This is a genomic window from Ralstonia sp. NFACC01 (assembly GCF_900115545.1).
In the GTDB taxonomy this organism is placed as follows: domain Bacteria; phylum Pseudomonadota; class Gammaproteobacteria; order Burkholderiales; family Burkholderiaceae; genus Ralstonia; species Ralstonia mojiangensis.
Genome location: NZ_FOWV01000010.1, coordinates 56,476 through 112,649, shown reverse-complemented (window position 1 = coordinate 112,649; position 56,174 = coordinate 56,476). Strand labels below are relative to the sequence as shown.

The window sequence follows — 56,174 nt, the reverse complement described above, 5'->3', positions numbered from 1 at the left end:
TGGCTGAGCAGACCGGTTTCCCGATCTGGGTTGCGGTCGATGCCAAGAAGATGGAAGGCACCTTCAAGCAAGCCCCGGATCGCGCGGATATTGCCGGCGACATCAACGAAAGCCTGATCGTCGAACTGTATTCGCGTTAATGACGACGCCCGTACTGCAAGGTGCGGGCTCGCGAGCCTTCTGGGGACGCTCATCGTCAACGACATTGTGTTCGCGCGCCTGCAGTACTCAGGCGCAGAGCCAATCCGAATCGTTACATGCCGCAACATGGTTGCGGCATGTACATCTTCCGTCGCAATGTCCGCGATGGAACCTTTCCAGTCCAATCCGTCAGCCTTATCGGTGTAACGAGCCGAGGGTATTGAAATAGGACAACCTAATGCAAACAGCACTCCTGAAGCCCAAAATTATTGCGGTTGAGCCGCTTGGCGATCATCACGCGAAGGTCGTCATGGAACCGTTCGAGCGCGGCTACGGCCACACGCTCGGTAACGCGCTGCGCCGCGTGCTGCTGTCGTCGATGGTCGGCTATGCCCCGACCGAAGTCACGATCGCTGGGGTGGTCCACGAATATTCCACCATCGACGGCGTGCAGGAAGATGTCGTCAACCTGCTGCTGAACCTGAAGGGCGTGGTGTTCAAGCTGCACAACCGTGATGAAGTCACGGTGTCGCTGCGCAAGGAAGGCGAGGGTGTGGTGACCGCCGCTGATATCGAGCTGCCGCACGATGTCGAGATCATCAATCCGGGTCACGTGATCGCCAACCTGTCGGCTGGTGGCAAGCTGGATCTGCAATTGAAGGTCGAGCAAGGCCGCGGCTATGTGCCGGGCAACGTGCGCAAGTTTGGCGATGAGTCGAGCAAGGTCATCGGCCGCATCGTGCTGGACGCCTCTTTCGCACCGGTGCGCCGTGTGTCGTATGCGGTTGAGTCTGCGCGTGTGGAACAGCGTACCGACCTCGACAAGCTGGTGATGAACATCGAGACCAACGGTGTGATCTCGCCGGAAGAAGCGATCCGCCAATCGGCTCGTATCCTGGTTGATCAGCTGTCGGTGTTCGCCGCGCTGGAAGGTACCGAGAGCGCCGCTGAGGCCGCTGCTGCCCGCGCACCGCAGATCGATCCGATCCTGCTGCGCCCGGTCGACGATCTGGAGCTGACGGTGCGTTCGGCCAACTGCCTGAAGGCCGAAAACATTTATTACATCGGCGATCTGATCCAGCGTACTGAGAACGAATTGCTCAAGACCCCGAACCTGGGTCGCAAGTCGCTCAACGAGATCAAGGAAGTCCTCGCATCGCGTGGCCTGACGCTCGGCATGAAGCTCGAGAACTGGCCGCCGGCAGGTCTCGAGAAGTAAGTTGCAATTGTCGGCCGGTGCCCGCGCATCGGCCGGTTTTCCCGCCATCGCTGTTTGGGTGGCTTATTGTTAAGGCTACCGGCCCGCGCCACGCAGCGTTGTTCACGCAGCGGCGATAGAAGAGCTGGTCAAACACTCTTAAGAAGGAATCATCATGCGTCACCGTCATGGTTTGCGGAAACTGAACCGCACCTCTTCGCACCGTCTCGCGATGCTGCGCAACATGTCCAACTCGCTGCTGCAGCACGAGCTGATCAAGACCACCCTGCCGAAGGCCAAGGAACTGCGCAAGGTTGTTGAGCCGCTGATCACGCTGGCCAAGAAGGACACCGTTGCCAACCGCCGTCTGGCCTTTGCCCGCCTGCGCGACCGCGATATGGTTACCAAGCTGTTCAACGAACTGGGCCCGCGTTTCGCGACCCGTCCGGGCGGCTACACCCGTATCCTGAAGTTCGGCTTCCGCCAGGGCGACAATGCGCCGATGGCACTGGTCGAACTGCTCGACCGTCCGGAAGTTGCCGAGGCTGTCGAAGTCGACGGCGCTGCCGAGTAAGGTCAGCCCAGGTTTGTCGGTGCGACATGGCGTCGCGCCGGCCAAGCCCCAGAATGCGTGCTGCCGCGCGCATTACAATGAAGCCAGGATTCGCCTCCTGGCTTTTTTGTTGCCCGCTTTCGGTGTTCTGGCTGTCGGCGTGCATCCTTGGAGTCTCTATGTCCGCCGGAACTGAAGTGCTGCTGGTACTGACCAACCTACCCGATGCCGAAAGCGCGGATCGCGTAACCAGGGTCGTGCTGGAATCTCGCACGGCGGCGTGCGTCAATCGCTTGCCGGCTTGTGCATCGACGTATTGGTGGAATGGCGCGATCGAGCATGCCGCCGAGATCCCGTTGCTGATCAAGACCACGCGGGCAGCTTACCCTGCGCTCGAAGCCGCGATCCGCAAGGCGCATCCATACGAGGTCCCAGAGATCGTCGCTCTGCCGGTGGCCATGGGCTTGCCAGCGTATCTTGCCTGGGTAGCCGACGAAACGTGCCAGCCTTCCAATTGATGTTCGATTGCCGTTGATATGACCTTTTCTTCGCTTGTGTCAGTGCGACGTGTGGTGCAGATGGTGATGCTGTTCGTCGCAGCGGCGACGCTGCCCATGCTCACGCATGCTGCTGACGATTTCCTGCCACCCGAGCAGGCATTCCGCTTCTCCGCCGCGCAAATCGACGGCCAGACTGTCGAAGTCAAGTTCGCCATTGCCGACGGCTACTACATGTATCGCGAGCGCTTCGCGGTGGCGTCGGATCCGGCAACCGTCATGCTGATGCCGCCTGACATGCCAGCAGGCAAGGTCAAGTTCGACGAAACCTTCAATAAGGACGTTGAGACCTATCGGCATGATGTCGCATTCCGTGTAAAGGCGCAGAACGCCACGGCACCATTCACGCTGATCGTCACCTCCCAAGGGTGTGCTGATCAGGGCCTGTGCTATCCGCCCATGAAGAGCCGGTTTATGGTGGAGTCCGCAACGGCGTTGCCCGGCGAGCCGACCGCAAGCGGTAACGACGCCAGCTCCGGCGACGCCCTCGACCGCATCGCCAGCACGCTCGGCAGCGGCAATCTGGGAGCGATTGCGGCGTTGTTCTTTGGGCTTGGGTTGCTGCTGACCTTCACGCCGTGCGTGCTGCCGATGCTCCCGATCCTGTCGGCGATCGTGGTTGGCGAACACGCGACGCGTTCGCGCGCAGCCATGGTGTCGGCCGCATACGTGCTCGGTATGGCAGTGGTCTATACCGTCGTGGGTGTGGCAGCCGGCTTGGCGGGGCAAGGCTTGCAAGCCGCGTTGCAGAACGCATGGGTGCTGGGCGCGTTTGCTGTATTGATGGTGGCGCTGTCGCTGTCGATGTTTGGCCTGTACGAACTCCAGTTACCAGCAGCTTGGCGCGATCACCTCACAAAAGCTTCCAGCAAGCATGGCGGCGGCGAGATTGTGGGAGCCGTCGTGATGGGTGCGCTGTCGGCGTTGATTGTGTCGCCGTGTGTGACGCCGGCATTGGCGGGCGCGCTGGCCTATATCGCGCGGACCGGCAACGCCGCGATCGGCGGTATGGCGTTGTTTGCGATGTCGATCGGCATGGGCGTGCCGCTCGTGCTTGTGGGTGTGGGGGCGGGCAACCTGCTGCCGCGCGCTGGTCACTGGCTGATCGTCACCAAGGCGGTGTTCGGTTTCATCCTGCTGGCTGTGGCGCTTTGGATCTTGCAGCCGGTGTTGCCAGTGTGGGCGGGAATGGTCGCCTGGGGTGGGTTGCTGATCGGTGCGGCGGTGTTTCTGCGGACATTCGATTCGCTGCCGGATGGCGCGGGCAACGTGCAGCGCTTGGGCAAGGCCGCAGGTGTGTTGTTCGCGCTGGCGGGTGCGGCGCAACTGGTTGGCGTCGCCGCTGGGGGGCGCGATCCGCTGCAACCGCTGAGCGGATTGATTCGCGCATCGGCGGGCACGTCCGCGCAAGCCGAAGCACACGGCGTGACATTCAAGCGCGTGAAGAGCATCGCCGAACTCGATGACGAAGTGCGCAACGCGAGCGCATCGGGTCGTGCGGTGATGCTCGATTTCTACGCCGACTGGTGCGTCAGCTGCAAAGAGATGGAGCGCCTGACCTTTACCGATGCGCGGGTGCGCAAGGCACTTGCCGATGTGGTGGTGCTGCAGGCCGACGTGACGGCCAACAACGCGGATGATCAAGCGCTGCTTAAGCGCTTTGGTTTGTTCGGCCCGCCCGGCACGATCTTCTTCGATTCGCAGGGTCGCGAACTGAAAGCGCGCGTGGTTGGTTTTGAGCGCGCCGACACCTTCCTGGAAAGCCTGCGCCGCGCGATCGGCACGACGCAGGCAGTCAAGCCGACGGCCTGATTACGCGCGCAGCAGGCGTGCGGCGTCCAGTGCGAAATACGTCAGGATGCCGTTCGCGCCGGCGCGCTTGAATGCCAGCAGCGATTCCAGCACGACCTTGTCGTGATCCAGCCAGCCGTTCTGCGCGGCGGCTTTCAGCATCGCGTATTCACCGCTGACCTGATAGACGTAGGTCGGAAAGCGAAACTCGTCCTTCACGCGGCGAACGATGTCGAGATACGGCATGCCGGGCTTGACCATCACCATGTCGGCGCCCTCGGCGATGTCGAGCGCCACTTCGCGCAGCGCTTCGTCCGAGTTGGCCGGGTCCATCTGGTAAGTCATCTTGTTGCTCTTGCCCAGATTGGCCGCCGAGCCCACTGCATCACGGAACGGGCCGTAGAACGCCGAAGCATATTTCGCCGCGTAGGCCATGATGCGCGTGTGGATGTGGTCGTCATTCTCCAGCGCCAGGCGAATCGCACCGATGCGGCCGTCCATCATGTCCGACGGCGCGACGATGTCCACGCCCGCCTCGGCTTGCACCAGGGCCTGGCGCATCAGGATATCCACCGTCTCTTCGTTGAGGACATATCCGTTGGCGTCGAGCACGCCGTCCTGGCCATGGCTCGTGTACGGATCGAGCGCCACATCGGTCAGGATGCCCAATTCAGGGAAGCGCGCCTTGAGCGCCTTTACCGCGCGCGGGATCAGGCCATCCGCATTGGTGGCCTCGATGCCATCCGGCGTCTTGAGCGAGGGCTCGATAACGGGGAAGAGCGCCAACACCGGGACGCCAAGCTGCACGCACTGCTCGGCCACGCTCAGCAATACATCGATCGACACACGCTCGACACCGGGCATCGACGGCACAGCCTGGCGCACATTGGTGCCTTCGAGGATGAAGACGGGATAGATCAGGTCGTCGGGAGTGAGGCGCGATTCGCGCATCATGCGGCGGGAGAAATCGTCGCGGCGCATGCGGCGCGGACGATGGTCGGGGAAGCTCGCGATCATTTCAGCAGACCCTAAGAACACACTGTGAAGTTTCGAAACCTTTGTCGCGATTATCCATCCTATGCACGGACAATGCGCCAGCGACGCTGATGCAGCGTCCCCCGCGGCTCCTCCCTGACGCGGGTTCCCATCGATGGCTCGATGGGGTCGTTACCCCCGTTGCGCGTTTGGCGACGGGGTTTTTTTTGCCTGCTCGGCGTGCGGCTCCGGTTCCAGCGCCTCCGGCAGGCACAGCCAGCCTGCGACAATTCGCTGCGCCTCTTCGATGCCGCGGCGCTTCAGGCTGGAGAACAGCTGCACCGTGAGCGACACATCGCCGTCGATCTGCGCGCGGTAATCGGCCAGCACCTTGCGTGCCGCCATGAGCGCGCGCGAGGCGTCGTTGTTGGTCAGCTTGTCCGCTTTCGTGAGCAGCACATGGATAGGCTTGCCCGTCGGCAGGAACCACTCGACCATCTGGCAATCGAGGTCGGTAAACGGACGGCGCGCATCCATCATGATGACGAGCCCCGCGAGTTGCTGGCGCGCCTTGACGTAGTCGCCCAGCAGGTGAACCCAGTGCGATTTGGTTTCGCCGGGGGCTTCGGCATAGCCGTAACCAGGCAGGTCGACGAGGAAGCCGAGCGGGTCTTCCGCCTTGGCAGGCATCACCGAGAAATAGTTGATGTGCTGGGTGCGGCCGGGCGTCTTACTGGAAAACGCCAGCCGCTTCTGATTGCACAGGATGTTGATCGCGGTGGATTTGCCTGCGTTGGAGCGGCCCGCAAACGCGACTTCCGGCACGGCGGTCGCCGGTAAATCACGCAGATGATTGACGGTGATGAAAAAACGGGCTTGATGCAGGAGCGACATGCGCGGCAGTACCTGTAAACTGCAGTTCAGAACTGCGTGGTTGCTGCGCCGCGAGGTCGCATTGCAGAGGTGTTATTGTACAATACGCCGGTTTACGGACGTCCCCACCAGATCCGTCGCAGGACCGCCCCGAGACCCGGGCCGGTCCGTTTTCATGCGCTGATCTGGCACGAGGAGAAGGGGGCGCCCGGCGCCGCAGGGTCCCGTATGGGCGGCGCACGCAGCATTCGAAAACAATCTAAACAAGGTGTGCGAATGAACCGCATCGCGAACGTTTTTGCTGTCGCAGCGCTGTCCCTGGCATCGGTCTTCTCCATGGCCCATGCCGAAGAGCAAAAAGTCGCCAAGGGCGACGCCGCGCGCGGCGAAACGATCTTCAACACCGGTGTGCCCGCCAATGGCGTGCCCGCGTGTACCAGTTGTCACGGTGCTGGCGGCAACAGCGCCATGAACGTCAACCCGAAGCTGGCTGGCCAGCACGCCGAATACGTCGAAAAGCAGCTCAAGGATTTCAAGGCCAAGACCGACCGTAACCAGCCGGTCATGTCGCTGTACGCCGGCGCCCTGTCGGATCAGGACATGAAGGACATTGGCGCCTACCTGGGCAAGCAAGCGGCTTGGAAGCCGGGCTCGGCCAAGAGCAAGGACACCATCGAACTGGGCCAGAAGCTGTATCGCGGCGGCGACGCCAAGCGCGGTATTGCCGCATGTGCAGGTTGCCACGGCCCGACGGGTGCCGGCATCCCGGCGCAATATCCGCGTATCGCTGGTCAGTTCTCTGAATACACTGAAGCGCAACTGGTTGCCTTCCAAAGCGGCACCCGCAAGAACAGCGTACAGATGCACGACCTGGCCGGTCGCATGACGGCCCAGCAGATCAAGGCGGTGGCCGACTACATTGCTGGCCTGCGCTAATCTGCCGCACCCGGCCGTCATGTGACGGTCGCACAATCAACAAGAAGAACAGGGTGGCAATGCGCCTGGCATCGCCACCCTGTTTTCGTTTTTGAACAGGTTGTCTCCCCGCATGTCTTCGGTCTCCACTTCCGGCGTCCAGATTCGTTCCCGCCGTCGCGCGCTGCGCGAGGCGGTCGAGTTGCTGTCGTCGATGCGCTTTGCGATCAGCCTCCTGACGGTGATCGCCATTGCCAGCGTGATCGGCACGGTGCTCAAGCAGAACGATCCGTACCCGAACTACGTCAACCAGTTTGGGCCGTTCTGGGCCGATGTGTTCCGTTCGCTGACGCTGCCCACGGTCTATAGCGCCTGGTGGTTTTTGCTGATCTTGGCGTTCTTGGTGGTGTCGACCTCGCTGTGCATCGTGCGCAATGCCCCCAAGATGCTGGCCGACATGCGCGCCTGGCGCGAGAACGTGCGCGAAGGCAGCCTGCGCGCGTTCCACCACCGGGACGAATTTGATTCACCCGTCGATATTGCAACCGTGACCGCACGCCTGGCCGCACTCGCCCAGAACCGCGGTTTCCGGATCAAGGCGTTCGCGCGCGATGGTGGTTCGACGCTCATCACAGCAAAGGCGGGGGCGGGTAACAAGATCGGCTACATCCTGGCGCACACGGCCATCGTCGTGATCTGTATCGGCGGGCTGCTGGACGGCGACATGATGATCCGTGCGCAGATGTGGTTTGGCGGCAAGTCGCCCATCAAGGGCAATGCGGTCATCAGCGACATTGGGTCGGAGCATCGGCTCTCGACGTCGAACCCGGGCTTCCGCGGTAATGCATTCGTGCCGGAAGGTTCGAGCGTCAGCACGGCGATCCTGAACATTGCCGACGGCGCGCTGATCCAGGACTTGCCGTTCATGATCACGCTCAAGAAGTTCACCGTTGAGCATTATTCGACCGGCATGCCAAAGCTGTTCGCTAGCGACATCGTCGTGACCGACCGTCGTACCGGTAAGCAGACCGCTGCGCGCGTGGAGGTGAACAAGCCGTTCGTGTATGACGGCGTGGCGATCTACCAGTCGAGCTTTGAAGATGGCGGCTCGAAACTCAAGCTGACCGGCTTCCCGATGCAAGGTGACAACGCCAAGACGTTCGATATGTCGGGCGTCGTGGGCGAAAGCTCCAAGCTCACCGGCAAGGGTGGCGACTACACGGTCGAGTTCTCCGACTTCCGCCTGATGAATGTCGAAACGGTGACGGACGCCTCGGGCAAGCAGGACGCTCGCGGCGTCGGCAAGAAGGGCGGTGCGGAAAGTGGTCTGCGCGCGGAGCTTGGCAACGTGACCAAGATGACGCGCGACCGCGACCTGCGCAACGTTGGCCCCTCGGTGCAGTACAAGCTGCGCGACGCCAACGGCCAGGCGCACGAGTTCAGTAATTACATGCAGCCGGTTACGCTGGATGGGCAGTCGGTGTTCCTTGCCGGCATGCGTTCACAGCCCGACGAGCCGTTCCGCTATCTGCGCATTCCTGCGGACGCACAAGGCAGCGTCGGCGACTGGATGCGCCTGCGCGCTGCGCTGCAAAATCCGGCGATGCGGGGCGAAGCGGCGCGCCGGTTTGCGCTGCTCTCCATGCCCGGCGAGCAGCGTGCGGAACTCCGCAGCCAGTTGATGGAAAGCGCCCGTCGCGCGCTCGATCTCTTTGCCGGTGCCGCCGATGTGAAGGACGGCTCCGCGGGTGCACAGGGCGGCTTCGCCGCAGTTGCCACGTTCCTGCAGAAATCGGTGCCCGAAGGCGAGCGCGAGAAGGCTGCCGATGTGCTGATGAAGATCATCAACAGCTCGATGTGGGAGTTGTGGCAACTGGCCCGCGCGCAGGACGGCCAACCAGCACCCATCGTGGATGCGGCCAGCAGCCAGTGGTTGCAAAGCGCCATCAACGCGCTGTCGGACAACGCCTTCTACGGTGCACCGGTGTATCTGCAGCTGACCGACTTCCAGCAAGTGCAGGCCAGCGTGTTCCAGCTCACACGTGCGCCGGGCAAAAACATCGTGTATCTTGGGTCGTTGCTGCTGGTGCTGGGCGTGTTCTCGATGTTTTACGTGCGAGAGCGCCGCTGGTGGCTGTGGATCCGGCCGCAATCCGGTCAGGCCAACGAAAGCGCCTCCGGCGCACATGTGCTGACCGCCATGTCGACCATGCGCCGCACGCTCGACTTCGACCGCGAGTTCGAGCGCCTCAAGCACGATATCCGCGCCGCGGCAGGAGCCCCGGGCGCCCCCGACGCCGCCAGTGCAGCGAGCGTCGACCCCAAACCAACGAAGTGAGCCGGTGATGGAAGCGAGCAATCCCCAAACGACTATGGCGAGCGCTGATCTGGGTGCGCTGCAGCGTCCCTCGTATTTCCGCCGCTTGGGCTGGTTTGACTGGCTGTTTGCTGCAATGCTGGCGGCCGGCGCAGGTTACGCCTTCTCCCGCTACGGCGCTTACATGGATGGTTACGAGCGCGGCATTCTCGTCGCTGCCGTGCCCGCCTTCGCATGGCTGGGCTGGACGTGGAAGCCGGTGCGCGTGCTGATGATTGGCATCGCCGTGTTGGCGCTGTTCGGTATCTCGCAATACGCCGGCGCCAATGGCCCGGATCTCGCCCGGGCCGAGCACGCCTTCTTTCTCAAGTATTTCCTTGCCAGTCAGTCGGCCATCCTGTGGATGAGCGCGCTGATCTTCCTGTCCACGCTGTTTTTCTGGACGGGTTTTCTGCTGCGCTGGGAGGCGGGTGGGTCGATCGGCAGCAAGCTGTGCTGGGCAGCCGTGGTGCTCGGCCTGACCGGCATGCTGGTGCGGTGGTACGAGTCGTACCTCGTGGGCGCAGACATTGGCCACATCCCCATCTCGAATCTGTACGAGGTGTTCATCCTCTTTACGCTGATCACCTCGCTCTTCTATCTGTACTACGAGCAGCGCTACAAGACGCGCGCGCTGGGGCCGTTCGTGATGCTGGTGGTGTCGGCGGCGGTGGGTTTTCTGCTGTGGTACACGGTGTCGCGCAGCGCGCAGGAGATCCAGCCGCTGGTGCCGGCACTGCAGAGCTGGTGGATGAAGATCCACGTACCGGCCAATTTCATCGGTTACGGCACGTTCGCGCTGTCGGCCATGGTCGGTGCGGCTTATCTGCTGAAGGAGCGCGGCGTGCTGGCCGATCGCCTGCCGTCGCTCGAAGTGCTGGACGATGTGATGTACAAGGCCATCACCGTGGGCTTTGCGTTCTTCACCATCGCCACGATTCTCGGCGCGCTGTGGGCGGCTGACGCCTGGGGCGGCTACTGGAGCTGGGACCCGAAGGAAACCTGGGCGCTGATCGTTTGGCTGAACTACGCCGCGTGGCTGCACATGCGCCTGATGAAGGGGCTGCGCGGTCGCATGGCAGCCTGGTGGGCGCTGATTGGCCTGTTGGTGACGACGTTCGCCTTCCTGGGCGTGAACATGTTCCTCTCGGGCCTGCACAGCTACGGCGAACTGTAAGCCGCAAGTCACAAAAAATTCTCGGCAGACTGGAATAAAGACGCGCTTAGCGTGTTTACTGCTCAGTGAGGGCGCGATCGGCGCGCCTCTCCATCCAAGGAGAACAAGATGAGCCAGTCTGCAGCTTCCCTGAAGTCGTTCAACCCGCGCGCCGCGTTGGCCGGCGCCGCGCTGCTTGCCGCATTCGGTTTGGCAGGCTGCAGCGGCATGGGCATGGGCGCGTCGTCCGCGCCGTCGGCCGTCAAGGTGACCAATGGCACGCTCACAGATGAGCACGGCATGGCGCTTTACACGTTCGACCGTGACGCCATGGCTGGCAAGAGCGCCTGCAACGGCAAGTGCGCCGAGAACTGGCCGCCGCTGGCAGCCAATGACGCCGACAAGCCGTCCGGCGACTACACCATCATCACGCGAGACGACGGCAAGAAACAGTGGGCCTATCGCGGCAAGCCGCTCTACCTCTGGAGCAAGGACAAGATGCCGGGCGACCAGACCGGAGACGGCTTCATGAACGTTTGGCACGTCGCCAAGCCGTAAGTACGACGCCTTCGCTCGCGCCCCTATGTCCGACCTGGCCAGCCGGCTGATTGCGCTCACACCACGCCTGCGCCGACACGCGCGCGGCCTGATGCGTGACGCCAGTCGTGCTGACGATCTTGTCCAGGACACGCTGGAACGCGCCTGGCGTTACCGCTGGCGCTTCCAACTGCGGCCCCGGCTTGGTTCGATCGGGCAGATTGGGGCGAAGGGCGAGGGCGACGGGCTGTTTGCGTGGCTGCTCACCATCATGCATCGGCTGCACCTGAACGCCGTGCGCCGGCCCGATCGGATCGAGCTGAGCGACTCACCTCCCGAGATCCCCGTCGACGACGATCCCGGCTTGCGCCGTGATCTGCTGCGTGCGCTGGCGACGCTGCCCGAAGATCAACGTGCTGTACTGCTGCTGGTGGGCTTGGAGCAGTTTGCCTACAAGGAAGCCGCCGACGTGCTAGGCGTGCCGGTGGGCACGGTGATGTCGCGGCTGTCGCGGGCGCGTGAGCGGATGCGCGTGGCGCTCGACGGTTCGCCCGAAGCGGCGCGTGCATCGGCTGCATCTGGCGACAGCAGCAGCGCAGCGCTGCACCGCGTGAAGTGAGGCTCGCCATGCCCTCCAATTCCATTCATATCGACGAACTTCACGCCTATGCCGACGGCCGCTTGCCCGCGGCGCGCCGCGCTGTCGTGGAGGCCTATCTTGCTGCGCACCCGCATGCAGCCGCCGAGGTCGCGGGCTGGCGCAAGACGGACGCGCAATTGCACTACGCGCTCGATCCGCTGCTCAACGAACCGGTGTCGCAGCGTCGCATTCCGGCGGCAATCTTGGCGGCGGCACGTCGCCCGACGACCAGCGGCTTTGGCGCAATGCGCAGCTGGAGCGCGGTGGCGCTGGGCGTCGTGTGCCTGGCCATTGGCTCGGGTGCCGGTTGGCTGGGCCGAGGTGCCGTCGAGCGCACCATGCCCATGCAGCGTTTCGCCAACGATGCACTCGTATCGCACGTCGTCTTTTCTCCCGAGTCGAAACATATGGTGGAGGTGCCGGCCGATGAAGAGGCGCATCTCGTCACATGGTTGTCGCGGCGGCTCGATGCGCAGTTGCGTGTTCCCGACCTGACGTCGCTCGGCTACCGGCTCATCGGCGGGCGCCAGACGGTGGTGGCGGATGCACCTACGGCCATGCTGATGTACGAGGGACGCGGCGGCACGCGTATCTCGTTGCAGTTGCGGCGCATGCCGAACAACCGCGATACGGGCTTCCGGCTGGAGACGCTCGCCCCGGACAACCGCGTGCTGCAGGCGATTCATCCTGCTGTGGATCACCCGCCACCGATGGCGTTCTACTGGGCTGATCGCGGCCTGGGGTTTGCGGTCGCCGGCCCGCTGGCGCGGCCGCAGTTGCTGGAAGTGGCCCAGGTGGTCTATCGGCAGTACAGCGAATTCACCGGACCAGCGCCCCGCAAGGAATAGCGCCATATTTTTTTCCGCGCTTTGTCAGGTTGGCGGCGCGGGCACGACCAACGCACATGGGACAGCGTTCCCGCACAACGAGGACCACGAATCATGTTGATCAAGACTGACCGCTGGCTGCGTGGCGACGACATCCCCGCCAGCGAGATCACACCGCAGCACATCTTCGAGCAGCGCCGCCGTTTCTTGGCCGCTGCCGCCATGGGTGCGGCCGGCGCGACGCTGGCGCCGTGGGCGTCGCGCGAGGCCTTTGCCGCCAACCCTTCGCTGGCAAAGTTGCCCGGCAAGCCGAATCCTGCGTACACGACCGTGGAGAAAGCCACCCCGTACGACCAGGTCACCACGTACAACAACTTCTACGAGTTCGGCACCGACAAGGCTGACCCGGCGCGCTATGCCGGTACGCTGCGCCCGCACCCGTGGCAAGTCAGCGTGGAGGGTTTGGTGAAAACCCCCAAAACCTACGACCTGGACGACCTGATGAAGCTCGCGCCGATGGAAGAGCGTGTCTACCGCCTGCGTTGCGTCGAGGGCTGGTCGATGGTGATTCCGTGGGTGGGCTTCCCGCTGGCCGAGTTGATCAAGCGGGTGGAGCCCCAGGGCAGCGCCAAGTACATCCAGTTCATCTCGCTGGCCGACAAACGGCAGATGCCCGGCGTCAGCAGCCCCGTGCTCGAGTGGCCGTACAGCGAAGGCTTGCGCCTGGACGAGGCGATGCATCCGCTGGCGCTGCTCACCTTTGGCCTTTACGGCCAGGTGCTGCCGAACCAGAACGGTGCGCCCGTGCGCGTGATCGTGCCGTGGAAGTACGGCTTCAAGAGCGCGAAGTCGATCGTCAAGATCCGCTTTGTCGACAAGCAACCGCCGACGAGCTGGAACCTTGCTGCGGCCAACGAATATGGCTTCTATTCCAACGTGAACCCGACCGTGGATCACCCGCGCTGGAGCCAAGCCACTGAACGCCGCATCGGCGAGGACAAAGGCGGCTTCGGCGGCCTGTTCGCGCCCAAGCGCAAGACGCTGATGTTCAACGGCTACGAGCAGGTCGCCCCGCTGTACGCGGGCATGGACCTGCGCAAGAACTTCTGAGGCTGACATGACACTGCTGCCGCCGATGTTGCCGCCCAAGCAGTTGCGTGTGGTGAAGGCGACCGCGTGGGTCGTTGCGCTCCTGCCGTTCCTGCGCATCGTCTTCCTGGGCGCGACCGATCAGTTCGGGCCGAATCCTCTGGAGTTCGTCACCCGCTCGACCGGTACGTGGACGCTGGTGCTGCTGTGCTGCACGCTGGCCATCACGCCGCTGCGCCGGATTACGGGTATGAACTGGCTGGTCCGGCTGCGCCGCATGCTTGGGCTGTACACGTTCTTCTACGGCTCGATCCACTTCCTGATCTGGCTGCTGGTCGATCGTGGACTCGACCCTGCGTCGATGCTCAAGGACATCGTCAAGCGGCCTTTCATCACTGTTGGTTTTGCGGCGTTCGTGCTGATGATTCCGCTGGCGGCCACGTCGACCAACGCGATGGTGCGCAGGCTCGGTGGCAAGCGCTGGCAGTGGCTGCACCGGCTTGTCTACGTGACCGGCGTGCTCGGCATCCTGCATTACTGGTGGCACAAGGCCGGGAAGCACGACTTTGCGGAAGTGTCGATTTACGCGGCAGTGATGACGGTGCTGCTTGGATTGCGGGTGTGGTGGGCGTGGCGCTCGCAGCGCGGTGCGATGGCCGGTGCAGCGATGCCGGCGCGCGATTGACGCTGATCGCGCCCATAAAAAAGCCGACGTTTGTGCGTCGGCTTTTTCTTTGCGGGGGGGGAGGCGGACTTACGCGGGGAACAGATGCTCCCCGCGGATCAGGTCTTCAAAGCACTCGCGCTCGCGTGCCAGGTGCATCTTGTTACCATCGACGATGACCTCGGCCGCGCGATTGCGCGTGTTGTAGTTCGAACTCATCGTGAAACCGTACGCGCCGGCCGACAGGATCGCCAGCACGTCGCCCGGCTGCACTGCCAGCGAACGATCGCGGCCGAGCCAGTCGCCGGATTCGCATACCGGGCCCACGACGTCGTAGACGACCGGGGCGCTCTGGCCTTCGCGCACCGGCACGATGTGGTGATACGCCTCGTACATCGCGGGGCGGGCGAGATCATTCATCGCCGCATCGACGATGCAGAAGTTTTTGCTCGCGCCAGGCTTGAGGTATTCGACGCGCGTGAGCAACAGGCCCGCGTTGCCCACCAGCGAGCGGCCCGGCTCGAACAGCACGGTGCGATCGCCAAAGCCGCGTTGCTCGACGCGGTCGAGCAGCGTGCGCGCGAAGGCGGTGATGTCCGGCGGCGTCTCGTCCGTATAGGTAATGCCCAGACCGCCGCCCACATCGATGTGCGACAGGCGGATGCCCTCAGCATCCAGTTGCGTCACCACGTCGAGCACCTTGTCCAGTGCATCCAGATACGGTGACACCTCCGTGATTTGCGAGCCGATATGGCAGTCGATGCCGACCACGCGCAGGTTCGGCATCGCAGCGGCCGCGCGGTACGTCGGCAGCACTTCGTCAAACGCCACCCCGAACTTGTTGCCCTTCAGGCCCGTCGAGATGTACGGGTGCGTCTTGGCGTCCACGTCCGGGTTGATGCGCAGCGACACGGGCGCGACCTTGCCCATCGAGGCGGCCACGTCGTTCAGGCGGTGCAGCTCGGGAATCGACTCCACGTTGAAGCACGCCACGCCGACTTCCAGCGCGAACCGCATTTCGTCCGCGCTCTTGCCCACGCCCGAGAACACCACCTTCGAGGCCTGTGCGCCAGCGGCCAGCACGCGCTTCAGTTCGCCGGCGGAAACGATGTCAAAGCCTGCGCCCAGCTGTGCGAACACCTGCAGCACGGCGAGGTTCGAGTTGGCTTTCACGGCGTATTGCACATGCGCGTTGCGGCCCTCGCACGCGGCGGCGTAGGCGCGATAGTTGGCCGTGAGGGCGGCGCGCGAGTACACGTAGGTGGGCGTGCCGAACTGCGCGGCAATCGCGTCGAGCGCGACGCCTTCGATCATCAGCGCGCCTTCCTGGCGGATCAGGGACTCGGACATGAGTGGGAACATTCTGGGCGCAGCCCTGGTTAAGGGCGGCGCCGGTTGAGCAAAAAAGACGGAATCAGCGGTTCGCGGGCACCGCGCTGGCGGCATCGGCAGCGGCGGGCTTGGCGCCCGGCACCGGCGGCTGCGGCACGGCGTTCGGGCCGGCGATGCCGGGGTCGGTGGTTTGCGGCGCGGTTGGCGCCGGCGGCACCTTGGGCATGTACAGCGGCCCGCGAATCCCGCAGCCGGATAGGCCTGCGACCGTCAGGGTCAGGCCGACAGTGGCTACAATGGCGGCGGTTCGTATCATCGGATGATGGTGCAGAAAGGATGCCCCAGGGGTGTGGCCCTTGCGGCGATCGGAGTCATATGGGACGAGGCGCCTGCTGGTCAGGACGGGCCGGAAAGGGCCGCCACGCAACGTCCGCGCAAGATTTTGGAGTGTAGCATGCCCCCCCTGAGCGAATCGGAGTTCCTGGCGCTGGCCGAGGCGGAACTCACCCGCATCGAAAGCATTGTCGAAACGGCCGCCGAGGAGGCCGATGCCGACATCGAGGTCAACCGTACCGGTAACGTGCTCACGCTTGAATTCGACGATGGCTCCAAGATCATCATCAACAGCCAGGCGCCGATGCAGGAACTGTGGGTGGCCGCGCGTGCTGGCGGTTTCCACTTCCGCCGCGGTGATGACGGCCGCTGGGTCGACACGCGCAGCAAGGAAGAGCTGTACGTCGCGCTATCGCGCTATGCCAGCCAGCAAAGCGATGTGGACGTGACATTGGCGGCCGGCTGAGCGCAGCGTTGTCGCCAGAGACGAAAAGAAAAGCCGCCCCGAAGGGCGGCTTTTTCGTGAGCGCGACGTTCAGTTGCCGCGGAACATGTCGAGAATCTTCTGTTTCTCCTGTTCCTGCGTTGGCGCCAGATTGACGCCAGGCTGCTGCGACTGGTCGCCGGCCGGTGCGGATGCTCCCGGCATAGCATCGCCCAGGCCCACCGAAGCCACGCCCTGACCGTTGGCGTATTCCTCGTAGGCCCAGTCGCCGGCCATCTGCACGACGCCTTCGGGCGGCTGACGCTCGGTCTGGGGCTCACCCTTGAGCGCGTAGCCCATGTAGTTGATCCAGATCGGCAGGGCCAAGCCACCACCGGTTTCACGATCGCCGAGGCTGCGCGGGTTGTCGTAGCCCATCCAGGCCACGCCCACTAGCTTGGGCGTGTAGCCGCAGAACCAGGCGTCGAACGAGTCGTTGGTGGTACCGGTCTTGCCAGCCATGTCGTTGCGGCCCAGCTTGACCTTGGCCTGGTAGCCCGTGCCGCTCGACACCACACTGCGCAACAGCGAATCCATGATGAAGTCGTTGCGCGGATCGATCACGCGCACAGCGTCTTTGCCGGCGGTCATCGGATGGCTCTGCTGCACGACGGTACCGCGCGCATCCACCACGCGATCGATGATGTATGGGTTTATGCGGTAGCCGCCGTTGGCGAACACCGAGTAGCCGCTCGCCATCTGCAGCATCGTCACTGAACCTGCGCCCAGCGCCATCGGCAGATAGGCCGGGTGCCGGTCGGCGTCGAACCCGAAGCGCGTGATGTACTGCTGCGCGTACTGCGTACCAATCGCGCGCAGGATGCGCACCGACACCAGGTTCTTCGACTTTTGCAGCGCGCGGCGCATCGTCATCGGGCCGTCGTAGCCGCCGCCGTAGTTTTTCGGCTCCCACACCTGGCCGCCGGTGTCGCCGGTCGGGATGGAGAGCGGCGCGTCATTGATGACCGTAGACGGCGAGAAACCCTTGTCCACCGCCGCCGAGTAGATGAACGGCTTGAAGCTGGAACCCGGCTGGCGCCAGGCCTGCGTGACGTGGTTGAACTTGCTGCGGTTGAAGTCGAAGCCGCCGACCATTGAGTAGATCGCACCTGTCTGCGGATCCAGCGAGATAAAGCCCGAGGCCACTTCCGGCAACTGCGTGATCGACCACTTCTGCGTCTTCGTATCCTGAATCACGCGGATCACCGCGCCCGGGCGCAGCTTGATCTTCGGCTGTGCATTGTTCGACAGCGCCGCCTGTGCAAAGCGCAGACCGTCACCCGCCAAGTCGATCGTCTCACCGGTCAGCATCGTCGCGCGCACCAGCTTGGGCGTCACGCTCACCACCACGGCCGATTGCAGATCGTCGCTGTTCGGATGTTCAAGCAGGGCGTCGTCGATGGCCTGTTCGCGCTCTTCCGCCTCGGAGGGCAGGTCGATGAACGCTTCAGGGCCGCGATAGCCGTGACGGCGCTCGTAGTCGAGAATGCCGCGGCGCACGGATTGGTACGCGACATCCTGGTCGGCCTTGCGCAGCGTAGTGTAGACGCTCAGGCCGCGCGTGTAGGTCTCTTCGCGGTACTGCGCGTACATGAGCTGACGCACCATTTCGGCGACGTACTCGGCGTGCACGTCGAACTCATGGCCTTCGCCGCGCACCGGCAGTTGCTCATTGATGGCTTGGGTGTACTGCTCTGGCGTGATGTAGTGCAGGTCGCGCATGCGCTGCAGGATGTATTCCTGACGCACCTTCGCGCGCTTCGGGTTCACCACCGGGTTGTATGCCGACGGGGCCTTGGGCAGGCCGGCCAGCATGGCCGCTTCGGCCAGGGTGATGTCCTTGATGTTCTTGCCGAAGTAGATCTGTTCGGCGCTGGCAAAGCCGTACGCGCGCTGACCCAGGTAGATCTGGTTCATGTACAGCTCAAGGATCTGGTCCTTTGTCAGGCTCGCCTCGATCTTGTACGAGAGCAGCATCTCGTAGATCTTGCGCGTGTACGTCTTCTCGCTCGACAGGAAGAAGTTGCGCGCCACCTGCATCGTGATGGTCGACGCACCTTGCGACAGGCCGCCGTGCAGGTTCGCCAGGCCAGCGCGCAGTACGCCGATGAAGTCAACGCCGCCGTGCTCGTAGAAGCGGTCGTCCTCAATGGCCAGCACCGCGCGCTTCATCACGTCGGGCATCTGCGTGATCGGCACGAAGCTGCGGCGCTCCTCACCGAATTCACCGATGAGGACGTTGTCGGCGGTGTACACGCGCAGCGGGATCTTCGGGCGGTAATCGGTGATGGCGTCGAGCGACGGGAGGTTGGGCGCGGCGACGAGCAGGGCATAGCCCAGCAGCAGCGCTCCGACGACCCCCATGGCAACGAACAGGCCGAGCATCCAGAGAAGCAGTCGCGCCCACAGCGGGCGGCGGGCTTTGGGCGGCTTGGGCGAAGCTGGGGTGGTTTGGGCAGTAGCCATTACAGGTGGGCACCGGGGGTGTCAGTCAGCGTGGCGGCGATTATATCGTCGAGGCTTCGGGAGGCCGGCGGCATCGGACGTAACAGCACGTAACCAGTGTCACGTCAGCGTACGCGACTGCACTTGTGCGCCGCGTCATGCTTACCCTGCGGGCGGATTGTGCGCCGGCCGCCCCTTGATTCAAGGCGGCTAAGAATCCGCCGATAGAAGTAGACGGAGCGGAAATCAAGTCAGACGAAAGGGGTATCCCCCGACCGTGGGGTTTTGACAACGCTTTCGGAAAGGCATGGCGCGAAATGCATCGCGGTCTGCCTGAGCGTTTGCCTGTTCTAAAGGATTTTGTGAGAATCCAGCAGCAAATCTAAGCAGGCTATGGCGCACGTTGGATTTGCGACGGGCGCCAGGGTTCAAAAAACTATAAACGGTGGGGTGTCTCTGTGCGACGGGGTTTGTTGTCCGGCCTGCTGCGCCGCAATATCGTCGGGATAGATATCGGGTCTTCCAGCGTCAAGGTGGTGGAGTTGTCCGCCAACGGCAAGCAGGGGGATTTCCGTCTCGAAAAATGCGCCAGCGAGCTGATTGAACGCAGTGCCGTCGCTGACGGCAATCTGGTGAATATCGATGCGGTGGGCAATGCGCTCAAGCGTGCCATCGCCAAGGCCGGCATCCGCGGTAAGGAAGCCGTGCTTGCCATTCCTGCAAGCCTGACGGAATCGCAAACCGTCAGCCTGCCCGACAACCTGACCGAAGACGAGCTCTTCGTGCAGGTCGAGAGCGAAGCCAATCGGCTGTTTCCGCCCTCGCAGAACGTCAATTTCGACTATGTCGTGATCGGCCCATCCGAAACCGAAGGCGGGGTCGGCGTGCGTGTCACGGCAACGGTTTCCGAGCGCGTGACCGAGCGCGTGACGGCTGCCGAGATGGCCGGCCTGAAAGCAATCGTCATGGACGTGGAAGAGAACGCCATCCAGCGCGCCATGACGCACATGCTGGCCGTCAAGCCCGACGCCACGGAAACCGAGACACGCGACATGCCCGTCGTGGCGATGTTCCACCTGGGCGGTGCGCGCTCGCATGCACTGTTCTACCAAGGCTGGAAGGAGCTGTACGAGCAGCCGATGTCAGGCTCGGGCGACCAGCTTACGCAAAGCATCTCGCGCCTGTTCTCCCTCGATCTGCTCAAGGCCGAGGTGAAGAAGCGCAAGAACACGCTGCCTGACGAATACCGCAGCCAGTTGCTCAAGCCCTCGCTGGAGACGCTGGCGATGGAAGTCGGACAGGCGATCCAGAATTTCCTGTCGACCTCGAGCGTCGGTCGCGTGGACGAAATCGTGCTCTCGGGCGGTCACGCATCGTTGCTGGGCGTGCAGACCGCGATCCAGCAACAGACGCAGATCAATACGACGCTGGCCAATCCGTTCGCCAATATGGGCGCGGCCAAGAACGTCAACGCGCGCTATCTGCAGCGCGATCTGCCGGCCTACATCGTCAGCGCGGGCCTTGCCCTGCGCGGGCTGCAATAAGGAGCAGACGATGGCCAATGAAAGCGCGAATGCCGTGAATGCGCTCCCGAACGTCAATCTGCTGCCGTATCACGCAGAGCGGCGTGCCGGTAAGCGCAAGAAAGTCTTCATGAGCCTGGGCGGCGCTGCCGTTGCGGGCGCTGTAGTGGTGTTCCTGGGTGGCATGGTGATCGATCACCAGACCGAAGAGGCGCAACGCATCAACGACATCCTCACGCAGAAGAACGCGGAGATGGACAAGCAGATCGCCGAGGTCAACACCCTCAAGAAGGACATCGACGATCTCCTGCAACGCCAGCAAGCGGTGGAAAGCCTGCAGAACCAGCGCAACCGCCCGGTGCAGTTGCTCGAGGAACTGGTGCGTCAGGTGCCGGACGGCATCTATCTCACCTCGCTCAAGCAGGATGGCGAGCGTTACACCGTGTCGGGTGTGGCGCAGTCCAACGAACGCGTGTCGGATCTGCTGCGCAACCTGGGTGCGGTGCCCTGGCTGGATCACGCCGAGCTGGGCGAATCGGTGGCCACCACCATGACGAACAACCTGAAGGAACAGCGCCGCTTGTTCAACTTCACGATCCGCTTCCAATGGAAGGCCGAGCCGGTAGCGTCGGTCAAGCCGGGTACGGCCACGGCAGGGAAATAACCATGGCGCTCTCGACCGAAATTTCGCTGGAAGACTTGGTCAGCCAGTTCCGTGGCCTGAACCTGAATGAGCCGGAAACGTGGCCGATCGCGCCGCGCATCCTGTTCATGATTCTCTCGGCCGTGCTGGTGATCGGCCTGGGTTGGCAGTTCTACTGGAGCGGCAAGTTTGACGAGCGCGACGCCAAGCGCACCGAGCAGAACAACCTCAAGTCGGCATACCAGAGCAAGCTCGCGCAGGTGGTGAACCTTGAAGCGCTGCGCAAGCAGAAGGTCGAGGTGGAGCAGCGTGTCGCCAAGCTTGAGCTGCAATTGCCCAACAAGACCGAGATGGACGCGCTGCTGGCCGACGTCAACCATGCCGGTATCGCGCGTGGCCTGACCTTCGACCTGTTCCGCCCGTCCGGCGCGGTGATCAAGCCTTACTACGCCGAGATCCCGGTGGCGGTGAAGGTGAATGGCCGCTATCACGACATGGCACTCTTTGCTGCCGACGTGGCCGCGCTGTCGCGCATCGTCACGTTGCAGAACATCTCGCTGACGGGCACCAAGGATGGCGGCATGGTGATGGAAACGCGCGCTGAAGCCTACCGGGCGCTCGACGCCGATGAGCAGGCGGCTCAGCGCAAGGCGAATGCCGCTGCCAAGGGAGGCGCCAAATGAGGGGCCGCACCATGAGCCGTCGCCGCATGTCGCACGTTCTGCGTCTGTCGCCGCTGTGCCTCGCCGTCGTGCTGACGGCCTGCGGCGCGAGCGAAGACGAGGAACTGCAGCAATGGATGCAGCAAGCGCGCCAGAGCGTCAGTACGACCGTGCCGCCGCTGCCCGAGCCCAAGCCTTACGCGCCGCGCGAATACACGACCACCAAGCAGACTGATCCGTTCAGCGTGCAGAAGGTGGCAGAACTTTCGCGCGCGCAGAACGAATCGCCGGAACCGAATCGCCGTCGCGAGCCGCTGGAAGACTATCCGCTGGAAGCCTTCAAGCTGGTCGGGACGATGAAGCGCAATGGCGAGACGGAAGGTGTCCTGTCTGTCGGGGACAAGACGCAGCATGTGCATGTGGGGCAGTACATCGGACAAAACTATGGTCGCATCGTCCGCATCGGAGACCAGGAACTCACCCTGCGTGAGCTGGTGCGCGAAGGCACGACCGAATGGAAAGAAAAAATGACGACCCTGAAAGTTCAGGAGAGCGCGCAATGACGATGCGTCTTGTGAAGGGCGGCCTGTCGCAGGCAACCCGAGTGGCCCGGGGGGGCGCGGTGGCATGGCTTTCGCTGTGCCTGTTCATGGTGGCTGGTCAGGCCGCCGCCCAGCAGGCAGCGCCTGCAGCGGCCGTCTCCGGCAACACGATCGAAAAGGTGGAGCAGGCCACGGCCGGTGAATCCACCGTGGTGACGGTCACGCTCAAGAGCGCGCCGACACAGAAGCCGGTGGAGTTCAGCACGCAGCAGCCCGCGCGCATCGCCATCGACTTCTTCGGGGCCAGCTTCGCGCAGGGCCGCGCCAATTATCAATACGGCGGGAAGCTGCTGCGTTCGGCCAATGTCGTGCAGATCGGCGACCGTACCCGCGTCGTGCTCGATCTGTCGCGCCAGACGCAGTACAAGTCGGAAGTGCGCGGTAATCAGTACGTGCTGACGCTGGAAGCGGCGCCGGTGGCGGCAGCTGTCGCGGCGCCGACCTTCTCGGCCACGACACCCGTCGCAGGCGCCGAGCGCCCGGCGGTGCGCAACGTTGACTTCCGCCGCGGCGAGGATCTCGCCGGCCGCGTGGTGGTCGACCTGTCGACGGCCAACTCGGCGATCAACATCGCCCAGCAAGGTCAGAACCTTGTAGTCGATTTCGTCGGTGCGACGCTGCCGCAGTCGCTGCGTCGTCGCTATGACGTGAGCGATTTCGGCACGCCCGTGCAGGCCATGCGTGCCACTGACAACGGCACTGGCGCACGCCTGATCATCGAGCCGCGTGGCAACTGGCAGTACAGCTCGTACCAGACCGACACGCAGTTCGTGGTGGAAGTGCGCCCAACGAAGGAAGATCCGAACAAGCTGATTTCCGGCCCGGGCTACCGTGGCGAGCGCCTGTCGCTGAACTTCCAGAACATCGATGTGCGTTCGTTGCTGCAGGTCTTCGCCGACTTCACGAACCTGAACATCGTCACGAGCGACAGCGTGACGGGCACGCTTTCGCTGCGTCTGAAAGATGTGCCGTGGGATCAGGCACTGCAGATTGTGCTCGATTCCAAGGGTTTGGCGTCGCGTCGCAACGGCAACGTGCTGTGGGTTGCCCCGCGTGGCGAGCTGGCCACGAAGGAAAAAGCCGAGCTTGAATCGCAACAGCAGGTGACCGAACTGGAGCCGCTGCGCAGTCAGGTGTTCCGCTTGAACTATCAGAACGCCGGCGATGTGCGCAACATGCTGCTGGGTACCGGTGCCGCAGGTGGGGCAGGCGGTGCTGCCGGTGGCACGACCTCGCGAGTTCTGTCCAAGCGCGGCTCGCTCACGGCGGATACGCGTACGAATCAGCTGTTCGTCTCCGACATCCCGAGCAAGCTCGAAGAGGTGCAGGCGTTCCTTCAGAAGATCGACATCCCGGTTCGCCAGGTGATGATCGAGGCGCGCATCGTTGAGGCGGACGACACGTTCAGCCGTAACCTGGGTGCCAAGCTGGGCTTCGCGTCGAAAACAAACGGCGCTGGTTACGGCAATACCTACACCAACGTGGTGTCGCCGGTTACCCAGGGCGCCACATGGGACAACAGCCCGGCAATCAGCCTTCCGGCCAACGGCATCAACGGCGTGAACGCTGCCAGCGTGGCCGTAAGCCTGTTCAATGCGGGGGCCGGCCGTTTCTTGGCCCTGGAACTTTCCGCCCTGGAAGCAGATGGTCGCGGCAAGATCGTTTCCAGCCCGCGCGTGGTCACTGCCGACAACATCAAGGCGCTGATCGAGCAAGGTACTGAGATTCCGTATCAACAGGCGACCTCTTCCGGTGCGACGTCGGTCTCGTTCAAGAAGGCCAACCTGAAGCTGGAAGTGACGCCCAAGATCACACCGGATGGCAACATCTTCCTGGATGTGGACGTCAACAAGGACAGCGTGGGTATCCAGACCACCAACGGCTTTGCCATCGACACGAAGCACGTGCAGACACAGGTGCTGGTCGAGAACGGCGGCACGGTTGTGATCGGCGGTATCTATACGCAGAACGAGCGGACTGACATCAACAAGGTGCCGCTGCTGGGTGACATTCCGGTGCTCGGCAATCTGTTCAAGAGCACGAACAAGATCAACAACCGCACCGAGCTGCTCGTTTTCCTGACGCCGCGTGTGCTGTCTGATCAACTGTCGCTGAAGTAATCGGCGGCGGCATCGCGATCTGAAAGCCCGGCCTCCTGAGTGGAGCGCCGGGCTTTTTTGTGTCCTGCTTCCGGGTTTGTGCAGGATGGTGACCAAATGCCACTACAATCAAGCTCAAATTCCTGATTTCACGCGATTTTGTCTGTTTCGAACGTATTTTTCGTCGGCTTGATGGGCGCGGGCAAGACCACGGTCGGCCGGGCGGTGGCGCGTCGGCTCGATCTGCCATTCTTCGACTCCGATCACGAGATCGAAGCGCGCTGCGGCGTGCGTGTGCCAGTCATTTTCGAGCACGAGGGCGAAGTGGGCTTCCGCGATCGCGAAACCCACATGATCGACGAACTCACCTCGCGCGATGGCGTGGTCGTGGCCACCGGCGGCGGCGCCGTGCTGCGGGCCGAGAATCGCGCGTTCTTGCGTGAGCGTGGCACCGTGATCTATCTGCGCGCCAATCCGCATGACCTGTACCTTCGCACACGCCACGACAAGAACCGGCCACTGCTGCAGACCGAAAACCCGCGTGCCAAGCTTGAAGAACTGCATGCGATCCGTGATCCGCTGTACCGTGACGTGGCGCACTTTGTCATCGAAACGGGCAAGCCCACTGTCGCCCAGCTTGTTAATATGGTCCTGATGCAACTTGAGGTGGCCGGCATTGTTGTGCCGCCCGCGGGCGCCTCCTCCTCCTCGCAAGTCTCCCCTCAGTCATGATTACCGTTGATGTTGACCTTGGCGATCGCGCCTATCCGATCCATATCGGCTCGGGGCTACTGTCCAAGGCTGAGTTGTTCGCCCCCCACATTCGCGGCGCGCGCGCCGTGATCGTCACCAACGAGACCGTCGCACCGCTCTATGCGGCCCAGGTCGAGGAGGCCATTCGTTCGCTTGGCAAGGTTGTCGACACGGTTGTCCTGCCCGATGGCGAGTCGTTCAAGAAATGGGACACGCTCAACCGCATCTTTGATGCGCTGTTGACGGCGGGCGCGGACCGCAAAACCACGCTGGTTGCGCTGGGGGGCGGCGTGATCGGCGACATGACCGGCTTCGCCGCAGCCTGCTACATGCGCGGCGTGCCGTTCATCCAGGTGCCGACGACGCTGCTGTCGCAGGTCGATTCATCTGTGGGCGGCAAGACGGGCATCAACCATCCGCTGGGCAAGAACATGATCGGTGCGTTCCACCAGCCGCAGGTGGTGCTGGCCGATATCGATACGCTACGCACGTTGCCTGCGCGGGAGCTGGCTGCTGGCATGGCCGAGGTCATCAAGCACGGCGCGATCGCCGATGCCGATTACTTCGCCTGGATCGAGCAGAACATCAAAGGCCTCAACGAGTGCGATACCGACCTGATGGCCGAAGCCGTACGCGGCTCGGTGCGCATCAAGGCGGCCGTCGTGGCGCAGGACGAGCGCGAAACCGGCCTGCGTGCCACCCTGAATTTCGGCCACACCTTCGGCCACGCTATCGAGGCCGGCCTGGGCTACGGCGAATGGCTGCATGGCGAAGCCGTCGGCTGCGGCATGGTGATGGCGGCAGACCTGTCGCATCGCCTGGGCTTTATCGACATCGACACGCGCAACCGCATCACTGCGCTCACGCGTGCGGCCGACCTGCCAACGGTGGCGCCGGATCTCGGCGTTGATCGCTTCATCGACCTGATGCGCGTCGACAAGAAGGCCGAAGCCGGCGAGATCAAATTCGTGCTGCTGCGCAAGCTGGGCCAGGCGTTCGTGACCACGGTGCCCGACGCCGACTTGCGCGCTACCTTGCGGCACGCCGTGCTGCGACCACCGACCGAAGCGCCCGTCGCCTGAGACAAGACGAGATGGCCCGATGAACGACCGATCCGCTTTGCCTTCTGCGCCGTTCGACCTCGAAGGCCCTCTCGCCCCTTACGCCGCGCATTCGGCGCAGACGCGCGGCCGCGTGCACGCCGAGCCGCCATCCACATCGCGCACCGAGTTCCAGCGTGACCGCGATCGCATCGTCCACAGCACCGCCTTTCGCCGCCTCGAATACAAGACGCAGGTTTTCGTGAATCACGAGGGCGATTTGTTCCGGACGCGGCTCACGCACAGTCTCGAGGTCGCGCAGATTGCTCGTTCGATTGCCCGCAGCCTGCGTCTGAACGAAGACCTGGTCGAAGCAATTTCGTTGGCACACGATCTGGGCCACACGCCGTTCGGCCACGCAGGGCAGGACGCGCTCAACGACTGCATGAAGCCGTACGGCGGCTTTGAACACAACCTCCAGAGCTTGTTGGTGGTCGATCGGCTGGAGGAGCGCTACGGCGGTTTCGATGGTCTGAACCTGACGTTCGAAACGCGCGAGGGCATCCTCAAACATTGCTCGCGCAACAACGCGGCCACGCTGGGTGACCTGGGGCGGCGTTTTCTCGAGGGGCAACAGCCTTCGCTGGAAGCCCAGCTTGCCAACCTTGCTGATGAGGTTGCGTACAACAACCACGATATCGACGATGGCCTGCGTTCCGGCCTGATTACGCTGGAGCAACTCGAAGGCGTGCCGCTATGGGCTGTCCATCGGCGCGAGGCCGAGACCGCGTTCCCGAATGTCAGCGGCCGGCGCCTGATCAACGAAACCATTCGCCGCATCATCAACGCGCTGATCGTCGATCTGATCGGCACCACGCGTGCCGGCATTGCTGACGTTGCGCCGCAATGTATCGATGACGTGCGTGCCGCATCAGCGCTCGTCGCGTTCTCCGACCCGATGCGCGAAGAGGCGCGCGCGCTCAAGCGCTTCCTGTTTGACAACCTGTATCGGCATTACCTCGTGATGCGCATGGCCGCCAAGGCGCGCCGCATCATCGACGATCTGTTCCGCGTCTTTATGGATGACCCGCGTCTGCTGCCGCCGCAGTACCAGGCGAAAGCCAATCCCGAAGAGCAGCCGCGCTGGATCGCGCATTACATCGCCGGCATGACGGATCGTTACGCTATCAAGGAACATCGCCGCATCTTTGCCATTGATGCAGCTTGAGTAACGGCTGTACCGTTACTGTTCGGGTCGCTATCCGCCCGCCTGGCTCCCAATCGATCTGAAACCAGATCGAAATCAAACGCCCAAAAAAAATGCCCGGCCGCCCCAACGCATGCCGGGCCGAACGCGCCAACCACCGCCGACGAGCGCCCCCGCCGTCGACGGCCCCTGCGGCACGTCGGTAAAAGTCGATCAGGACAGTGTCAGTTCGCTGATCGCCCTCCCTTAAAAGCGATAGCCCAGGCCGACGCCCAGCAGCCACGGGTCAACCTTCACTTTGCTGATGGTCTGGCCGGCCATCTTCACGTCGGCGCTGATCCAGGTCTTTTTCAGGTCGACGTTGAAGTAGAGACGTTCGGTCAGGCGATAGTCGAAGCCGGCCTGCAGCGCGGGGCCGAAGCTGTTTTTGCTGAGGTCCAGCGAACCAACGCCCGGCACCTGCAGATTCACATTCGAGATGCGCGTGTAGTTGATGCCCGCGCCCACGTACGGCTTGAAGCGCGACTCGGGCGTGAAGTGGTATTGCATCGTCAGGACGGGCGGCAAGTGGCGGAAGCTGCCGATCTTGGTCGGGCCGCCCAGCGCGCTTTGCATGACCGTGACGTCCTGTTGTTGCGGGTAAGTCAGGATCAGCTCGGCCGCGAGGTGCGGCGTGAAGAAGTACGAGATGTCCAGCTCGGGCAGGACCTTGTTGTTGATCTGAATGGCGTCAGCCGGAATGGCCAGCGCCGGCACCGCGTCGGATTTGTTGGCGGCTGTCAGGTTGACAGCGCGCAGGCGCACCATCCAGTTGCCGGTGGCCGGCGGTAAGTCCGTGCTCTGCGCAAAGGCGGTCTGGCTGAATCCGGCGGCAAGCATTCCGGCGGCTACAGCTACGGCGGCTAGGCGGTGAAAAGCCATGAATCGCTCCCTCTCGTGTTGTCTCGTGATGTGATGGGAGCCAGTCTCGCGGGGAAGTTGCTTGGCCGATTTGCTCGGGATCAAGTTCACCCCGTCGTCGATGCCGTGGACGGTCGCCAATTTGACGGCACGCAAACTTCGCCGTCGCCTCTGCGCGACAGCCGCCATGCAAGCGTTTGCCTGCTAAAAATTGGGGACAGGTTCGCCGGGTTCAGGCTACGATGGCGCTTTTCGCTGCCCTGTCTGTTCCATGGCCCGCCTGCCTCGCCTCAGTCCTACGGATATTCCTGTGCACGTGTTGCAGCGCGGCAACAACCGGCAGATCGTTTTTCGCGGCGACGACGACTACGCGTTCTATCTCGACACGTTGCGCATGGCCGCGCGCGAGCACGACTTCGCCGTCCATGGCTTCTCGCTGATGCCGAATCACGTTCATCTGGTGGGGACGCCCAAGGTGGCGGACAGCCTTTCGCGCACGCTGCAGGCGGTCGGACGGCGCTATACGCGGTACTTCAACGCCGCCGCTGATCGCAGTGGAACGCTGTGGGAAGGGCGTTTCCGCTCAACCGTGCTGGACCCGGCTGAGTGGGTCTTGCCGATGCTGTTGTATGTGGAATCCAACGCCGTGCGCGCGGGTCTCGTCAGCACGCCGGAAGACGACCGATGGAGCACATATCGCCATCATGTGGGAATCCAATCCATTCCGTGGGTGAGTGACCACTATTGTTATTGGCGGCTTGGCAATACGCCTTTCGAGCGCCAATCTCGCTATCGAACGTTGTGGCACGAAGGTTTGGGTTCAGACCAGCTGGCGCAGATTCGTCAGCATGTGCACAGCGGCTGGCCGCTCGGAAACGAGGCGTTTCTCGCGACGCTGGCACGCGCCGGCGGCCGTCGCGTTGCGCCATTGCCCAAGGGGCGACCGCCCCGCCAACTCGCAGAAGTGGGAGCGGAGGACAGCGCGCGCACCGAATAGCGAGGTAGTGGAGCCGTCACGCTCAGTCGCAGCAATTGCGGTCGAATTTAATCTGTCCCCATTAGTAAACCCGCACTGTTGTCGTGCATTTATTAATTAACTCTGACCCCATTTAAAAACTTTTGCCTGTTACGGGCCACTCTTTTATATTCATTTCACCCCGCATTCATGGTGCGGCGCGCCATTGCCTGTCTGCCACCGCATTCGCACGATCGCGAGGGCTTTCTGCGGCGCGCTGTGCCCACAACATCGGAAGATCGCCGTGGAACAACATTCCTTCCCCGCCGCGCCGTCGGCCCAGGGTCTGTACGACCCGACCAATGAACACGACGCTTGCGGCGTCGGCTTCGTCGCTCACATCAAGGGCAAGAAGAGCCACGAGATCGTCCAGCAGGGCCTGCGTATCCTGCACAACCTCGACCACCGAGGCGCCGTCGGTGCTGACCCGCTGATGGGCGACGGCGCGGGCATCCTGCTGCAGATTCCCGACCAGTTCTTCCGTGAAGAGATGGCGAAGCAGGGCATCAATCTGCCGCCGGCCGGCGAATATGGTGTCGGCATGATCTTCCTGCCGAAGGAACACGCGTCGCGCTTGGCCTGCGAACAGGAACTCGAGCGCACCGTGCGTCTGGAAGGCCAGGTCGTGCTGGGCTGGCGCGACGTGCCGGTCGACAAGACCATGCCGATGTCGCCGACGGTGCAGAAGACCGAGCCGGTGATCCGCCAGATCTTCATCGGGCGTGGCCGCGACATCATGACCACTGACGCGCTGGAGCGGAAGCTGTACGTGATCCGCAAGACCGCCAGCCACGCGATCCAGGCACTCAAGCTCAAGCACGGCAAGGAATACTTCGTGCCGTCGATGTCGGCGCGCACGATCGTCTACAAGGGCCTGCTCTTGTGCGAGCAGGTGGGCCGCTATTACCAGGACCTGGCAGACCCGCGCACGGTGTCGGCGCTGGCGCTGGTGCACCAGCGTTTTTCGACCAACACGTTCCCGGCCTGGGAACTGGCGCACCCGTACCGCATGGTTGCGCACAACGGCGAAATCAACACCGTCAAGGGCAACGTCAACTGGATCAATGCGCGTACGGGCGGCATCTCGTCGCCGGTGCTGGGCGATGATCTGCCCAAGCTGTGGCCGCTGATCTATCCGGGCCAGTCGGATACCGCATCGTTCGACAACTGCCTCGAACTGCTGACGATGGCCGGCTACCCGTTGGCCCAGGCGATGATGATGATGATTCCGGAAGCGTGGGAACAGCACACGCTGATGGATGACAATCGCCGCGCATTCTACGAATACCACGCTGCGATGATGGAGCCGTGGGACGGCCCTGCCGCCATCTGCTTTACCGACGGCCGCCAGATCGGCGCGACGCTCGACCGTAACGGCCTGCGTCCGGCGCGCTACTACGTGACCGACGACGACATGGTCGTGATGGCCTCGGAAGCCGGCGTGCTGCCGATTCCCGAGTCGCGCATCGTCAAGAAGTGGCGTCTGCAGCCGGGCAAGATGTTCCTGATCGACATGGAGCAGGGCCGCATCATCGACGACAAGGAACTCAAGGACAACCTGGCCAACGCCAAGCCGTACAAGAGCTGGATCGATGCCGTGCGCATCAAGCTCGACGAGCTGGACGCGAAGCCCGAAGACGTGGCCGCCGAGACCAAGCCGGCCGCCAAGCTGCTGGATCGCCAGCAGGCCTTCGCCTATACGCAGGAAGACGTCAAGTTCCTGATGACCCCGATGGCTGCCAACGGCGAAGAAGCCGCGGGCTCCATGGGTAACGACAGCCCGCTGGCCGTGCTGTCGTCCAAGAACAAGACGCTTTACAACTACTTCAAGCAACTGTTCGCGCAGGTCACGAACCCGCCGATCGACCCGATCCGCGAAAACGTGGTGATGTCGCTCGTCTCGTTCATCGGGCCGAAGCCGAACCTGCTTGAGCTGAACAACATCAACCCGCCGATGCGTCTTGAAGTGAGCCAGCCCGTGCTGGACTTCAAGGACATGGCGAAGATCCGCAACATCGAGCACTACACCGGCGGCAAGTTCATGTCTTATGAGCTGGACATCTGCTATCCGGTGGCGTGGGGCAAGGAAGGCATCGAGGCGCGCCTGGCGTCGCTGTGCGCCGAGGCCGTCGATGCGGTCAAGTCGGGCTACAACATCCTGATCGTGTCCGACCGCGCGGTCGACGAGAAGCAGGCTGCCATTCCGGCGCTGCTGGCTACGTCCGCCATCCACCATCACCTGGTGGAGAAGGGCCTGCGCACAAGCACGGGTCTGGTCGTCGAAACGGGTTCGGCCCGCGAAGTGCACCACTTCGCGCTGCTGGCCGGCTATGGCGCAGAAGCCGTGCACCCGTACCTAGCGATGGAGACGCTCGCCGAATTGGCGCCGGGTCTGGGCCTGACCGCCGAAAAAGCCATCTACAACTTCACCAAGGCGATCGGCAAGGGCCTGCACAAGGTGATGTCCAAGATGGGCATTTCGACGTACATGTCGTACACGGGCGCGCAGATCTTCGAAGCGATCGGCCTGTCACGTGAACTAGTCGACAAGTACTTCCACGGCACCGCATCTAACGTCGGCGGCATCGGCATCTTCGAGGTGGCTGAAGAGGCGCTGCGCTTGCACCGTGACGCCTTTGGCGATGCGCCGGTGCTGGCGAACATGCTGGATGCCGGTGGCGAATACGCCTACCGCGTCCGCGGCGAAGAGCACATGTGGACCCCGGATTCGATCGCCAAGCTGCAGCACGCGACGCGCGCGAATTCGTACCAGACGTACAAGGAATACGCGAACCTGATCAACGATCAGAGCAAGCGCCACATGACGCTGCGCGGTCTGTTCGAGTTCAAGGTTGACCCGGCACGCGCGATTCCGCTGGAAGAAGTCGAACCGGCCAAGGAGATCGTCAAGCGCTTTGCAACCGGCGCCATGTCGCTGGGTTCGATCTCAACCGAAGCGCACACCACGCTGGCCGTGGCGATGAACCGTATCGGCGGCAAGTCGAACACAGGCGAAGGCGGTGAAGACGAGCGCCGTTACCGCAACGAACTGCGCGGCATTCCCATCAAGCAGGGCACGAAGCTGTCGGACGTGATCGGCCGCGAAGTGGTCGAGCGCGATCTGGAACTGCAAGAGGGCGATTCGCTGCGTTCGAAGATCAAGCAGGTGGCGTCGGGTCGTTTCGGCGTGACGGCTGAGTATCTGGCTTCGGCTGATCAGATCCAGATCAAGATGGCGCAGGGCGCCAAGCCTGGCGAAGGCGGTCAGCTGCCTGGCCACAAGGTCACGGATTACATCGGCAAGCTGCGTTATGCGGTGCCGGGCGTGGGCCTGATCTCGCCGCCGCCGCACCACGACATTTACTCGATCGAAGATCTGGCACAGCTCATCCACGACCTGAAGAACGTGAACCCGCGTTCGGACGTTTCGGTCAAGCTTGTGTCGGAAGTGGGCGTGGGCACGGTGGCCGCAGGTGTTGCCAAGGCCAAGGCCGATCACGTGGTGATCGCGGGCCACGACGGCGGCACCGGCGCTTCGCCGTGGTCGTCGATCAAGCATGCCGGCACGCCGTGGGAGCTGGGTCTGGCCGAAACGCAGCAGACGCTGATGCTCAACGGCTTGCGCAACCGCATCCGCGTGCAGGCCGACGGCCAGATGAAGACCGGCCGTGACGTCGTGATCGGCGCGCTGCTGGGTGCAGACGAGTTTGGCTTCGCCACCGCACCGCTGGTGGTCGAAGGCTGCATCATGATGCGCAAGTGCCACCTGAACACCTGCCCGGTGGGTGTGGCGACGCAGGATCCGGTGCTGCGCAAGAAGTTCTCGGGCAAGCCCGAGCATGTGGTGAACTACTTCTTCTTCGTGGCCGAAGAAGTGCGCGAAATCATGGCGCAGCTCGGCATCCGCACCTTCAACGAACTGATTGGTCGCGCGGATCTGCTCGACACGAAGTCCGGCATCGAACACTGGAAGGCCCGCGGTCTGGACTTCGCGCGCATCTTCTATCAGCCGGCCAAGAAGGAAGGCGAGCCGTGTTATCAGGTCGACGTGCAAGACCATGGTCTTGATCGCGCACTGGATCACCAGCTCATCGAGAAGGCCAAGGCTGCGCTGGAAAAGGGCGAGCGCGTGTCGTTCATCCAGCCGGTGCGCAACGTCAACCGCACCGTGGGCGCGATGCTGTCGGGTGAAGTGGCCAAGCGCTACGGCCACGAAGGTCTGCCCGATGACTCGATCCACGTGCAGATGCAGGGCACGGCTGGCCAGTCGTTCGGTGCGTTCCTGGCACACGGCGTGACACTGGACCTGGTGGGCGACGGCAACGACTACGTGGGCAAGGGCCTGTCGGGCGGTCGCGTGATCGTGCGCCCGCCGCATGAGTTCCGCGGTGAGCCGACCAACAACATCATCGTCGGCAATACTGTGCTGTACGGCGCGCTGGCTGGTGAGGCGTTCTTCAACGGCGTGGCCGGCGAGCGCTTTGCGGTGCGCAACTCCGGCGCCACCACGGTGGTGGAAGGCACGGGCGACCACGGCTGCGAATACATGACCGGAGGCACCGTCGTCGTGTTGGGTACCACCGGCCGCAACTTCGCGGCAGGCATGTCGGGCGGCGTTGCCTACGTCTATGACGAAGACGGCCTGTTCGACAAGCGCTGCAACACGGCGCAGGTCGCACTGGAATCCGTGCTGTCGGCAGCAGACCAGGAGAAGGCGCATACCCCGTCGACCTGGCACAAGGTGAACGGCGAGCGCGTGCTCGACGAGCAACTGCTCAAGGCGCTGGTGGAAAAGCACTTCCGCTACACCGGCTCCGAGCGTGCCAAGGAACTGCTGGCCGACTGGAACAACGCGCGCCGTCGCTTCGTCAAGGTCTTCCCGACCGAGTACAAGCGTGCACTGACCGAGATGTACGAGCGCGAACAGGAAGCGGGCCGCGAACAGATCGCCGCCTGAACCTGATTCCAAGCGACTTGGCGGGTTGTCGATCGATGATCGGCTCCCGCCGCCACTGAATACAACGCAACCTCACAAGACAGGCCCGACTGCCTGCTCAGCACGACTGTGCCGGCAGAGCAGCATCGGGTCAGGAAGGACACCATGGGCAAGGCGACCGGTTTTCTCGAATTTCCCCGCCAGAACGAGGCATACGAAGCGCCCGAAGCGCGCGTGAAGCATTACAAGGAGTTCGTGTTCGCGCTGGCGGACAACGAAGCCAAGATCCAGGGCGCACGTTGCATGGACTGCGGCATTCCGTTCTGCAACAACGGCTGCCCCGTCAACAACATCATTCCGGACTTCAATGACCTGGTGTATCGCCAGGACTGGAAGACCGCGATTGAGGTGCTGCATTCGACCAACAACTTCCCCGAGTTCACGGGCCGCATCTGCCCGGCACCGTGCGAAGCGGCGTGCACGCTGGGCATCAACGAGCTGCCGGTCGGTATCAAGTCGATCGAGCACGCCATCATCGACAAGGCTTGGGAAGAAGGCTGGGTGGCACCGCAAGTGCCGAAGCACAAGACCGGCAAGACTGTGGCCGTGGTCGGCTCGGGCCCGGCTGGCATGGCCGCTGCGCAGCAACTGGCACGCGCTGGCCACGACGTGACGCTGTTCGAAAAGAACGACCGCATTGGCGGCCTGCTGCGCTACGGCATCCCCGACTTCAAGCTGGAAAAGGCGCAGATCGACCGCCGCATGCAGCAGATGGAAGCCGAGGGCGTGACGTTCCGCACCGGCGTGATGGTGGGCGACAAGACGGTTCCGGCCGGCATCACCAACGACGCGCGGGAGATGATCTCTGCCGACGACATCCTCAAGCAATTCGACGCCGTCGTGCTGACGGGTGGTTCGGAAGTGCCGCGCGATCTGCCGGTGCCGGGCCGTGATCTGGACGGCGTGCATTACGCGCTGGAATTCCTGATCCCGCAGAACAAGGAAGTGGCCGGCGATGCACCGAACCCGATCCGCGCAGATGGCAAGCACGTCATCGTGATCGGCGGTGGTGATACGGGCTCTGACTGCGTGGGCACATCCAACCGCCATGGCGCGGCGTCGGTCACGCAGTTCGAACTGCTGCCGCGTCCGCCCGAAGAAGAGAACAAGCCGCTGGTGTGGCCGTACTGGCCGATCAAGCTGCGCACGTCGTCGTCGCATGACGAAGGCTGCGAGCGCGACTGGTCGGTCGCCACCAAGGCGCTGATCGGCGAGAACGGCCGGGTGACGGGCCTCACCGCCGTGCGCCTGGAGTGGAAGGACGGCAAGATGGCCGAAGTTGCAGGCAGCGAGTTCACGCTCAAGGCTGATCTCGTGCTGCTTGCGATGGGCTTTACCAACCCGGTCGGCGGCGTGCTGGATGCCTTTGGCGTGACCAAGGATGCGCGCAACAACGCGCGTGCCGCCACCGAAGGCGACAACGCTTACGCCACCAACGTGCCGAAGGTCTTCGCCGCCGGTGATGTACGCCGCGGCCAGTCGCTCGTCGTGTGGGCCATCCGGGAAGGCCGTCAAGCCGCCCGCTCGGTCGACGCGTTTCTCATGGGCCATTCGGAACTGCCGCGCTGACCACGCGGTTGACCGGATGACTCAGGCCCGCCTTGGCGGGCCTTTTTGTTTGTGACGCACGTGTTTTGGCGCGCGCGTCATGCCTCATGGTTTACGTCGACATGGTTTACATGAGTGCAGGGCGGACGGGCGGATTTCTAGAATGAGATCTCCCCGTGATCCCAACCTGCCTCATGCAATCGCGTGCCCGCAATGTGCGTGCAGATTTGACCCACGCGCCCGATGTGCCGCATATGCCGGACCCGCAGCGGCGGCGGGCGCTTGCGTGGCTGGGTGTGCTGCCGACAATGCTGACGTCGCCCGCGCATGCATTGCTGCAAGGGTATCCCTCGCAACCGCTGCGTCTGGTCGTGCCGGCGGCGGAAGGCAGCGCGTTTGACGCACTTGCCCGGGCACTGGCGACGCAATTGCAACAGCAGGTCGGCCGCGAGGTGGGCGTCGAAGATCGCCCCGCAGCCAACGGCATGGCCGCCGGTGAGGCCGTGGCCCGTGCGCCGTCCGATGGCCATACGTTACTGCTTCAACAGACCACGTTCGTCACCCAGCCCGCGCTGGAACCAGCGTCGTATGACCCGCTGCGAGATTTTCAGCCGGTGGCGATGGTGGCCACGCTGCCGCTGTTTCTCGCCGTGGATGCGCGCTTGCCGATCTACTCCATCACTGATCTGCTCGCACAGGCGCGCGGCGAGTCCGTCACGGTCAATTGCGGCTCGGATATCGTCGGCACGTGGTCGCACCTTGTCGCCGAGCAGTTTGTGCGCGACTACGCTTTCCATGCGCCGCATGTGGCCGTTCGCGGTGAAGCGGGGCTCGTGCAACAGATCCTGGCGGGGCGCATGACGGCGTGTTTCGCCTGCTATCCGAGCGTGGCGGCCGCCGCGGCCAATGGCCAGCTACGGTTGCTCGGGGTGACGGGCGGGGCTCGCTCGCGTTTCGCGCCCGCCGTGCCGACGCTGCGCGAAGGCGGTCTCGCCGGATTCGATCGCAGCGCCTGGATCGGCACTTTCATGCCGGCGCGCACACCCCGCCTCCTGTCGATGCGCGCAGCGGCCGAACTGCGCCGCGCCGTCGCCTCGGGTGACGTCCACGCTACGTTGCGTGCCGGCGGCTTCGAGCCGGAATGGGATGCCCCCGACACGTTTGCCCAGGCCGTGCGCCGTGATGCCACGCATTGGCAAGGGGTGATTCGCCAGGCCGATCTACGTCTCGATAGCGGCGAATAGGCCACTTCCGCTGCCGGTCTGCCGCACCAGCCCAGCTTCGCAAGCGCACCACTTTCAGCAACCCGCAAGGCCCGAAAACCCGCGGCGCGGCGAACAAGCCACACTAACTGTCGGTAAGCAAGGCGTGACTGACGGGCTACGCGGGTTTCCACCTATAATGGCGGGCCGCGCGAAGCCGCCCTTGTTGGCGAGCCCGCGGAAGTCAAGACAACGAGATGCGGCAGCATGAAAGCCGCCAACCTGCCGAGCCCTCTGCACCGATCTCCACCGTGTCCACCCAGCCTTCCAACGCCGTTGTCGAACTCGATCAGGTCGATTTCGCCTATCAGCCAGGCGCGCGGCGCATTCTGTCCGGCCTGTGCATGCGCGTGCCCAGGGGCAGCGTGGTGGCCGTCATGGGCGGCTCGGGCTGCGGCAAGACGACGATTCTGCGCTTGATTGGCGGCCAAGTGGCCGCTGCCGCCGGCACAGTGCGCGTACAAGGCCAGGACATCGGCGCCATGGACAAGCGAGAGCTGTACGCGGCGCGCCGGCAGATGGGCATGCTGTTCCAGTTCGGAGCGCTGTTTACCGATCTGTCCGTGTTCGACAATGTGGCATTTCCACTGCGCGAACATACCGAACTGCCCGAACTGCTTATCCGCGATCTGGTGCTGATGAAGCTCAACGCCGTCGGCCTGCGCGGTGCGCGCGACCTGATGCCCTCGGAGATTTCTGGCGGTATGGCGCGGCGCGTGGCATTGGCGCGGGCGATCGCGCTCGATCCGTCGCTCCTCCTTTACGACGAGCCGTTCGCCGGGCTGGACCCGATCTCGCTGGGCCTGACCGCCTCGCTCATCCGCAAGCTGAACGACGCGCTGGGCGCGACCAGCATCATCGTCTCGCACGACGTGCAGGAGACGTTCCGCATCGCCGATTACGTCTACTTCATCGCCAACGGTAGCATTGCCGCGCAGGGCACGCCGGCTGAGCTCACCGCGTCGACCGATCCGTTTGTGCGCCAGTTCGTGCGTGGCGAGGCGGACGGCCCTGTGCCGTTCCACTATCCCGGGGCGCCCCTGGCCGATGACTTCGGTCTGGGCAAGAGCGGAGGCGCACGGTGATCTCTACCATCGGCCGCTTTGTTCTGGTGCTGGTCAGCCGCTTCGGCTACGCCGCGCGCACGTTGATTTCGCTCATTGGTGCTTCCGGCGATGTGCTTCGCCGCCCGCGCCTGGTGATCGAGCAACTGCGCTTTGTCGGCAATGATTCGTTCATCATCATTGCCGTATCGGGGCTGTTTGTTGGCTTCGTGCTTGGCTTGCAGGGATACAACACGCTTAATCGATACGGCTCCGAGCAGGCGCTGGGCCTGCTGGTGGCGCTGTCGCTGGTGCGCGAGCTTGGGCCGGTGGTGACGGCACTGCTGTTTGCCGGTCGCGCCGGTACCTCGCTGACGGCCGAGATTGGCTTGATGAAGGCCGGCGAGCAACTGATCGCCATGGAAATGATGGCCGTCGATCCGCTGGCCCGCGTGCTGGCGCCGCGCTTCTGGGCCGGTTTCATCGCCATGCCGCTTCTGGCCGCGATTTTCAGTGCGGTCGGTATTCTGGGCGGATACTTCGTCGGGGTCGGGCTGATTGGCGTGGACCCTGGGGCGTTCTGGTCGCAGATGCAGGCCGGCGTGGATGTCATGGACGACGTGCTCAACGGCGTCATCAAGAGTGTCGTGTTTGGTGTGGCGGTCACCTTCATTGCGCTGTATCAGGGCTATGAGGCCAAGGCCACGCCGGAAGGCGTCTCGCGCGCGACTACCCGGACGGTGGTGATCGCGTCGCTCACTGTACTGGCGCTGGATTTCGTGCTCACGGCACTGATGTTCAACTGAGCCGCCGGTTGTCGTTAGCGTTCAACGAGAAAAGATCATGCGTAAAAGCGTCCTCGATTTCTGGGTCGGCCTATTTGTTCTGGTGGGCATCATTGCGCTGCTATTCCTGGCGCTCAAGGCGGGCAATATGAGTTCGTTCTCGTTTGCCAAGACTTACCAGGTGAAGGCGGCCTTCGACAATATCGGTGGCTTGAAGGTGCGGGCCCCGGTCAAGAGTTCGGGTGTGGTCGTCGGCCGTGTGTCGCAGATCCTCTTCGACGACAAGAGCTACCAGGCAATCGCCGTGCTCGACATGGATCAGCGCTATCAGTTTCCGAAAGACAGTTCGGCCAAGGTTCTGACCTCGGGTCTGCTGGGTGAGCAATACATCGGTATTGAACCGGGCGGTGACTCGGCCATGCTCGCCAGCGGCAGCAAGATCACGATGACCCAGTCGGCGGTGGTGCTGGAAAACCTGATCAGCCAGTTCCTGTACAGCAAGGCTGCGGATGCCGGTGCCGGCAGCGCAAATGGCAGTGCCGGCGGAGCCAAGCCGGCCGAGGGCAGTGGGAGTAAATAAACCATGAAAACAACAACATCCATCCATACGCTGCGCGGTTTTGTGCTGGCCGTGGCCGCTGGCGCTACGCTGCTGGCCGGCTGTGCAACGGGGCCGAATGCCAATCCGGCAGACCCGATCGAGCCGTTCAACCGCGAAGTCTTCCGCATCAATGAGGACCTCGACAAGGGCGTGCTGAAGCCGGTTGCGCAAACGTATGTCGATGTGGTGCCGTCGCCGGCGCGCACTGCCGTGTCGAATTTCTTCTCGAATGCGGGCGATGTCTATTCGGCCGTCAACAACCTGCTGCAGTTGAAGGGGACGGCCGCGCTGGAAGACACCATGCGTGTGGCGATCAATACGGTGTTGGGGCTGGGTGGTCTGATCGACATTGCGTCGGACGCCGGCCTGCCGAAACACAAGGAAGACTTCGGCCAGACACTGGGTGTATGGGGCGTGCCGTCGGGTCCGTACGTCGTTTGGCCGTTGCTCGGCCCGAGCACCGCACGTGACACCGTGGGCTTCCTGGTCGACTGGCAGATGGATCCGCTCACGTATTGGCACGACAGCACGATCACCTATTCGCTGGCCGCGCTGCGCGTGGTTGACGTGCGTGCCAACCTGCTGGGCGCCAGCAATGTGTTCGAACAGGCCGCTGTCGACAAATACACCTTTCTGCGGGATGCCTATCTGCAGCGCCGCCGATACCTGATCTATGACGGCAACCTGCCGGAAGATCAGGACAACAAGAAATCGCCGGATACCGGTGACGCCACGGTCTCGCCGTACCAGCGCTTCACCCCCAACTGGCCGGTGTTCCGCCGCTGATCGGTACACGTAACAAGGTCGCCTCAAAGGTGACAAGGCGTAAAACTGGCCGGCTCGCACGAACTTGGCTGCGGGCGGTCTGTTCTAATCGCCAACAGGATTGCGGCGAATGTGCTGCAAGCGACCCGAAAATCACACTATAAGGACGCGATATGTTGAAGAAACTCCTCCGCTCCCTGTTCGCTGGCCTCACGCTGACGGCTGCCGTGGCAGCCGCGCCGGTCCACGCTCAGGAAGCCGATGCCCAGGCCACCGTCAAGACGGCTGTGGACGACGTGCTCACTACCATCAAGAGCGATCCGGAACTGCGCGGCGGTAACATGAGCAAGGTGTACCAGCTCGTCGACCAGAAGATCGTGCCGCGCGCCGATTTCAAACGCACCACGCAGATTGCCATGGGCCGCTTCTGGAACCAGGCGTCGCCGGAGCAACAGCAGCAGATTCAGGACGGTTTCAAAACGCTGCTGATCCGCACTTACGCGGGTGCGCTGTCGAACGTGAAAAACCAGACCGTTTCGTACAAGCCGTTCCGTGCGGCTGCCGATGACACCGACGTGGTAGTGCGCTCGACCGTGAACAATAACGGCGAGCCGGTGGCTCTGGACTACCGCCTTGAAAAGACGGCCGGTGGCTGGAAGGTGTACGACATCAACATCAGCGGCCTGTGGCTGTCGGAAACGTACAAGAACCAGTTTGCCGATGTCATCAGCAAACGTGGCGGCGTGGCGGGCCTTGTGAGCTTCCTGAACGAGCGCAACTCGCAGCTTGAGAAGGGCCCGGCAAAGTAAGCGGCCTTCCGGTAGAATCGACACAGCGGTCACTCGGCCGCTGTTTCTTTTTCCGACGCATCCACTTCCACCATGTTGACCTTGTCCGGCCCGCTGACTCACCGCGAAGCGCCGCGCGTTCTGCGCGAGGGCGAGGCTCAGCTTGGCCAAGCGCGCGAAGCCGGCATTGCCGCGTTGCACGTCGATTGCGCTGGCCTGTCGCAGGTTGATTCGTGTGCGCTGGCTGTGCTGCTGTCGTGGCAGCGCACGGCGCAGGATGCCGGTATCGCGCTTGATATCGCAGGCGCTCCGCAAGCGCTGTCCAATCTCGCCACGCTGTACGGCGTGGAGTCTCTGCTGGCCGTCGCGCCAGCTCCTGCTGCCCCCCATCACGCTCGACATTGAGGCGGCGTCCGGTGCGGGACGCGGGGCGATTCCCCCGAACCCGTCATCGCGATGCCGCGCTCCGGTCGGGGCGTCGCGCGCGCCCTCGGCATTCGCGGTTCGGCGTCGTCAGCTGTGGCGCCGTGAGTTGGTGCAGTTCCCCTATAATTCTGGGTTTGTCGCTCTGCAGCCGCCGTGTGCGGTATTCGCGGCCGTCATGGTCTTGTCGATCCACGGTCCTGAGATGCGCAGAGTAGTTCACTTTGTCGGCCATGAAAGCCATCGAAATCGCTGACGTCCGTAAGCGCTACAAGTCGTTGCAAGCGCTCAAGGGCGTGAGCCTATCTGTCGAGCAGGGCGAGTTTTTCGGCTTGCTGGGCCCCAACGGCGCGGGCAAGACCACGCTGATCTCCATCCTTGCGGGCCTGAATCGTGCCGATTCCGGCCACGTACGCGTGCTTGGTCACGACGTCGTTACTGACTACCGCACGGCGCGCCGCAAGCTGGGCGTGGTGCCGCAGGAACTGGTGTTCGATCCGTTCTTCACGGTGCGCGAAACACTGCGCCTGCAGTCGGGTTACTTCGGGCTGACCAAGAACGACGATTGGATCGACGAGGTCATGGCCAACCTCGACCTCACCAGCAAGGCCGACGCCAATATGCGCGCCTTGTCGGGCGGCATGAAGCGCCGCGTGCTGGTGGCGCAGGCCCTGGTACATCGGCCGCCCGTGATCGTGCTGGACGAGCCGACCGCCGGTGTGGACGTCGAGTTGCGCCAGACGCTGTGGAAATTCATCTCGCGGCTGAACCGCGAAGGCCATACCGTCGTGCTGACCACGCACTACCTGGAAGAAGCCGAATCCCTGTGCGACCGCATCGCCATGCTCAAGTTTGGCGAAGTGGTGGCGCTTGATCGCACGGCGAATCTACTCTCGCAATTTTCCGGGCTGCAACTGGTGCTGAGCTTTGCGAAGGGAGCGCTGCCCGCGTCGCTGGAAGCCCTGCGCCTGCCGGGTAACCACGGCGAGCGCGGTGTGCGCTTGCGCCTGTCGGGCTATGGCGAGGTCGAACAGATTCTCTCCACATGCCGCCTCGCCGGCTGCGAGATCGACGACATGGAAGTCGCCAAGGCTGATCTGGAAGACGTATTCGTGCAGATCATGCGCCGCGAGGGCGGCTTGCCCGTCGGGCCTCAAACGCCTGCCATTCCCGATTCTGCGCTGGAGCCCGCTGCATGAACGCTATTCCCGAGAGCTTGCCGGGCCGTTGGGTCGGTTTCCGCACGCTGCTGTACAAGGAAGTGCTGCGCTTCTGGAAGGTGAGCTTTCAGACCGTCGCCGCGCCGGTGTTGACCGCGCTGCTGTATCTGCTGATCTTCGGGCACGTGCTGGAAGATCGGGTCAAGGTGTTCGACCAGTTGAGCTACACCGCTTTCCTGGTGCCTGGCCTGGTGATGATGAGCGTGCTGCAGAACGCGTTCGCAAACAGCTCGTCGTCGCTCATCCAGTCGAAGATCACAGGCAACCTGGTGTTCATCATGCTGCCGCCGCTGTCGCACTGGGAGATGTTTGGCGCGTACGTGTGCGCGTCTGTGATTCGCGGTCTGGCTGTGGGTACGGGCGTGCTGATCGTGACGACCTTGTTTGCGCACCTGCATTTCGCGCAGCCGCTGTGGATCATCGTGTTTGCCGTGCTGGGCGCGAGCGTGCTGGGCACGCTGGGGCTGATTGCCGGCATCTGGGCTGAAAAGTTCGACCAGCTTGCGGCGTTCCAGAACTTTCTGATCGTGCCGGCCACCTTCCTGGCGGGCGTGTTCTATTCGATTCATTCGCTGCCGCCGTTTTGGCAGGCGGTGTCCCACGCCAACCCGTTCTTCTACATGATCGACGGCTTCCGCTACGGCTTCTTCGGTGTGTCCGATGTGCCGGTGACGACGAGCCTCGGTGTGATGTTGATCGCGCTGGTCGTGGTGGGGGGAGTAGCCCTGCAGATGCTGCGCACGGGCTACAAGCTGCGCCATTGATGCGTCGATAAGAGACCGCTGAAAAATGATTCCGACGGCCCAGGGCCTCCTTGCCGTACTGCATGTAGCGTCTGCATCGGCCTTGAACCGTCAGAACCGTTTCGCTTCATTTTGCAGCGATCTCTAAAAACAACGACGACGCACCACCCTAACGTTTTTGGAGAAGGGAAGGCCATGTTGCCCACACCCGAACAAGTCAAGCAGTACATCGAAACCGGCCTGTCGTGCGAGCACCTCGAAGTCGAGGGCGACGGCCAGCACTTTTTTGCCACCATCGTCAGCGCGCAATTTGAAGGCAAGCGGTTGATCCAGCGTCACCAGCTCGTCTACGCAGCGCTGGGTGAGCGGATGCGCGCGGAGATCCACGCGCTCTCCATGAAGACGCTCACCCCGGCGGAGTGGCAGTCCTGATGGCCGAGCTTGATCCCACCCCGGTTACCGTTTCAACCGACTCCGACCTCGCGCTCGCTGAGCGCCCCTCTCAAAGTGATCGACGAGACGTCTCGCTCATGGACAAACTGCTGATCGAAGGCAATGGCCCCTTGTCGGGCGAAATCCGCGTGTCTGGCGCCAAGAACGCCGCGCTGCCCATCATGTGTGCCGCGCTGCTGACGGCCGAGCCGCTGGCGCTGAGCAACGTGCCGAACCTGCAGGACGTGCGCACGATGCTCAAACTGCTGCGCCAGATGGGCGTGGAAGGTTCGCTCGACGGCCATCACCTTACGCTCGACGCCGCGACCATCCACACGCCGGAAGCTTCGTACGACCTGGTGAAGACGATGCGTGCGTCGATCCTGGTGCTGGGCCCGCTGCTGGCGCGCTTTGGCCATGCACGTGTGTCGCTGCCCGGCGGTTGCGGCATCGGCGCGCGTCCGGTCGATCAGCACATCAAGGGCCTGCAACTGATGGGCGCCGAGATCGTCATCGAGCATGGTTACATCGAAGCCAAGCTTGCGGATGGCGCCAAGCGCTTGCGTGGCGCGCGCATCGTCACCGACATGGTGACGGTCACGGGCACCGAAAACCTATTGATGGCCGCCGCGTTGGCAGACGGCGAAACCGTGCTGGAAAACGCAGCACGCGAGCCCGAAGTCACTGACCTGGCCAACCTGCTTGTGAAGATGGGCGCGCGCATCGAAGGCATCGGCACCGACCGTCTGGTGATCCAAGGCGTTGAAGCGCTGCACGGCGCCACCCACACGGTGATCGCCGATCGCATTGAAGCCGGCACGTTCCTGTGCGCCGTGGCGGCAGCCGGCGGCGATGTGACGCTGCGCGGCGTGCCGCCGGGCATCCTCGATGCCGTGCTCGACAAGCTGCGCGAAGCCGGCGTGACGCTCACCACGGGCGACGATTGGATTCGCGTGCAGATGACGGGCCGCCCCAAGGCGGTGAGCTTCCGCACGTCGGAATACCCGGCGTTCCCGACCGACATGCAGGCGCAGTTCATGATGCTTAACGCGATCGCCGAAGGTTCTGCCACGGTGACGGAGACCATCTTCGAAAACCGCTTCATGCACGTGCAGGAACTGAACCGCCTGGGCGCCAATATCGTGATCGATGGCAAAACGGCGGTGGTGACAGGCGTCGAGCAATTGTCGGGCGCGACCGTCATGGCGACCGACCTGCGCGCCTCGGCCAGCCTCGTCATTGCCGGCCTGATCGCGCAGGGCGAGACGCTGGTCGACCGCATTTATCACCTCGACCGCGGCTACGACCGCATCGAAGACAAGCTGTCCGCTGTCGGCGCCAAGATCCGCCGCATTCAAGCGTAAGGTAAGGAACTCGCCGGCCATGAACGCATTCCAGTCCGCCTCCAACCAGCTCACGCTGGCGCTGTCCAAAGGGCGCATCTTTGAAGAGACGCTGCCGCTGCTGAAGGCCGCCGGCATCGAGGTGACCGAAGATCCGGAAACCTCGCGCAAGCTGATTCTGCCGACGTCCGACCCGGCGCTGCGCGTGATCATCGTGCGCGCGTCCGATGTGCCGACCTACGTGCAATACGGCGCGGCGGACTTCGGCGTAGCCGGCCGGGACGTGCTGATGGAGCACGGCATGGCGGGCCTGTATGCGCCCATCGACCTGAACATCGCCCGCTGCCGCATGTCGGTAGCGGTGCCCAAGGGCTTCGATTACGCCAACGCGGTGCGCCAGGGCGCGCGCCTGTCGGTGGCGACGAAGTATCTGAATACCGCGCGCGAGCACTTCGCCAAGAAGGGCGTGCACGTCGACCTGATCAAGCTGTATGGCTCGATGGAGCTGGGCCCGCTGGTGGGCCTGGCTGACGCCATCGTCGACCTGGTCAGCACGGGCGGCACGCTGCGCGCGAACAACCTCGTCGAGGTGGAAGAGATCGTGCAGATCTCGTCCCGACTGGTCGTCAATCAGGCTGCGCTGAAACTCAAGCGCGACCGGCTGGCGCCCATCCTCGACGCTTTCGAGCGCGCCTCCGCGACGGACGCGCGTGTTGGGGAAGCCGCATGAGCCTGACCATCCGTAAGCTGGATTCGGCCGAAGCCGGATTCGCGGCGCAACTGCGCCAGGTGCTCGCTTTTGAAGCGAGCGAAGACGAAGCCATCGACCGCGCCGCCGCGCAGCTCCTGGCTGACGTGAAGGCACGCGGCGATGCCGCTGTGCTGGAAGCCACGCGCCGCTTCGACCGCATCGAAGCCGACAGCGTGGCCGCGCTGGAGCTGTCGCCAGCCACCCTGCAAGCCGCGCTCGATGGCCTGGAGCCCAAGCGCCGCGCGGCACTGGAAGCCGCTGCTGCCCGCGTGCGCGCGTATCACGAGAAGCAGAAGATCGAGTGCGGCACACACAGCTGGGAATACGCCGAAGCCGATGGCACGGTGCTCGGCCAGAAAGTGACGCCGCTCGACCGCGTGGGCATTTACGTGCCGGGCGGCAAGGCGGCATACCCGTCGTCGGTGTTGATGAATGCGATTCCGGCTCGCGTGGCAGGGGTCAGGGAAATCATCATGGTGGTGCCCACGCCCGGCGGCGTGCGCAATGAGCTGGTGCTGGCTGGGGCCTGCATTGCCGGCGTGGACCGCGTGTTCACCATCGGCGGCGCGCAGGCCGTGGGGGCACTCGCTTATGGCACCGACACCGTCCCCGCCGTCGACAAGATCGTCGGCCCGGGTAACGCCTATGTGGCCGCTGCCAAGCGTCGCGTGTTCGGCACGGTTGGCATCGACATGATTGCCGGTCCGTCGGAAATCCTCGTCATCTGCGATGGCACGACCGACCCGGATTGGGTGGCGATGGACTTGTTCTCGCAAGCCGAGCACGACGAACTGGCCCAGTCGATCCTGCTGTGCCCGAACGCAGAGTTCATCGCGCAGGTGGAGGCCAGCATCAACCGTCAGCTCGAAGACATGCCGCGCCGTAGCGTGATTGCCGAGTCGCTGTCAGGCCGTGGCGCGCTCGTCAAGGTGCGCGACATGGAAGAGGCGTGCGACATCGCCAACGACATCGCTCCCGAACATCTGGAGATTTCGGCAGATAACCCGCGCCAGTGGGCAGAACGCATCCGCCACGCCGGCGCGATCTTCCTGGGCAAGTACACCAGCGAATCGCTGGGCGATTACTGTGCTGGTCCGAACCACGTGCTGCCGACCTCGCGCACGGCGCGCTTCTCGTCGCCGCTGGGCGTATACGACTTCATCAAGCGCTCCAGCTTGATCGAAGTGAGCGAAGCCGGTGCGCAGATGCTGGGCGAGATTGCTGCCGAGCTGGCCTACGGCGAAGGCTTACAGGCGCATGCCCGCAGCGCTGAATATCGCCTGCAACGCCCCGCCTCCGAATAACACTCGCCGCACAACGATGACCGCCACCGCTCCGGCCCAAGCTTCCCTGGATGACCTGCTCGCTCGTATCGTGCGCGACGACGTTCGCGCCATGGGTGCGTACCACGTGCCCGACGCGACCGGCATGGTCAAGCTGGACGCGATGGAGAACCCGTATTCGCTGCCGGCGATGTTGCGCGACGCGTTGGGCAAGCGCCTGGCCGAAGTCGCGCTCAACCGCTACCCGGTGCCGACCGCCGACGCGCTCAAGGCGCAGCTCAAGCAAGTGATGCACGTACCTGCCGGAGCCGAGGTGTTGCTCGGCAACGGTTCGGACGAGATCATCAGCCTCATCGCCATTGCGGCGGCCAAGCCGGGCGCGACCGTGCTGGCGCCCGTGCCGGGTTTCGTGATGTACGCGATGTCGGCGCAGTTGCTGGGCCTGAAATTCGTCGGCGTGCCACTCAAGGCAGACCTGACGCTCGACCGTGAAGCCATGCTGGCCGCCATGGCCGAGCACCAGCCCGCCGTCATCTACCTGGCGTATCCGAATAACCCGACCGGCAACCTGTTCGACGCGGCCGACATGGACGCGATCATCCGCGCCGCTCGCGGCCCCGTGTGCCAGAGCCTGGTGGTGGTCGACGAGGCCTACCAGCCGTTCGCGCAACATAGCTGGATGCCGCGCCTGCGCGATTTCGATCACCTCCTGGTGATGCGCACGGTCTCGAAGCTGGGCCTGGCCGGCATCCGCCTTGGCTACGTGGCCGGCCACCCGAAGTGGATCGCCGAGCTGGACAAGGTGCGTCCGCCGTACAACGTGAATGTGCTGACCGAGGCGACTGCCCAGTTCATGCTCGAACACGTGGATGTACTGGATGCCCAGGCAGCGACCCTGCGCGCCGAGCGCACCAAGTTGATCGATGCGCTGTCGGCTCACCCGGGCGTGACGGTGTTCCCGAGCGCGGCAAATTTCATCCTGCTGCGCGTGCCCGATGCCGCCGCTTTGTTCGAGCGCCTGCTCAATCGGCGGATTCTGATTAAAAACGTCAGTAAAATGCACCCGTTGCTGACCAACTGTCTGCGCGTGACGGTCAGCAATCCCGAAGAAAACGCGCAATTTATCGATGCCTTTGCCGCATCGATGCAGGAAGCCCCATGAGCCGCCGTGTCGAGGTCACTCGCAACACCTCTGAAACGCAGATCCGCGTCGCCCTTGATTTGGACGGCACGGGCAAGCAAACGCTGAACACCGGCGTCCCCTTCCTCGACCACATGCTCGACCAGATCGCCCGACATGGCATGGTCGACCTGGACGTCTCGGCCACCGGCGACACCCATATCGACGATCATCACACCGTGGAAGACGTCGGCATCACGCTGGGCCAGGCCGTCGCCAAGGCCATCGGCGACAAAAAGGGCATCGTGCGCTACGGCCATAGCTACGTGCCGCTGGACGAAGCCCTGTCGCGCGTGGTCATCGACTTCTCCGGCCGTCCGGGCCTGGAGTTCCATGTGCCGTTCACGCGCGCACGCGTGGGCAATTTTGACGTGGACCTGTCCATCGAATTCTTCCGCGGGTTCGTCAATCATGCCGGCGTGACGCTGCATATCGACAACCTGCGCGGCGTCAACGCACACCACCAGATCGAGACCGTGTTCAAGGCCTTTGGACGCGCGCTGCGCATGGCGGTGGAGATCGACCCGCGCGCTGCAGGCACGATTCCGTCGACCAAGGGCGCCCTGTAAATCACCGCGTCGGCCTGGCCGCGCCTACCCGACTCCAACACCGGCCGCCGATCCGATGGATCTGACAAAAAGCTTTTTCTCGCTGCTCGCGCTGATCAATCCGATCGGCGCGATCCCGTTCTTCATCAGCCTGACCGAGAGCCAGACGGATGAAGAGAAGCGCCGCACCATCAAGGTCGCATCGATTTCGGTGGCAATCGTGATCGGCCTGTCGGCGTTGCTCGGCGAGCAGATCATCAGCTTTTTCGGATTTTCGGTGGGTTCGCTGCAGGTGGGTGGCGGGATCATCATGATCATGATCGCGCTGAACATGCTCAATGCGCAGACCAGCCGCACCAAGGCCACGCCCGAAGAAGAGGACGAGGCCGGTGCCAAGGCCAGCATTGCGGTTGTGCCGCTGGCGATTCCGCTGCTCACGGGCCCAGGCTCGATCAGCACGGTCATCGTCTACGCTGGCAAGACTAAGCACTGGTGGGACCTGTTTCTCCTGGCTGGGGTCGGTGTTGCGATCGCAGCCGTGGTCTGGATCGTGTTGCGCGCGGCCGAGCCGATCGCCCGTGTGATCGGTCGCACCGGCATCAACGTCGGTACGCGGTTGATGGGCTTGATCCTGGCAGCGCTGGCCGTGGAATTCATCGTTGATGGGCTGAAAACCCTGTTGCCCGTACTTAGGGCCTAAGTTAAGTCATGACTAAGATCGCAATCGTCGATTACGGCATGGGCAATCTGCGCTCGGTAGCGCAAGCCTTGATGGCCGTTGCTCCAGAGGCCGATGTGCGCATCAGTGCGCAAGCGGATGAAATTCGTTCGGCCGACCGCGTGGTGCTGCCAGGGCAGGGGGCCATGCCCGACTGCATGGCGGCGTTCGACCAATCCGGCCTGCGTGACGCGGTGCTGGAGGCATCGCGCAGCAAGCCGATGCTCGGCGTGTGCGTGGGCGAGCAAATGCTGCTCGAGCGCAGCACCGAGGCGCGCTCCGGACAGCAATACACTGAAGGATTGGGCCTTATCAAAGGCGATGTGGTCCGCTTTGACCTGGACGGCCAGTTGCAGCCGGACGGTTCACGGTACAAAGTGCCTCAGATGGGCTGGAACCGCGTGCACCAGAGTCGTGCCCACGCTCTCTGGGAAGGTGTGGCGGATCAGAGCTACTTCTATTTCGTGCACAGCTACTACGCCCGGCCTGCCAACGCTGACGAATCGGTCGGAGAGACCGAATACGGCGTGCGGTTTACCTCCGCCATCGCCCGGGATAATATTTTTGCAACACAGTTTCACCCGGAAAAAAGTGCGCAAGCCGGCCTGCAGATCTACCGGAACTTTGTGCACTGGAATCCGTGATGCCCGCCGTGGCGTCGCAATCGAATCCATTTTTCGCCCTTTTTAATCTTTTCCCCTCAACTCTGTCGTCACGCTTATGTTGCTCATCCCGGCCATCGACCTGAAGGACGGTCAGTGTGTGCGCCTCAAACAAGGCGATATGGATCAAGCCACCGTATTCTCGGAAGACCCTGCTGCCATGGCGCGGCATTGGGTCGAGCAGGGTGCGCGCCGCTTGCACCTTGTCGATCTGAATGGCGCTTTCGCGGGCAAGCCGCGTAACGAGGCGGCCGTCAAGGCTATCCTCGCCGAGGTGGGCGATGAGATTCCCGTGCAACTCGGCGGCGGCATCCGCGATCTGGGCACCATCGAGCGCTGGCTCGACGATGGCTTGTCGTACGTGATCATCGGCACGGCGGCGGTTAAGGATCCGGGCTTTCTGCGGGACGCATGCACGGCGTTCGGCGGCCACATCATCGTCGGACTCGATGCCAAGGATGGCAAGGTGGCGACCGACGGCTGGAGCAAGCTCTCCGGCCACGAAGTCGTTGACCTCGCCAAGAAGTACGAAGACTACGGCGTCGAAGGCATCATCTACACCGACATCGGCCGCGACGGCATGCTGCAGGGCATCAACATCGATGCCACCGTCAAGCTGGCGCAGTCGGTGAAGATTCCGGTCATTGCCAGTGGTGGCCTGTCGAACCTGAAGGACATCGACCATCTTTGCGCGGTCGAAGAATATGGCGTGGAGGGCGTGATCTGTGGTCGCGCGATCTACTCCGGCGACCTGAACTTCAAGGAAGCGCAAGCCCTTGCGGACAAACTCGGCGCGGCCTGATCGTTGATCCAGCCGTGCACAACGGGCGCTCCGGCGCCCGACTCATCATGCTAGCCAAACGAATCATCCCCTGCCTGGACGTGACCAACGGCCGGGTGGTCAAGGGCGTCAATTTCGTCGAATTGCGCGACGCCGGTGACCCCGTCGAAATCGCACGCCGTTACGACGAGCAGGGCGCCGACGAAATCACCTTCCTCGACATCACGGCCACGTCGGACGGGCGTGACCTGATGCTGGGCATCATCGAAGCGGTGGCTTCGCAGGTGTTCATCCCGCTGACGGTGGGTGGCGGGGTGCGCGCGCTGGAAGACGTGCGCCGGCTGCTCAATGCCGGTGCGGACAAGATCAGCATGAACTCGTCGGCGGTATCGAATCCGCAACTGGTTTCGGACGCCAGCGCCCGCCACGGCGCGCAGTGCATCGTCGTGGCGATCGACGCCAAGAAGGTGTCGGCCGAAGGCGAAGCACCGCGCTGGGAGGTCTTCACGCACGGCGGCCGCAAGGGCACGGGCCTGGACGCCGTGGCATGGGCACGTGAAATGGCTCAGCGCGGCGCGGGCGAAATCCTGCTCACCAGCATGGATCGGGACGGCACCAAGGCCGGCTTCGATCTGGAGCTCACGCGCGCCGTCTCGGACGCAGTGCCGGTGCCGGTCATCGCCTCGGGCGGCGTGGGCAACCTGCAGCATCTGGCAGACGGCATCCAGCAAGGTCACGCCGATGCGGTGCTGGCGGCCAGCATCTTCCATTACGGCGAATACACCGTCGGCCAGGCCAAGCAATTCATGGCGGAGCAGGGCATTCCAGTACGGATCGGACTATGAGCAAGAAGTGGCTGAATAAGGTCCACTGGGACGACAACGGCCTGGTGCCGGTGATCGTGCAGGAGCAGGGCAGCAATGACGTCCTGATGTTCGCCTTCATGAACCGCGAGGCGCTGCAGAAGACCGTGGAAACCGGCGAGGCCGTGTTCTGGTCGCGCTCGCGCAAGCGTCTGTGGCACAAGGGCGAGGAGTCCGGCCACATCCAGAAGGTGCACGAGATCCGCCTCGACTGCGACGAAGACGTGGTCCTGCTGCGTGTCACACAAGTCGGCGGTATCGCCTGCCATACTGGCCGCCACGCCTGCTTCTTCCAGAAGTTCGAAGGCAACGTGGAAGACGGCGACTGGCACACCGTCGAGCCCGTGCTCAAGAATCCCGACGACATCTACGCCGGCAAGCCCGGCCACAATCATGAGTGACACCCTGCGCCGCCTGGGCGAGGTGCTCGAATCCCGCAAGCTCGCCAATGGCGGCGACCCGGAGAAGAGCTACATCGCGCGCCTCTTCAACAAAGGCGACGATGCCATCCTCAAGAAGATCGGCGAAGAGGCTACCGAGACGGTCATGGCCGCCAAGGACGCCCGCGCCGCCGGCATGACCGACGAGGCGCGCAGCAAGGTCGTCTACGAAGTGGCCGATCTGTGGTTCCATACGATGGTGTTGCTGTCGCACTTCAACCTCACGCCGGACGACGTCGTAAGTGAGCTCGCGCGCCGCGAAGGGCTTTCCGGTCTGGAAGAAAAGGCGCTGCGCAAGTCGCAGGCGCGCGACGCGGCGGGTGAGTGATCACGGTGGCGAATCGTCGCAGGGAGGCAGCGTGGACAAATACGGAGCGGCAATGGTGGTGACGGACGACGCGGAGCGCCTCGCCGGACTGCGTCGCCTGACGCATATTCTGTATGCGCTCTACGCCATTTTTTGGCTGACCGGCGGTATCACTGCATTGATTGCCATCATCGTCGGGTATGTTAAGCGCGACGATGTGCGGGGCACGCTGTATGAGTCGCACTTCCGTTGGCAAATCCGTTCGTTCTGGTGGTGCGTACTGTGGGGTGTGATCGGCGTGTTGCTCATTCCCGTGGCCTTCATCGGCTTTGCCGTCCTGTGGGCTCTGGGCATCTGGATGCTGTATCGTATTGTGAAAGGTTGGCTGTATCTGAATGACAGCAAGCCGATGTACGCAAATCCGTAAAATCAACCAATGGCGCCGCCATCGTTGCGACGCCACAGCCGTATTTACGTGGGAGTAGGTCATGGGTTCCTTTAGCATTTGGCACTGGCTGATTGTGCTGGTCATCATCATGATGGTCTTCGGCACGAAGAAGCTGCGCAACATCGGTTCGGATCTGGGTAGCGCCGTGAAGGGCTTCAAGGACGGCATGCGCGAAGGGCAGGAAGACAAGCCTGCGGGCTCGCAACCGCAACAGACCGCCGGCCAGCCGCCGCGCGAGCTGCACGATTCGACGACGATCGACGTCGAAGCGCGCGACAAGTCCAAGCAAGGCTGAGCACCGACGCGCACTGACCGATGATCGATCTCGGCATTTCCAAGCTAGCGCTGATTGGCATGGTGGCGCTCGTCGTCATCGGGCCGGAGCGTCTGCCCAAGGTGGCGCGCACCGCTGGCGCCCTGCTCGGCCGCGCACAGCGCTACATCGCCGACGTGAAGGCCGAGGTCAGCCGCGAAATCGAGCTTGAAGAGTTGCGCAAGATGCGCACCGACTTCGAGCAGGCCGCGCGCAATGTCGAGCAGACCATCCACCAGGAGGTCAGCAAGCACACGACCGAGATCAACGAGCGCCTGAACGAGGCGCTTGGTGATCCCGCGCAAACAGCGACCTCCGCCCCGGACTGGCGCCCGGCGCCAGGCAAGTCGCGCAACGGCCGCAACAGCTGGCGCAACAAGCAGCTCTCGATGCCCAGGTGGTACCGCCAGAAGCAGGGCGTACGCATGTGGGCGCAATCGGGCGCGGCACGCGTCAAGCGTCATCGTCCGCCCATCGTTGCCGCACAGTCGCGTGCGCGCTCCTTCTTCGAATGATCTTCCGGGCGCGAGCCGTGTCTGCGGTGCCGCGTCCTGACTTCCCTCTTTCCCACCCGACATGAGTGCCGCTCCGCTCGATCCGCAAGAGTCGCCCGAGGACGGCGCGCAGGAAACCTTCATCTCGCATCTGGTCGAACTGCGCGAGCGCATCGTCAAGGCGGGTGCCGGCGTGCTGCTGGTCTTTCTGGGCTTGGTCTACTGGGCCCCGGATATCTTCAATCTGTTCTCTCGACCACTGATCCAGGCGTTGCCCAAGAATGGCCACATGATCGTGACGGATGTCACCGGCTCGTTCTTCGTGCCGATGAAGGTGACGCTGCTGGCCGCCTTCCTCATCGCCCTGCCGTGGGTGCTGTACCAAATCTGGCGCTTTGTGGCGCCGGGGCTCTATACGCACGAGAAGCGGATGATCATGCCGCTGGTGGTGAGCACCTATGTGCTGTTCCTGTGCGGTGTGGCGTTTGCCTATTTCCTGGTCTTCCCAACGGTGTTCAAGGTGATGGCGCACTACAACGCGCCGCTGGGCGCCGAGATGTCGACCGATATCGACAAGTATCTGAGCTTTGCGATGACTACGTTCCTCGCCTTCGGCATCACCTTCGAGGTGCCGGTGGTCGTGATGGTGCTGGTGCGTTTTGGCATCGTGAGCCTGGATAAGCTGCGGCAGGCGCGGCCGTACGTGGTGGTGGGTGCGTTCGTGATCGCTGCGGTGGTGACGCCGCCTGACGTGATGTCCCAGTTGCTGCTGGCGGTGCCGCTTTGGCTGCTGTATGAGCTGGGGCTGATCCTGGCGGCAATCTTTATCCGTAAGACCACGGCACCAGAGAACAATCCGGAGCACTTGCCGGTGGTGAAGGACTGACGGGCTGATCCAGCATCAGCCAAAGAAAAAGGCAGCCGAGGCTGCCTTTTTTGTTGCCGATGAATCTGCTGTTGCTGCGTTTTTCAGGCGGCGTACAGCCAGAACTGCTCGCGCGGGAAGGTCAGCGCGTACTTGCCGTCGCTCGGGGCGCTGGCGGAGTAGGCGCGCAGGCCTGTGCCCGCTGCGCCGCTGTCGTCGGTAGCGCGGAACAGGCATTCCCAGCGGTCGCCCAGGTACATGCGCGTCGCCAGCGGCAGGTGGATGGTGTTGTCGGCGTTGTCGACGCCCACGCGCACCTGTTCCAGGCGGATCACGCCGTGCGCCGACGCGCCCGGCTTCAGATCGCCGCGCGCCATGCCCCACAGCGACCAACCTCCGGTCTCGTCCACCAGCCGGGCCATACCGTCGCGCACCTCTGCGATCTTGCCGTTGATGCGGTTGTTGCTGCCCATGAACTCGGCGGTGAAGAGCGTTTCGGGCGCGCCGTACATCTGCTCGGGCGTGCCTTGCTGCTCGATCACGCCGTTGTTCAGCAGCAGGATGCGATCGGACATGGCCATTGCTTCGCTCTGGTCGTGCGTGACCATCAGGGCCGAAAGGCCCAGGCGGACGATCAGCTCGCGCAGGAAGGCGCGGGCTTCTTCGCGCAGCTTGGCGTCGAGGTTCGAGAGCGGCTCGTCGAGCAGGATCACGGGCGGGTTGTAGACCAGCGCGCGGGCAATCGCCACGCGCTGCTGCTGGCCGCCGGAGAGCTGGCTCGGGAAGCGCTCCCCCAGATGGCCGAGGCCCAGTTGCTGCAGCACGGCTTGCACGCGCTCCTTGATCTGCGCGGCAGGTGTCTTGCGCAGCTTGAGCGGGTAGGCGACGTTTTCGGCCACGGTCTTGTGCGGCCACAGCGCGTACGACTGGAACACCAGGCCAAGGTTGCGCCCTTCGGCCGGCACGTCGAGTTTCTTGGCGCCGTCGAACATGACCCGATCGCCGATCTGGACAGTGCCCTGGCTGGCCTGTTCGAGGCCGGCGACAGCACGCAGCAGCGTGGTCTTGCCCGAACCCGACGGGCCCAGCAGCGAGACGACCTCGCCCTTCTGCAGCTGCATCGAGACACCCTTGAGCACCGGATTGTTGCCGTATTGCAGGTGCAGGTCGTTGACAGTGAGTTCAATCATGGAGTTTCACTCCGAAACGCAGTGCGATGCCGAGGCCGACGGCCACCAGCACGATATTGACGAAGGACAGCG

General features: G+C 63.3%; 58 protein-coding genes (2 of these 58 only partly in view). 50 read left to right on the top strand and 8 right to left on the bottom strand.

The window, feature by feature from the left end:
* From rpsD to dsbD, 5 genes are all read left to right on the top strand, one after another.
* Nucleotides 1-140, top strand: partial view of a 30S ribosomal protein S4 gene (gene rpsD / locus BM136_RS22130; RefSeq protein ID WP_092975823.1) — the end only. The gene continues 484 nt to the left of window position 1, outside the view; only the last 140 of its 624 coding nucleotides appear in the window; the start codon falls outside the window, past its left edge; its stop codon occupies nt 138-140.
* A 239-nt stretch (nt 141-379) separates the two neighbouring features.
* Nucleotides 380-1,360 (top strand): DNA-directed RNA polymerase subunit alpha, encoded by a 981-nt coding sequence (gene rpoA / locus BM136_RS22125; protein ID WP_004634508.1) that lies wholly within the window; start codon nt 380-382, stop codon nt 1,358-1,360.
* Nucleotides 1,361-1,514: 154 nt separating this feature from the next.
* Nucleotides 1,515-1,913 (top strand): 50S ribosomal protein L17, encoded by a 399-nt coding sequence (rplQ, locus tag BM136_RS22120; RefSeq protein WP_024977878.1) that lies wholly within the window; start codon nt 1,515-1,517, stop codon nt 1,911-1,913.
* 158 nt (nt 1,914-2,071) lie between these two features.
* On the top strand, nt 2,072-2,410 hold the full coding sequence (cutA, locus tag BM136_RS22115; RefSeq protein ID WP_092975820.1) for a divalent-cation tolerance protein CutA: 339 nt from the start codon (nt 2,072-2,074) through the stop codon (nt 2,408-2,410).
* Nucleotides 2,411-2,428: 18 nt separating this feature from the next.
* Nucleotides 2,429-4,261 (top strand): protein-disulfide reductase DsbD, encoded by a 1,833-nt coding sequence (gene dsbD / locus BM136_RS22110; RefSeq protein WP_092975818.1) that lies wholly within the window; start codon nt 2,429-2,431, stop codon nt 4,259-4,261.
* Here dsbD and hemB read toward each other — a convergent pair whose 3' ends face one another.
* Together hemB and yihA are read right to left on the bottom strand one after the other, a co-directional pair.
* The gene (gene hemB / locus BM136_RS22105) at nt 4,262-5,257 is read right to left on the bottom strand and encodes a porphobilinogen synthase (RefSeq protein WP_024977875.1); all 996 of its coding nucleotides are present in this window, start codon (nt 5,255-5,257) and stop codon (nt 4,262-4,264) included.
* Between the two features lie 150 nt (nt 5,258-5,407).
* Entirely contained in the window at nt 5,408-6,109 is a 702-nt protein-coding gene (gene yihA, locus BM136_RS22100) for a ribosome biogenesis GTP-binding protein YihA/YsxC (RefSeq protein ID WP_092975815.1), read from the bottom strand.
* A 255-nt stretch (nt 6,110-6,364) separates the two neighbouring features.
* Between yihA and BM136_RS22095 the strand changes: the two genes are divergently transcribed.
* The 8 genes from BM136_RS22095 to msrQ all read left to right on the top strand — a co-directional run bounded on the left by BM136_RS22095 (nt 6,365) and on the right by msrQ (nt 14,293).
* Entirely contained in the window at nt 6,365-7,024 is a 660-nt protein-coding gene (locus BM136_RS22095; protein WP_092975812.1) for a c-type cytochrome, read from the top strand.
* Nucleotides 7,025-7,136: 112 nt separating this feature from the next.
* Nucleotides 7,137-9,341 (top strand): cytochrome c biogenesis protein ResB, encoded by a 2,205-nt coding sequence (locus BM136_RS22090; protein ID WP_092975809.1) that lies wholly within the window; start codon nt 7,137-7,139, stop codon nt 9,339-9,341.
* A 7-nt stretch (nt 9,342-9,348) separates the two neighbouring features.
* Entirely contained in the window at nt 9,349-10,536 is a 1,188-nt protein-coding gene (ccsB, locus tag BM136_RS22085; protein ID WP_092975806.1) for a c-type cytochrome biogenesis protein CcsB, read from the top strand.
* Nucleotides 10,537-10,644: 108 nt separating this feature from the next.
* The gene (locus tag BM136_RS22080; RefSeq protein WP_092975803.1) at nt 10,645-11,073 is read left to right on the top strand and encodes a COG4315 family predicted lipoprotein; all 429 of its coding nucleotides are present in this window, start codon (nt 10,645-10,647) and stop codon (nt 11,071-11,073) included.
* A 25-nt stretch (nt 11,074-11,098) separates the two neighbouring features.
* On the top strand, nt 11,099-11,671 hold the full coding sequence (locus tag BM136_RS22075; protein ID WP_092975800.1) for an RNA polymerase sigma factor: 573 nt from the start codon (nt 11,099-11,101) through the stop codon (nt 11,669-11,671).
* An 8-nt stretch (nt 11,672-11,679) separates the two neighbouring features.
* Nucleotides 11,680-12,540 (top strand): anti-sigma factor family protein, encoded by an 861-nt coding sequence (locus tag BM136_RS22070; protein WP_092975797.1) that lies wholly within the window; start codon nt 11,680-11,682, stop codon nt 12,538-12,540.
* A gap of 93 nt (nt 12,541-12,633) precedes the next feature.
* Nucleotides 12,634-13,629 (top strand): protein-methionine-sulfoxide reductase catalytic subunit MsrP, encoded by a 996-nt coding sequence (gene msrP, locus BM136_RS22065; protein ID WP_092975794.1) that lies wholly within the window; start codon nt 12,634-12,636, stop codon nt 13,627-13,629.
* Between the two features lie 7 nt (nt 13,630-13,636).
* Nucleotides 13,637-14,293, top strand: a complete 657-nt coding sequence (msrQ, locus tag BM136_RS22060; protein ID WP_092975791.1) for a protein-methionine-sulfoxide reductase heme-binding subunit MsrQ — start codon at nt 13,637-13,639, stop codon at nt 14,291-14,293.
* A 69-nt stretch (nt 14,294-14,362) separates the two neighbouring features.
* On the opposite strand, the gene lysA is transcribed toward msrQ, so the two are convergent.
* Together lysA and BM136_RS22050 are read right to left on the bottom strand one after the other, a co-directional pair.
* Complete coding sequence (gene lysA, locus BM136_RS22055; RefSeq protein WP_092975901.1) at nt 14,363-15,622, bottom strand: diaminopimelate decarboxylase; 1,260 nt, start codon at nt 15,620-15,622, stop codon at nt 14,363-14,365.
* A gap of 64 nt (nt 15,623-15,686) precedes the next feature.
* Nucleotides 15,687-15,920 (bottom strand): LPS translocon maturation chaperone LptM, encoded by a 234-nt coding sequence (locus tag BM136_RS22050; protein WP_004634541.1) that lies wholly within the window; start codon nt 15,918-15,920, stop codon nt 15,687-15,689.
* Nucleotides 15,921-16,058: 138 nt separating this feature from the next.
* On the opposite strand from BM136_RS22050, the gene cyaY reads away from it, so the two are divergent.
* Complete coding sequence (cyaY, locus tag BM136_RS22045) at nt 16,059-16,403, top strand: iron donor protein CyaY (protein WP_092975788.1); 345 nt, start codon at nt 16,059-16,061, stop codon at nt 16,401-16,403.
* 69 nt (nt 16,404-16,472) lie between these two features.
* Here cyaY and BM136_RS22040 read toward each other — a convergent pair whose 3' ends face one another.
* Entirely contained in the window at nt 16,473-18,887 is a 2,415-nt protein-coding gene (locus BM136_RS22040; protein ID WP_092975785.1) for a penicillin-binding protein 1A, read from the bottom strand.
* 452 nt (nt 18,888-19,339) lie between these two features.
* On the opposite strand from BM136_RS22040, the gene pilM reads away from it, so the two are divergent.
* The 8 genes from pilM to BM136_RS22000 all read left to right on the top strand — a co-directional run bounded on the left by pilM (nt 19,340) and on the right by BM136_RS22000 (nt 27,416).
* Nucleotides 19,340-20,410, top strand: coding sequence for a type IV pilus biogenesis protein PilM (gene pilM / locus BM136_RS22035; RefSeq protein WP_175537195.1), 1,071 nt, complete (start codon nt 19,340-19,342; stop codon nt 20,408-20,410).
* Nucleotides 20,411-20,420: 10 nt separating this feature from the next.
* Nucleotides 20,421-21,053: a PilN domain-containing protein gene (locus BM136_RS22030; RefSeq protein ID WP_092975779.1), complete on the top strand. Its 633-nt coding sequence runs from the start codon at nt 20,421-20,423 to the stop codon at nt 21,051-21,053.
* A 2-nt stretch (nt 21,054-21,055) separates the two neighbouring features.
* On the top strand, nt 21,056-21,715 hold the full coding sequence (locus BM136_RS22025; RefSeq protein ID WP_092975776.1) for a type IV pilus inner membrane component PilO: 660 nt from the start codon (nt 21,056-21,058) through the stop codon (nt 21,713-21,715).
* Complete coding sequence (locus BM136_RS22020; protein ID WP_092975773.1) at nt 21,712-22,257, top strand: pilus assembly protein PilP; 546 nt, start codon at nt 21,712-21,714, stop codon at nt 22,255-22,257. Before BM136_RS22025 ends, BM136_RS22020 begins: the two co-directional genes overlap by 4 nt.
* Before the next feature lie 2 nt (nt 22,258-22,259).
* Nucleotides 22,260-24,416, top strand: coding sequence for a temperature dependent type IV pilus secretin PilQ (pilQ, locus tag BM136_RS22015; protein WP_302848172.1), 2,157 nt, complete (start codon nt 22,260-22,262; stop codon nt 24,414-24,416).
* A 138-nt stretch (nt 24,417-24,554) separates the two neighbouring features.
* Nucleotides 24,555-25,127, top strand: coding sequence for a shikimate kinase (locus BM136_RS22010; protein WP_175537194.1), 573 nt, complete (start codon nt 24,555-24,557; stop codon nt 25,125-25,127).
* Complete coding sequence (aroB, locus tag BM136_RS22005; protein ID WP_092975764.1) at nt 25,124-26,230, top strand: 3-dehydroquinate synthase; 1,107 nt, start codon at nt 25,124-25,126, stop codon at nt 26,228-26,230. Before BM136_RS22010 ends, aroB begins: the two co-directional genes overlap by 4 nt.
* Nucleotides 26,231-26,249: 19 nt before the next feature.
* Nucleotides 26,250-27,416 (top strand): deoxyguanosinetriphosphate triphosphohydrolase, encoded by a 1,167-nt coding sequence (locus BM136_RS22000; protein ID WP_092975761.1) that lies wholly within the window; start codon nt 26,250-26,252, stop codon nt 27,414-27,416.
* A 225-nt stretch (nt 27,417-27,641) separates the two neighbouring features.
* On the opposite strand, the gene BM136_RS21995 is transcribed toward BM136_RS22000, so the two are convergent.
* The gene (locus BM136_RS21995; RefSeq protein WP_092975758.1) at nt 27,642-28,316 is read right to left on the bottom strand and encodes an OmpW/AlkL family protein; all 675 of its coding nucleotides are present in this window, start codon (nt 28,314-28,316) and stop codon (nt 27,642-27,644) included.
* Nucleotides 28,317-28,566: 250 nt separating this feature from the next.
* Between BM136_RS21995 and BM136_RS21990 the strand changes: the two genes are divergently transcribed.
* The 28 genes from BM136_RS21990 (at nt 28,567) to tatC (ending at nt 54,933) form a co-directional block, all read left to right on the top strand.
* The gene (locus BM136_RS21990) at nt 28,567-29,292 is read left to right on the top strand and encodes a transposase (protein WP_092975756.1); all 726 of its coding nucleotides are present in this window, start codon (nt 28,567-28,569) and stop codon (nt 29,290-29,292) included.
* A gap of 262 nt (nt 29,293-29,554) precedes the next feature.
* On the top strand, nt 29,555-34,267 hold the full coding sequence (locus BM136_RS21985; protein ID WP_254775733.1) for a glutamate synthase-related protein: 4,713 nt from the start codon (nt 29,555-29,557) through the stop codon (nt 34,265-34,267).
* A gap of 144 nt (nt 34,268-34,411) precedes the next feature.
* The gene (locus BM136_RS21980; protein ID WP_092975753.1) at nt 34,412-35,875 is read left to right on the top strand and encodes a glutamate synthase subunit beta; all 1,464 of its coding nucleotides are present in this window, start codon (nt 34,412-34,414) and stop codon (nt 35,873-35,875) included.
* Nucleotides 35,876-36,108: 233 nt separating this feature from the next.
* Entirely contained in the window at nt 36,109-37,098 is a 990-nt protein-coding gene (locus tag BM136_RS21975) for a Bug family tripartite tricarboxylate transporter substrate binding protein (RefSeq protein WP_092975895.1), read from the top strand.
* A 269-nt stretch (nt 37,099-37,367) separates the two neighbouring features.
* Entirely contained in the window at nt 37,368-38,201 is an 834-nt protein-coding gene (locus BM136_RS21970; protein WP_092975892.1) for an ABC transporter ATP-binding protein, read from the top strand.
* The gene (mlaE, locus tag BM136_RS21965) at nt 38,198-38,965 is read left to right on the top strand and encodes a lipid asymmetry maintenance ABC transporter permease subunit MlaE (protein WP_092975750.1); all 768 of its coding nucleotides are present in this window, start codon (nt 38,198-38,200) and stop codon (nt 38,963-38,965) included. Before BM136_RS21970 ends, mlaE begins: the two co-directional genes overlap by 4 nt.
* Nucleotides 38,966-39,002: 37 nt before the next feature.
* Nucleotides 39,003-39,524, top strand: coding sequence for an outer membrane lipid asymmetry maintenance protein MlaD (mlaD, locus tag BM136_RS21960; RefSeq protein WP_024977847.1), 522 nt, complete (start codon nt 39,003-39,005; stop codon nt 39,522-39,524).
* A gap of 3 nt (nt 39,525-39,527) precedes the next feature.
* On the top strand, nt 39,528-40,331 hold the full coding sequence (locus BM136_RS21955) for an MlaA family lipoprotein (RefSeq protein WP_092975747.1): 804 nt from the start codon (nt 39,528-39,530) through the stop codon (nt 40,329-40,331).
* A 152-nt stretch (nt 40,332-40,483) separates the two neighbouring features.
* Nucleotides 40,484-41,119 carry an MlaC/ttg2D family ABC transporter substrate-binding protein gene (locus tag BM136_RS21950; RefSeq protein WP_092975744.1) on the top strand — a complete coding sequence of 212 codons (636 nt, stop codon included), beginning with the start codon at nt 40,484-40,486 and terminating at the stop codon, nt 41,117-41,119.
* Nucleotides 41,120-41,191: 72 nt separating this feature from the next.
* Nucleotides 41,192-41,503, top strand: coding sequence for an STAS domain-containing protein (locus BM136_RS21945; protein ID WP_092975741.1), 312 nt, complete (start codon nt 41,192-41,194; stop codon nt 41,501-41,503).
* Nucleotides 41,504-41,754: 251 nt separating this feature from the next.
* Entirely contained in the window at nt 41,755-42,720 is a 966-nt protein-coding gene (locus tag BM136_RS21940) for an ABC transporter ATP-binding protein (RefSeq protein ID WP_092975738.1), read from the top strand.
* The gene (locus tag BM136_RS21935; protein ID WP_045203042.1) at nt 42,717-43,505 is read left to right on the top strand and encodes an ABC transporter permease; all 789 of its coding nucleotides are present in this window, start codon (nt 42,717-42,719) and stop codon (nt 43,503-43,505) included. Before BM136_RS21940 ends, BM136_RS21935 begins: the two co-directional genes overlap by 4 nt.
* A 174-nt stretch (nt 43,506-43,679) precedes the next feature.
* Nucleotides 43,680-43,916 (top strand): BolA family protein, encoded by a 237-nt coding sequence (locus BM136_RS21930; protein WP_092975735.1) that lies wholly within the window; start codon nt 43,680-43,682, stop codon nt 43,914-43,916.
* 98 nt (nt 43,917-44,014) lie between these two features.
* The gene (murA, locus tag BM136_RS21925; RefSeq protein ID WP_092975732.1) at nt 44,015-45,280 is read left to right on the top strand and encodes a UDP-N-acetylglucosamine 1-carboxyvinyltransferase; all 1,266 of its coding nucleotides are present in this window, start codon (nt 44,015-44,017) and stop codon (nt 45,278-45,280) included.
* Nucleotides 45,281-45,299: 19 nt separating this feature from the next.
* Nucleotides 45,300-45,989 carry an ATP phosphoribosyltransferase gene (gene hisG, locus BM136_RS21920; protein WP_009241938.1) on the top strand — a complete coding sequence of 230 codons (690 nt, stop codon included), beginning with the start codon at nt 45,300-45,302 and terminating at the stop codon, nt 45,987-45,989.
* Nucleotides 45,986-47,314 carry a histidinol dehydrogenase gene (hisD, locus tag BM136_RS21915; protein ID WP_092975729.1) on the top strand — a complete coding sequence of 443 codons (1,329 nt, stop codon included), beginning with the start codon at nt 45,986-45,988 and terminating at the stop codon, nt 47,312-47,314. Before hisG ends, hisD begins: the two co-directional genes overlap by 4 nt.
* A 16-nt stretch (nt 47,315-47,330) precedes the next feature.
* A complete protein-coding gene (hisC, locus tag BM136_RS21910; RefSeq protein WP_092975726.1) occupies nt 47,331-48,455 on the top strand; it encodes a histidinol-phosphate transaminase in 1,125 nt (374 codons plus the stop codon).
* The gene (gene hisB / locus BM136_RS21905) at nt 48,452-49,042 is read left to right on the top strand and encodes an imidazoleglycerol-phosphate dehydratase HisB (RefSeq protein ID WP_024977837.1); all 591 of its coding nucleotides are present in this window, start codon (nt 48,452-48,454) and stop codon (nt 49,040-49,042) included. Before hisC ends, hisB begins: the two co-directional genes overlap by 4 nt.
* Nucleotides 49,043-49,097: 55 nt before the next feature.
* The gene (locus BM136_RS21900; protein WP_024977836.1) at nt 49,098-49,721 is read left to right on the top strand and encodes a MarC family protein; all 624 of its coding nucleotides are present in this window, start codon (nt 49,098-49,100) and stop codon (nt 49,719-49,721) included.
* Nucleotides 49,722-49,729: 8 nt separating this feature from the next.
* Entirely contained in the window at nt 49,730-50,383 is a 654-nt protein-coding gene (gene hisH / locus BM136_RS21895) for an imidazole glycerol phosphate synthase subunit HisH (protein WP_092975723.1), read from the top strand.
* Between the two features lie 76 nt (nt 50,384-50,459).
* A complete protein-coding gene (gene hisA, locus BM136_RS21890; RefSeq protein WP_045203048.1) occupies nt 50,460-51,203 on the top strand; it encodes a 1-(5-phosphoribosyl)-5-[(5-phosphoribosylamino)methylideneamino]imidazole-4-carboxamide isomerase in 744 nt (247 codons plus the stop codon).
* 47 nt (nt 51,204-51,250) lie between these two features.
* Complete coding sequence (gene hisF / locus BM136_RS21885) at nt 51,251-52,027, top strand: imidazole glycerol phosphate synthase subunit HisF (protein WP_175537193.1); 777 nt, start codon at nt 51,251-51,253, stop codon at nt 52,025-52,027.
* On the top strand, nt 52,024-52,446 hold the full coding sequence (hisI, locus tag BM136_RS21880) for a phosphoribosyl-AMP cyclohydrolase (protein WP_027680226.1): 423 nt from the start codon (nt 52,024-52,026) through the stop codon (nt 52,444-52,446). The genes hisF and hisI overlap by 4 nt, the downstream gene beginning before the upstream one ends.
* Nucleotides 52,439-52,813 (top strand): phosphoribosyl-ATP diphosphatase, encoded by a 375-nt coding sequence (locus BM136_RS21875; RefSeq protein ID WP_092975720.1) that lies wholly within the window; start codon nt 52,439-52,441, stop codon nt 52,811-52,813. Before hisI ends, BM136_RS21875 begins: the two co-directional genes overlap by 8 nt.
* A gap of 31 nt (nt 52,814-52,844) precedes the next feature.
* Nucleotides 52,845-53,219 carry a DUF4870 family protein gene (locus BM136_RS21870; protein WP_092975887.1) on the top strand — a complete coding sequence of 125 codons (375 nt, stop codon included), beginning with the start codon at nt 52,845-52,847 and terminating at the stop codon, nt 53,217-53,219.
* Nucleotides 53,220-53,280: 61 nt separating this feature from the next.
* A complete protein-coding gene (gene tatA / locus BM136_RS21865; protein ID WP_092975718.1) occupies nt 53,281-53,535 on the top strand; it encodes a Sec-independent protein translocase subunit TatA in 255 nt (84 codons plus the stop codon).
* A 20-nt stretch (nt 53,536-53,555) separates the two neighbouring features.
* Nucleotides 53,556-54,068, top strand: a complete 513-nt coding sequence (gene tatB, locus BM136_RS21860) for a Sec-independent protein translocase protein TatB (protein WP_024977829.1) — start codon at nt 53,556-53,558, stop codon at nt 54,066-54,068.
* A 61-nt stretch (nt 54,069-54,129) separates the two neighbouring features.
* Nucleotides 54,130-54,933, top strand: coding sequence for a twin-arginine translocase subunit TatC (tatC, locus tag BM136_RS21855; protein WP_092975715.1), 804 nt, complete (start codon nt 54,130-54,132; stop codon nt 54,931-54,933).
* Between the two features lie 83 nt (nt 54,934-55,016).
* On the opposite strand, the gene BM136_RS21850 is transcribed toward tatC, so the two are convergent.
* On the bottom strand, nt 55,017-56,102 hold the full coding sequence (locus BM136_RS21850) for an ABC transporter ATP-binding protein (protein WP_092975712.1): 1,086 nt from the start codon (nt 56,100-56,102) through the stop codon (nt 55,017-55,019).
* Nucleotides 56,095-56,174: the 3' end of an ABC transporter permease gene (locus BM136_RS21845; RefSeq protein WP_092975709.1), read on the bottom strand. It continues 1,732 nt past the right edge of the window; the window shows 80 of its 1,812 coding nt (coding positions 1,733-1,812); its start codon lies off the right edge, out of view; it ends in the stop codon at nt 56,095-56,097. The genes BM136_RS21850 and BM136_RS21845 overlap by 8 nt, the downstream gene beginning before the upstream one ends.

Excerpts from the sequence above, each read along its gene's own strand:
- rpoA (WP_004634508.1), top strand. The coding sequence starts at position 380 with ATGCAAACAGCACTCCTGAAGCCCAAAATTATTGCGGTTGAGCCGCTT.
- rplQ (WP_024977878.1), top strand. The coding sequence starts at position 1,515 with ATGCGTCACCGTCATGGTTTGCGGAAACTGAACCGCACCTCTTCGCAC.
- cutA (WP_092975820.1), top strand. The coding sequence starts at position 2,072 with ATGTCCGCCGGAACTGAAGTGCTGCTGGTACTGACCAACCTACCCGAT.
- dsbD (WP_092975818.1), top strand. The coding sequence starts at position 2,429 with ATGACCTTTTCTTCGCTTGTGTCAGTGCGACGTGTGGTGCAGATGGTG.
- hemB (WP_024977875.1), bottom strand. The coding sequence starts at position 5,257 with ATGATCGCGAGCTTCCCCGACCATCGTCCGCGCCGCATGCGCCGCGAC.
- yihA (WP_092975815.1), bottom strand. The coding sequence starts at position 6,109 with ATGTCGCTCCTGCATCAAGCCCGTTTTTTCATCACCGTCAATCATCTG.
- BM136_RS22095 (WP_092975812.1), top strand. The coding sequence starts at position 6,365 with ATGAACCGCATCGCGAACGTTTTTGCTGTCGCAGCGCTGTCCCTGGCA.
- BM136_RS22090 (WP_092975809.1), top strand. The coding sequence starts at position 7,137 with ATGTCTTCGGTCTCCACTTCCGGCGTCCAGATTCGTTCCCGCCGTCGC.
- ccsB (WP_092975806.1), top strand. The coding sequence starts at position 9,349 with ATGGAAGCGAGCAATCCCCAAACGACTATGGCGAGCGCTGATCTGGGT.
- BM136_RS22080 (WP_092975803.1), top strand. The coding sequence starts at position 10,645 with ATGAGCCAGTCTGCAGCTTCCCTGAAGTCGTTCAACCCGCGCGCCGCG.
- BM136_RS22075 (WP_092975800.1), top strand. The coding sequence starts at position 11,099 with ATGTCCGACCTGGCCAGCCGGCTGATTGCGCTCACACCACGCCTGCGC.
- BM136_RS22070 (WP_092975797.1), top strand. The coding sequence starts at position 11,680 with ATGCCCTCCAATTCCATTCATATCGACGAACTTCACGCCTATGCCGAC.
- msrP (WP_092975794.1), top strand. The coding sequence starts at position 12,634 with ATGTTGATCAAGACTGACCGCTGGCTGCGTGGCGACGACATCCCCGCC.
- msrQ (WP_092975791.1), top strand. The coding sequence starts at position 13,637 with ATGACACTGCTGCCGCCGATGTTGCCGCCCAAGCAGTTGCGTGTGGTG.
- lysA (WP_092975901.1), bottom strand. The coding sequence starts at position 15,622 with ATGTCCGAGTCCCTGATCCGCCAGGAAGGCGCGCTGATGATCGAAGGC.
- BM136_RS22050 (WP_004634541.1), bottom strand. The coding sequence starts at position 15,920 with ATGATACGAACCGCCGCCATTGTAGCCACTGTCGGCCTGACCCTGACG.
- cyaY (WP_092975788.1), top strand. The coding sequence starts at position 16,059 with ATGCCCCCCCTGAGCGAATCGGAGTTCCTGGCGCTGGCCGAGGCGGAA.
- BM136_RS22040 (WP_092975785.1), bottom strand. The coding sequence starts at position 18,887 with ATGGCTACTGCCCAAACCACCCCAGCTTCGCCCAAGCCGCCCAAAGCC.
- BM136_RS22030 (WP_092975779.1), top strand. The coding sequence starts at position 20,421 with ATGGCCAATGAAAGCGCGAATGCCGTGAATGCGCTCCCGAACGTCAAT.
- BM136_RS22025 (WP_092975776.1), top strand. The coding sequence starts at position 21,056 with ATGGCGCTCTCGACCGAAATTTCGCTGGAAGACTTGGTCAGCCAGTTC.
- BM136_RS22020 (WP_092975773.1), top strand. The coding sequence starts at position 21,712 with ATGAGGGGCCGCACCATGAGCCGTCGCCGCATGTCGCACGTTCTGCGT.
- pilQ (WP_302848172.1), top strand. The coding sequence starts at position 22,260 with ATGCGTCTTGTGAAGGGCGGCCTGTCGCAGGCAACCCGAGTGGCCCGG.
- aroB (WP_092975764.1), top strand. The coding sequence starts at position 25,124 with ATGATTACCGTTGATGTTGACCTTGGCGATCGCGCCTATCCGATCCAT.
- BM136_RS22000 (WP_092975761.1), top strand. The coding sequence starts at position 26,250 with ATGAACGACCGATCCGCTTTGCCTTCTGCGCCGTTCGACCTCGAAGGC.
- BM136_RS21995 (WP_092975758.1), bottom strand. The coding sequence starts at position 28,316 with ATGGCTTTTCACCGCCTAGCCGCCGTAGCTGTAGCCGCCGGAATGCTT.
- BM136_RS21990 (WP_092975756.1), top strand. The coding sequence starts at position 28,567 with ATGGCCCGCCTGCCTCGCCTCAGTCCTACGGATATTCCTGTGCACGTG.
- BM136_RS21980 (WP_092975753.1), top strand. The coding sequence starts at position 34,412 with ATGGGCAAGGCGACCGGTTTTCTCGAATTTCCCCGCCAGAACGAGGCA.
- BM136_RS21975 (WP_092975895.1), top strand. The coding sequence starts at position 36,109 with ATGCCGGACCCGCAGCGGCGGCGGGCGCTTGCGTGGCTGGGTGTGCTG.
- mlaD (WP_024977847.1), top strand. The coding sequence starts at position 39,003 with ATGCGTAAAAGCGTCCTCGATTTCTGGGTCGGCCTATTTGTTCTGGTG.
- BM136_RS21955 (WP_092975747.1), top strand. The coding sequence starts at position 39,528 with ATGAAAACAACAACATCCATCCATACGCTGCGCGGTTTTGTGCTGGCC.
- BM136_RS21950 (WP_092975744.1), top strand. The coding sequence starts at position 40,484 with ATGTTGAAGAAACTCCTCCGCTCCCTGTTCGCTGGCCTCACGCTGACG.
- BM136_RS21945 (WP_092975741.1), top strand. The coding sequence starts at position 41,192 with ATGTTGACCTTGTCCGGCCCGCTGACTCACCGCGAAGCGCCGCGCGTT.
- BM136_RS21940 (WP_092975738.1), top strand. The coding sequence starts at position 41,755 with ATGAAAGCCATCGAAATCGCTGACGTCCGTAAGCGCTACAAGTCGTTG.
- BM136_RS21935 (WP_045203042.1), top strand. The coding sequence starts at position 42,717 with ATGAACGCTATTCCCGAGAGCTTGCCGGGCCGTTGGGTCGGTTTCCGC.
- BM136_RS21930 (WP_092975735.1), top strand. The coding sequence starts at position 43,680 with ATGTTGCCCACACCCGAACAAGTCAAGCAGTACATCGAAACCGGCCTG.
- murA (WP_092975732.1), top strand. The coding sequence starts at position 44,015 with ATGGACAAACTGCTGATCGAAGGCAATGGCCCCTTGTCGGGCGAAATC.
- hisG (WP_009241938.1), top strand. The coding sequence starts at position 45,300 with ATGAACGCATTCCAGTCCGCCTCCAACCAGCTCACGCTGGCGCTGTCC.
- hisD (WP_092975729.1), top strand. The coding sequence starts at position 45,986 with ATGAGCCTGACCATCCGTAAGCTGGATTCGGCCGAAGCCGGATTCGCG.
- hisC (WP_092975726.1), top strand. The coding sequence starts at position 47,331 with ATGACCGCCACCGCTCCGGCCCAAGCTTCCCTGGATGACCTGCTCGCT.
- hisB (WP_024977837.1), top strand. The coding sequence starts at position 48,452 with ATGAGCCGCCGTGTCGAGGTCACTCGCAACACCTCTGAAACGCAGATC.
- BM136_RS21900 (WP_024977836.1), top strand. The coding sequence starts at position 49,098 with ATGGATCTGACAAAAAGCTTTTTCTCGCTGCTCGCGCTGATCAATCCG.
- hisH (WP_092975723.1), top strand. The coding sequence starts at position 49,730 with ATGACTAAGATCGCAATCGTCGATTACGGCATGGGCAATCTGCGCTCG.
- hisA (WP_045203048.1), top strand. The coding sequence starts at position 50,460 with ATGTTGCTCATCCCGGCCATCGACCTGAAGGACGGTCAGTGTGTGCGC.
- hisF (WP_175537193.1), top strand. The coding sequence starts at position 51,251 with ATGCTAGCCAAACGAATCATCCCCTGCCTGGACGTGACCAACGGCCGG.
- hisI (WP_027680226.1), top strand. The coding sequence starts at position 52,024 with ATGAGCAAGAAGTGGCTGAATAAGGTCCACTGGGACGACAACGGCCTG.
- BM136_RS21875 (WP_092975720.1), top strand. The coding sequence starts at position 52,439 with ATGAGTGACACCCTGCGCCGCCTGGGCGAGGTGCTCGAATCCCGCAAG.
- tatA (WP_092975718.1), top strand. The coding sequence starts at position 53,281 with ATGGGTTCCTTTAGCATTTGGCACTGGCTGATTGTGCTGGTCATCATC.
- tatB (WP_024977829.1), top strand. The coding sequence starts at position 53,556 with ATGATCGATCTCGGCATTTCCAAGCTAGCGCTGATTGGCATGGTGGCG.
- tatC (WP_092975715.1), top strand. The coding sequence starts at position 54,130 with ATGAGTGCCGCTCCGCTCGATCCGCAAGAGTCGCCCGAGGACGGCGCG.
- BM136_RS21850 (WP_092975712.1), bottom strand. The coding sequence starts at position 56,102 with ATGATTGAACTCACTGTCAACGACCTGCACCTGCAATACGGCAACAAT.